This is a genomic window from Phreatobacter sp. (assembly GCF_052440005.1).
In the GTDB taxonomy this organism is placed as follows: Bacteria; Pseudomonadota; Alphaproteobacteria; order Rhizobiales; family Phreatobacteraceae; genus Phreatobacter.
The window spans coordinates 1-42,435 of the sequence record NZ_JBQVQL010000037.1 but is presented as its reverse complement, the minus strand read 5'-3'; the positions used below and the strand labels follow the sequence as shown (position 1 = coordinate 42,435).

Genomic DNA, 42,435 nt, shown 5'->3' with positions numbered 1-42,435 from the left:
GGAAGGCGGCGGCGATGCCGGGCAGGGTGCCGTGGGCGACGGCGTCAGAGACGAGGGCCCGGCGGCGCAGCATGGCGAAGGTGCCGGCGGCGCCTGCGGCGCAGCCGAGCGCCGCCGCGCCCAGCATGACCACGGTCGTGTTGAAGCCGGCCTGGAAGGTGGCCACGGCGAGAAGATCGGTGAGGACCTGCGACATCCCTCAGATCGCCAGCGGCACGCCATAGGCGCGGGCGAGGTTCTGCGGCGTGAAGGCCTCGGCGACGGGGCCGGCGGCGATGACCTTGCGGTTGAGGATCAGCACCTCGGCGAAGCGCTCGGCGACGGTGCCGAGGTCGTGGTGGACGCAGACGACGAGGCGGCCGTCGCGGTCGAGGTCGTCGAAGACGTCGAGGATGATGCTCTCGGAGGCGGCGTCGACGCCGGCCAGCGGCTCATCGAGGAAGAGGATGCGGGCGTTGCGGGCGAGGCCGCGGGCGAGGAAGGCGCGCTGCTGCTGGCCGCCCGACATCTGGCCGATCTGGCGGGAGGCGAGATCGGCGAGGCCGACGCGGTCGAGGAGGGCGAGGGCGCGCTCGCGCCGGGCGCGGCCATAGCCGCGGAACCAGCCGGGCTCCCGGACCATGCCCTGCAGCACGACGTCGAGGGCGGTGGCGGGGAAGTCCCAGTCCACCGTCGCCCGCTGCGGGACATAGGCGGTGGCATCACGCATGGCGTCGACCGGCTGGCCGCCGATGGTGACGCGCCCGGTGGAGGGTACGAGGCCGAGAATGGCCTTGATGAGGGTCGACTTGCCCGCCCCGTTCGGCCCGACGATGGCGGTAAGGCCCGACGCGGGCGCCGTCCATGTCACATCGATGAGCACCGGCACGCCGCGATAGGCGACCGTCAGCCCCTCGACGGCCAGGCGGCCGACGGCGGGGGCAAGGGCCTCGGGAGGCGTGGGGGCCAGCATGTCCACGCCTCAGCCCGTCAGCCGGCCGGACATGCCCTTTTCGGGAGCGGTGCCGCCGAGCGCCCGGGCCATGGTCGTCACGTTGTGGTCGATCATGCCGACATAGGTGCCCTCGTAGGTGCCCGGCTTGCCCATGGCGTCGGAGAAGAGCTCGCCGCCGACGACGACCCGATGGCCGCGGCGGGCGGCGCCCTCGATGACGGCGCGGATGTTGCGGTCGGAGACCGAGCTCTCGACGAAGATCGCGGGGATGGTGCGGGACACGACAAGGTCGACCGTCGCCTCGATGGCCTTGAGGCCCGCCTCGCTCTCCGTCGACAGGCCCTGGATGCCGTGGACCTCGAAGCCGTAGGCCCGGGCGAGATAGCCGAAGGCGTCATGGGCGGTGACGAGGACGCGGCGCTCTGCCGCGATGGACCCGAGCACCTGGCCGGCATAGGCGCCGAGCGTGTCGAGCCGCGCCAGGACCGGCGCAAGGTCGGGGGCGATGCGGCTGCGGCCGGGGAGGTCGAGGGCGGCGAGCGCTTCGGAAACGGCCCGCACGACCACGGCCCAGAGGGCGGGGTCCATCCAGACGTGGGGATCGGGCTTGTCGGCGACCTCCTCGTCCTTGAGCAGGCGGTCGCGGGCGATGGACTCGGCGGCGAGAACCGGCGCCCGGCGGCGCGCCAGCTGCAGGAAGGTCTCGCGGAACTGCGCCTCCAGTCCGAGCCCGTGGGCGACGACGAGGTCGGCCTGGGTCAGCTTGACGATGTCGGCGCGGGTCGGCCGGTAGAGGTGCGGATCGACGCCCTCGCCCATCAGCGCCTCGACCGCCACCTGCTCGCCCGCCAGCATCCTCACGGCATCGGCCAGCATGGCGGTGGTGGTGACGACCGTCGGCCGGCGGGTGGCCTGCGCCCCGGCGGCGCCGGGGGCGAGGGTCGCCGCAGCGGCGGCAAGAAGCATGCGGCGGCTGATGTCGTGGGTCATCGCGGTTACGTGCTCATGGCCGGGGGGATAAGGCAACACTGCTGTTGCAAATCATTTGCATTTAAGGTGAGGCCGGATCCCGGTGCTGTCAAGTCAGTTGCGATCCGTTCGCAACAAGGCGGTCCGGCGCGAAACAGCGCACCGGTCGCGGCGCCATGGCGGTGCAATAGGACGGTGGTTCCCTGGACGGGTCGTGATAGGCCTAGTGAGGGCCGGTCACGGCGGCGGCCCCGGCCGTCGGCGCCTCAAGGAGTGCCGGGTCCTCGCGGCCCCGGCGCCAGCCCGCCCGCGCCGGGTCCCCATCCGCAACGGAGAGACGTCATGTTCCCATTCGCCGGCAGCGACATCGCGCTGATCGCCGTCGCCCTCGTGGTGATCCTGTTCCTCTTCGCCGCCATCAAGACGGTGCCGCAGGGCTATCAATGGACCGTGGAACGCTTCGGCCGCTACGTGCGCACGCTGCATCCGGGCCTGAGGCTCATCGTGCCCTTCATCGACCGGATCGGGCACAAGGTGAACGTCATGGAGCAGATGCTCGACGTGCCGAGCCAGGAGGTCATCACCAAGGACAACGCCAAGGTGACGGTGGACGGCGTGCTGTTCTTCCAGGTGCTGGACGCGGCGCGCTCGTCCTACGAGATCACGCGGCTGGAACTGTCGCTGATGAACCTCGCCATGACCAACATCCGCACCGTGATGGGGTCCATGGACCTCGACGCGCTGCTCTCCAACCGCGACACGATCAACGAGAGCCTGCTGCGGGTGGTCGACCAGGCGGCCTCGCCCTGGGGCATCAAGGTCAACCGCATCGAGATCAAGGACATCGCGCCGCCCGCCGACCTCGTCGCGGCCATGGGCCGGCAGATGAAGGCGGAGCGCGAGAAGCGCGCCGTCATCCTCGAGGCCGAGGGCCAGCGGCAGTCGGAGATCCTGCGGGCCGAGGGCGAGAAGCAGTCGCAGATCCTCGAGGCCGAGGGCCGCAAGGAGGCCGCCTTCCGTGACGCCGAGGCGCGCGAGCGCCAGGCGGAGGCGGAGGCCAAGGCGACCGAGATGCTCTCCGCCGCCATCTCCGGCGGCAACGCTCTGTCGGTGAATTATTTCATCGCCGAGAAATACCTGAAGGCGCTGGAGGGCCTCGCCATGTCGCCGAACCAGAAGACGCTGATCCTGCCCATCGAGGCGACGCAGATCCTGGGCTCGCTCGCCGGCATCGGCGAGATCGCCAAGGCCGCCTTCGGCCCCGACGCGCCGGCGCCCCGCCCGCCGGGTCGCGGCGGCAGCGTGCCCAGCGCCGGGGGCTGAGATGATCGTCGCAACCCTCGCCGCCTGGGGTGCCTGGAGCTGGATCGCCTTCGCCGCCGTGCTGATGGCGGCGGAGATCCTGGTGCCTGGCTACTTTCTCATCTGGCTCGGCATCGCGGCTGCCGTCACCGGCGCCGTGTTCCTCGTCCTGCCGGCGCCCTGGCAGATCCAGGTCGCCGTCTTCGCCGTGCTGTCGCTCGTCTGCCTGTTCGGGTGGGTCAGGGTGATGAAGTCCACCAACGGCACGACCAGCGACAAGCCCGACCTCAACCGCCGCCTGGAGGCGATGGTCGGCCGCGAGTTCGTGCTGGAGGAGCCGATCCAGGCGGGACGCGGACGCGTCCGCGTCGCCGACTCGGTCTGGCTGGTGACCGGACCGGACCTTGCGGCCGGCGCCCGGGTCCGCGTCACCGATTTCGAGGGCGCCGTCCTCCTGGTCGAGGCGGCCTGACGCTCACGCCTTCGGCGGCCAGGGCGTCTCGGCGACGGGCGTGAGCGGCCCCTTGCCGTCGGCCCAGGAGACGAGGTTGTCGACCACGAGCTGGGCCATGGCGTTGCGGGTGTAGACCGACGCCGAGCCGACATGGGGGAAGAGGACCACGTGGTCCATGGCGATGAGCTCGGCGGGCACCCGCGGCTCGTCCTCGAAGACGTCGAGGCCGGCGGAGAGGATGGTCTTGTCCCGGAGCGCCTGCACGAGCGCCGCCTCGTCGACGACCGAGCCGCGGCCGACGTTGATGACGATGCCGTCGGGGCCCAGGGCCTCCAGCACCTCGCGGTTGACGATCTTGTTGGTGGCCGCGCCGCCCGGCGCCACGATCAGCAGCACGTTGACGTCGCGGGCCATCTCCACCAGCGAGGGATAGTAGCGGTAGGACACGTCCGGCTGTTCGGAACGGCCGTGATAGACGACGGGCAGGTTGAAGGCCTCGAGGCGGCGGGCGATGGCCTTGCCGATGCGGCCGAGGCCGAGGATGCCGACCTTGCGGTCGCGCAGCGTGCCGGTCAGCGGATAGGGCTTCTCCAGCCACTTGCCGGCGCGCAGGTAGCGGTCCGTCTGGGGCAGCTGGCGCATGGTGCAGAGCAGGAGGCCGAGGGCGGTGTCGGCCACCTCCTCGTTGAGCACGTCGGGCGTGTTGGTCACGACGATGCCGTTCTGGCCGGCCCAGGCGGCGTCCACGTGGTCGTAGCCGACGCCGAAGGACGAGACGATCTTCAGGCCGGGGAAGCGGCCCATCAGTGCCGGATCGCAGGCGACGTGGCTGCCCGAGGCGAAGGCGACGACGCTCGGCGCCAGCTGCCGCAGGAACCCTTCCTTGTCGGCGGATTCCCACAGCTTGTGGACCGTGAACCGCTGGGCGAGCTGGTCCTGGATGGTCTGCATCATGGGACCGGTCATGAGCAGGTCAGGCTTTGTCATAGGTCGTCTCCCTCAGGCCCTCGCATGGCGGCCATCGTTGATGAGCAGCGCAAGTTCGCTGTTTTCAACCGATTGAATTTCAACCGTGCCGAGCCGTGATCACACTTGATTTCCGATTTTCGCATGCCACACTGGCCGCCGAACAAGCCTCATGCCGCACCGGTAGCCCCACGGGACCGGATCGCAGAGCCCAGGTCAAGGGCCGGCGGCAGGAGGCAGGGTCCAGGTGGCCCACGGGAGGAACGTGAATGGCATCCGTCGACATCCGCGACGTGCGCAAGTCTTTCGGCTCGACCGCGATTATCCATGGCGTCTCCGTCCCCATCGCGGACGGCGAGTTCGTCGTGCTCGTGGGGCCGTCCGGCTGCGGCAAATCCACGCTGCTGCGCATGATCGCGGGGCTGGAGAACATCACCGGCGGAGAGATCGCCATCGGTGACCGCGTGGTGAACAACGTGCCGCCGAAAGAGCGGGACATCGCCATGGTGTTCCAGAACTACGCGCTCTATCCGCACATGACGGTGGCTGCGAACATGGGCTTCTCGCTGAAGCTCCGGAACGCCGACCAGAGCGAGATCGACGCCAAGGTGAAGCGCGCGGCCGAGATCCTCAACCTCGGGGCCCTGCTCGACCGGTTTCCCCGCCAGCTCTCCGGCGGCCAGCGCCAGCGCGTCGCCATGGGCCGCGCCATCGTCCGCGACCCGCAGGTCTTCCTGTTCGACGAGCCGCTGTCGAACCTCGACGCCAAGCTGCGCGTCGCCATGCGCACGGAGATCAAGGAGCTGCACCAGCGGCTGAAGACCACCACGGTCTACGTGACCCACGACCAGATCGAGGCCATGACCATGGCCGACAAGATCGTCGTCATGCACGACGGCATCGTCGAGCAGATGGGTGCGCCGCTCGACCTCTACGACAACCCCGTCAACATGTTCGTCGCCGGCTTCATCGGCTCGCCGGCCATGAACTTCCTGCGCGGCAAGATTGACGGCCAGAGCTTCGTGCTGGAGGGCGGCGCCCGCCTGCCGCTCGGCAACGCGCCGGCCGCCTCCGCCGATACGCCGGCCATCTACGGCATTCGGCCCGAGCACTTCCTCATCGACAACGAGGCCGGGGCGGAAGCCGAGGTGGTCGTGGTCGAGCCGACGGGGTCGGAGATCCAGGTGGTGGCGCGGCTCGATGGCCAGGAGGTCATCGCCGTGTTCCGCGAGCGCCACGACTTCAGGCCCGGCGAGAAGATCCGCCTCGCTACCGACCGCCGGGTGACGCACCTGTTCGACGCGCAGTCCGGCAAGACGCTGGCGCGCCACTGAAACCGGGCGGAGCCCGAACCAACAGGCGGGGCAAACCCGCTTCGACAAACAACCGGCAAGGCCCACGGCGAAGATGGGCTCCGGATCCTGATGGGAGGATAACCTGATGACTGCCTTCACTCGCCGCACACTCGTCAAGGGCGCCGCCGCCGCGGGCGTCCTCACCGGCTCCGGCCTCACCGACTGGGCCCGCGCCTGGGCCCAGGCCTCGCCCTTCAAGCCGGAGGCCGGCGCGACGCTGAACCTCCTGCGCTGGCGCCGCTTCGTCGAGGCGGAAGACGCCCAGTTCAACAAGATGGTCGCCGCCTTCACCCAGGCGACGGGCTGCCGGGTCAACGTGTCGAGCGAGAGCTTCGACGACGTGCAGCCGAAGGCCTCGGTCGCCGCCAATACCGGCACCGGGCCCGACCTCATCTGGTCGCTCTATTCGGTGCCGCACCTCTTCCCGCAGAAGTGCCTCGAGGTGACCGACGTCGCCGACTATCTCGGCAAGAAGTACGGCGGCTGGGTGCCGCTGGCCGAGGCCTACGGCAAGTCCGCCGGCAAGTGGATCTCGATCCCGGTGGCCGTCAACGGCGGCTACATCAACTACCGCGTCTCCATGGTGAAGGCCGCCGGCTTCAACGAGATCCCGCAGGACACCAAGGGTTTCCTCGAGCTCTGCAAGGCGCTGAAGGCCAAGGGCACGCCCTCCGGCTTCCCGCTGGGCCGCGCCACCGGCGACGGCAATGCCTTCGCCCACTGGCTGCTCTGGTCGCACGGCGCCGCCCAGGTGGACGAGCAGGAGAAGGTGACGATCAACTCGCCCGAGACGCGCGCCGCCCTGCGCTACGCCAAGGAGCTCTGGGACACGTTCATCCCCGGCACTGCGGCCTGGAACGACTCCAACAACAACCGCGCCTTCCTCTCGGGCGAAATCTCGCTGACGGCCAACGGCATCTCCATCTACGCCGCGGCCAAGGCCTCGCAGGACGCCAAGCAGCGCGAGATCGCGGCCGACATGGACCACGCCTTCTGGCCGATCGGCCCGATCGGCAAGCCGGCCGAGATCCAGCTCGCCTTCCCGATGTTCGGCATGACCTATTCGCGCTATCCGAACGCCTGCAAGGCCTTCATGGCCTTCATCCTGGAAGCCGAGAACTTCAACCCGTGGCTGGAGGCGGCGCAGGGCTACCTGACCCACCTCCTCAACGCCTACGACAACAATCCGGTCTGGACCGCCGATCCCAAGGCGAAGGTGTTCCGTGAGTCGGCGAAGCGTTCCTTCCCCGCCGGCTATCGCGGCCCGATCAACGAGAAGGCGGCAACCGCCATCGCCGACTTCATCGTGGTCGACCTCTTCGCCAACCACTGCACCGGCAAGGAAGACGTGGAGGGCGCGATCCGCGTCGCCGAGCGTCAGCTGCGCCGCATCTATCGCTGAGCGGCCGGGCGGCACCGCCGCCCGCAGATCATCACAGGACGGGGGCGGCTCGCCGCCCCCGATCCCGCAGCCGTCCGGAGACCATCATGACCGATGCCGCCCTCGCCCGCCCCTCGGCGCGCCCGCCCGTGCGGGAGCCCTCGGCGTGGGACCAGCTCAAGGTCAACCGCAACTGGCTGGGCTTCTGGTTCATGCTGCCGGCCATGGCCTTCCTGGTGCTCTTCCTGGTCTATCCGCTGGGCAAGGGCCTGTGGATGAGCTTTACCGACGCGCGCATCGGCCGCGAGGGGCGCTTCGTCGGCCTCGAGAACTTCGAATGGCTGAGCGACGACAGCGACTTCATCCGGGCGCTCGTCTTCACCATCGTCTTCACCTTCGTCGCCTCGGCGGTGAAATTCGCGATCGGGCTCTATCTCGCCCTGCTCCTGAACAACAACCTGCCCTTCAAGGCCTTCATCCGCTCGGTCGTCCTCATCCCCTTCATCGTGCCGACCGTGCTTTCGGCGGTCGCCTTCTGGTGGATCTTCGACACCCAGTTCTCCGTCATCACCTGGGGACTGGTGAAGATGGGCATCATCGACCGCGGCTCGCCGATCAACTGGATGGGCGACCCCTTCCTCGCCCAGTGCGTGGTCATCTTCGCCAATATCTGGCGCGGCATCCCCTTCATCGCCATCACGCTGCTAGCCGGCCTGCAGACCGTGTCGCCCTCGCTCTACGAGGCAGCGACGCTGGACGGCGCGACGAAGTGGCAGAACTTCCGCTATGTGACCTATCCGCTGCTCACCCCGATCATCGCGGTGGTGATGACCTTCTCGGTGCTCTTCACCTTCACCGACTTCCAGCTCATCTGGGCGATGACGCGCGGCGGCCCTGTCAACGCCACCCACCTGATGGCGACGCTGTCCTACCAGCGCGGCATTCTCGGCGGAAACCTCGGCGAGGGCGCCGCCATCGCCATCTCCATGGTGCCGTTCCTGCTCGCCGCCATCATGTTCTCCTGGTTCGGCCTGCAGCGCCGCAAGTGGCAGCAGGGTGAGAGCAATGACTGAGCGCCTCAGCCCTGCAGCACACACTTCTTCCGCCCGCCCGACCCCCGCCGACGGAGCCCTGTCATGACCGCCACCGCCGGAACCGATCCGAAGACCACCGCAGCCCTCGCCGCCATCGGCCGGTCGACCGCCAAGGACGACCATTCCGAGGGCATGAGCTATCTGGAGAGCCTGCCGCGCAAGACCGTGACGGTCTACATCCCGCTCTTCATCATCGTGGTGGTGCTGCTCTTCCCGTTCTACTGGATGTTCATCACGTCCATCAAACCGGACCAGGACCTCCTGGACCTGCACGGCGGCAACCCGCTGTGGGTGAGCGAGCCGACCTTCCGCCACTTCTACAAGCTCCTGTTCGAATCGAACTATCCGACCTGGCTGTGGAACACGATGTTCGTGGCGGTCTGCGCCACCTTCCTGTCCATCGTCGCCTCGGTGCTGGCCGCCTACGCCATCACCCGCATCCGCTATCGTGGCGCGCAGTCGGTCGGCGGCCTGATCTTCCTCGCCTATCTGGTGCCGCCGTCGATCCTGTTCATTCCGCTGTCGACCATCATCCACGTGTACGGCCTGTTCGACACGCCCTTCGCCCTGATCCTGACCTATCCGACCATCCTCATCCCGTTCTGCACCTGGCTGCTGATGGGCTATTTCAAGACCATTCCCTACGAGCTGGAGGAGTGTGCGCTGATCGACGGGGCGAGCCGCTGGCAGATCCTGGTCAAGATCATCATCCCGCTGGCGATCCCCGGCCTGATCTCGGCCTTCATCTTCGCCTTCACGCTCTGCTGGAACGAGTTCATCTACGCGCTGACCTTCATCTCCTCGAACCCCAACAAGACGGTGCCGACCGCCATCGTCTCGGAGTTCGTCGACGGCGACGTGTTCCGCTGGGGCTCGCTGATGGCTGGCGCGCTGGTCGGCTCGCTGCCGCTCGTCATCCTCTACGCCTTCTTCGTCGAGCACTACGTCTCGGCCATGACGGGCGCCGTGAAGGAATAGCGGCCCTTCAGAGAAAACCGTGGATGCCCGGCACGCCACCGGGCATGACGGTCAGGCGAATCGTTTCACCGCCCTGCCCGGAATTTGCCCATGACCACCATCTGCTTTGCCGGCCTCGGAGCCATGGGACGCCCCATGGCGGCGAACCTCGTGAAGGCCGGCCACACGGTCCGCGGCACCGACCTCAATCCGGCGGCCCTCGACTGGCTGAAGGAGCACGGCGGCGAGCCCTGCGCTTCGGCGAAAGAGGCCGCGACCGGCGCCGCGATGCTGGTGCTGATGGTGGTGAACGCCGACCAGGCGGAGGCCGTGCTGTTCGAAGCCGGGGCACTCGAGGCGCTGGCGCCTGACGCCACCGTCGTGCTCTGCGCCACCTGCGCGCCGGCGCGGGCCGCCGCCATCGGCGCCAAGGTGGAGGAGAGCCAGCGCCGCTTCATCGACGCGCCGGTCTCCGGCGGCGTCGTCGGGGCTGAAGCCGGCACGCTCACCATCATGGCCTCGGGCGCGGCCGCCGTGCTGGACGCGGCGGAGCCGGTGCTGAAGGTCATGGGCTCGCGCCTGTTCCGCGTCGGCGAGAAGGCCGGCGACGGCGCCATGGTGAAGACCATCAACCAGCTGCTCTGCGGGGTGCACATCGCCGCCGCCGCGGAGGCTCTCGCCCTCGGCGAGCGGGCGGGTCTCGATCCCAAGGTCCTCCTGGAGATCTACGGCTCCAGCGCTGCCGGCAGCTGGATGCTGAACAATCGCGGCCCGCGCATGCTGATGGAGGACCCGCCGGTGACCTCGGCGGTGGACATCTTCGTCAAGGATCTCGGCATCGTGCTGGACGCCGGCCACCAGACCAGGGCGCCGCTGTTCCTCGCGGCGGCCGCCCACCAGCTCTTCCTCGCCGCCTCGGGCATGGGCCTCGGCAAGGCTGACGACGCGCTGGTGATCGAGGCCTATCGGGCGCTCGGCCCGAAGAGCTGAGGCGGCTCAGGCCTCCTCGGCCTCGTCGTCGTCGTCGGGCTGCTCCTCGGCATGGGGTCGCAGGGTCTTCTCCATCCGGCGCAGCAGCTTGCGCAGGCGCTTGACGTCCTTGCCGTCCATGTCGGCCAGCATCTCGTCCTCGGCGGCGAACCAGAGGTCGTCGATGGCCTCCGACTTCTCCACCCCCGCGGCGGTGAGGCCGACCTGGACGAGGCGGCCGTCGGCGGAGCCGCCGCCGCGGCGCTCGACGAGCCCCTGCGCCGCGAGACGGCCGATGGTCTTCGAGGCGGTGGGCGGGCGCACGCGCAGGGCCGCTGCGAGCTCGCCCATGGTCATGTCGCCGCCCTCGGCGAGGATCTTCAGCACCTGTTCCTGGCCCGGATAGAGACCGAGGATGGTGAGCTTGCGCGCCACCAGCGTGCGGTGCAGGCGCGCGGCGTGCTGGATGTGGGCGCCGATCGTCTTGCGGTAGGGTTCGCGCGAGCCCTTGTCGGAGTCCTTCGGCCTGGTCATGCCATTCCCCCCTCGGCGGGACATGGGCGCCCCGACGGCCGCGCATCGGCAGCCGGCGCATGTTTCGCCGTCAATGGTGACGGGAGCGTGACATACCCGAGCCGGCTCACCAACCGGCGAACTCGGCCTCCACCTGCGTCAGGAAGGCGCTCCGCGTGGCGGGGGTCGCGCGGTTCATGTCGTAATGGGCGCGGTAGGTGACGGAGGCCCTGAAGCCGGTGATGGCGCGCAGCGAGCGGGTGCAGAACTTGCGCGGCGGGTTGCCCATCAGCGTCGCCCGCATCCAGGTGGCGCCGTAGGTCGTCACCACGCCGATGCGGCGGATGTTGGAGAGCATGCCCTGGGTGCGCCCGTCGACGAGACCGAAGGAGACGCCGGGCAGGAAGACGCGGTCGCAATAGCCCTTGAGAAGCGCGGGAAAGCCGAAGTTCCAGACGGGGAAGACGAGCACCAGCGCCTCGGCGGCGCGCAGGCGCCGGACGTGGCCCGCGACGGGATCGGTGTTGCGGGCGAGGTCGTGATAGCCGAGGCGTTCCTGCCGGCTCAGCACCGGGTCGAAGCCTTCAGCGTAGAGGTCGCAGTCATCCACGACATGGCCGCGCGCCGTCAGGCTGCGGACCACGGCGCCGTGCAGCGCCGCGCCGTAGCTCTCCGGATTGGGATGGCAGTAGAGGACGAGGACGCGCATCAGGTGGACCGCCGCACCCTCACGCCTTGCCGGCCTCGGCCGAGAGCCCCTTGAACAGGAAGGTCCCGCCGGCCGCGTAGTCGTAGCTCGGGTCCTCCCAGGCGATCATCTTGCCGGGATTGAGCAGGCCCTGGGGATCCGCCTCCTTCTTGAAGGCGAGCTGGACGGCATCCGTCTGCTTCATGCCGCCCTCCTCCAGCGTGTAGCGGTGCGGATTGAAAATCGGCGCTCCCATGTCCTCGTGGATCTTCATGATCTCCTCGAGGCGCTCCTCGGTGGTGAAGCGCACCATGGGCAGGCCGAAACAGGTCACCTTGCCGTCGAAGCGGACGAATTCGAGATGGCTGATGAGCTCGTCGCCGAAGCGCTCCTCCAGCTTGGCCGACAGCTTCACCTGGTCGGGGAAGGGGTAGAGCACCTGGAGATAGGTGATGGCCGGGTCGACGCGCAGCGCCCGGAGCGTGGTGTGGTTCCAGGTCAGCTCGAAGCCGGGGGGCAGCTTGCGGCGCTCCTCGTCGGCGAGCTTGTCGGAGCGTAGCAGCAGCTCCGCGCCCTCCTTGGCGGCGAGGTTCAGCGCCGCATCGACGGCGAAATCGGCGACGACCGCGACGACCACGTGCTGGCCCGGCCGCATGTAGTCCTGGTGGCGCAGGAAATAGGTCTGCGGCGCCGGCGCCGCGATGACTGCGACGTTCTTCTTGGCGATGCCGTCCGCCTCGCCGAGGAGGTTGGCGAAGGCCGCCGCGCGCTCGAAGGTGTCGAAGCCGAGGAAGAGGTCGGTCCAGGGATAGGCGGGCCCGAGCGGCATCTCCACCTCGGTGATGATGCCGTTGGTGCCATAGGCGTGGGCAACCTTGGCGAGATCGTCGCCGGTGAGCTCGAGGACGCGCGGCTTCGCCTCCATGGTGACGACCTTCAGCCGGATCACGTTGCCGGCGTCGCGAAGACCGCCCCAGGTGATGGAGCCGACGCCGCCCGAGCCGCCGGCGATGAAGCCGCCCACCGAGGCCGTGGCATAGGTGGAGGGGTGCATGCGGATTTCCTGCGCCTGCGGCCGCGCCACCTTGTCGATGTCGGCGATGACGGCGCCGGCCTCGGCGACGAAGCGGCCGGGCTGGACGGTGAGCACCTTGTTCATACCGGAGAGGTCGAGGACGATTCCCCCGGAGAGCGGCATGGCCTGGCCGTAATTGCCGGTACCGGTGCCGCGCGGCGTGACGGGAATGCCGAGCTCGTGGGCGGAGGCCAGCACCCGCACCACCTCCTGCTCGCTGACCGGCGCGACGATGATGTCGCCGACGACGTGGTCGAGCTGCCGCTTCAGCGTCGGCGAGTACCAGTAGAAGTCGCGGCTCTTCTGGCGGACGAGATTGGCATTGTCCTCGGTCTTGATGCCGGCGAGCTTCGCCTTCAGGCCGTCGATGTCGTAGCGCGGCCGGGTCTCGCCCGTGGACGTGCCGGTTTGCATCTCGCCTGTCGTCATGGGGTCAGCTCCAAAGCGTGTCGAGGTCGCGGTAGTCGGGCAGTGTGGTGTCGATGGCGCGCCCGGCGCGGATGACCGTGCGGTCGGACTGGGGGCGCGACAGGAGTTCGGTCCAGCAGCGGCCGCGGAAGACCACGAGGTCCGCCGCCGTGCCCGGCGCGATGCGGCCGCGGCCGGCGAAGCCGCAGGCCTCCGCGGGCGTCGCGGTGGCGGCGCGCGGCCAGTCGCCGACCGGATGGTCGAAATGCAGGATGCGCGTCGCCTCGCGATAGGTCTCCAGCATGTCGAGGTCGCCATAGGCGTAGAAGGGGTCGCGGGTATTGTCGCTCGCCACCATCACCGGGATGCCGCGCGCCTTCATCTCGTGCAGCAGGGTGACGCCGCGGCGGCGCGGCGTCAGGCCCGCGCGGCGGTCCTGCAGGTACATGTTGCACATGGGCAGCGACACCACTGCGAGACCGGCCTCGGCGACGCGGTCGAGGGTCATCTGGACCTCGGCCTCCGGCTGCGCCGAGAGCGAGCAGCAATGGCCGACGACGATGCGGCCGAGCCCGGCCGAAGACCAGCCGTGGCGGATGGCAGCCTCGGCGATGAGGCGCAGCGAGTGGGCGCCGGGGTCGAGGGTCTCGTCGACGTGGAAGTCGAGCGGCAGGCCGGCCTCGCGGGCGGTGCGGAAGATTGCCTCCAGCCCGCCGGGGAGGTTCGGCGACATGTAGGTGACGCAGCCGAGGCCGCCGCCGAAGCGCTTGGCGACATCGGCGATGCGCGGCAGGTAGCCCTCCTCCACGGCGACGTCGATGCCGCACAGCGAGGAGGCCTGCAGGTCGATGCGGCCGCGCCACGCCTCGCGCAGCGCCGCGAAGACCGGCCAGGATATCTCGATCTGGGCGGGAAGCGAATCGATGTGGGTGCGGATGGCCGCGGTGCCGTAGGCGAAGGCGGACTTCAGGGCGAAGCTCATCCGCGCCTCGACGTCGGCGGCGGACCAGTGCGCCGCCCGGTCTGCAGCCACCGCCGCGAGGGCTCCCGGAAAGGTGCCGTCGGGATTGGGCGTGCGCGGCCAGATATGGCCCTTGTCGAGATGGGTATGGGCATCGACGAAACAGGGAAAGACCATCGCCCCGTCGAGGAGGACCGGCACGACGCCCGGTGCCGTGGGCACGGTTCCGGCGGCGTCCACACCGGCGACGACGCCGTCGAGGACGAGAATATCGGCGCGCACGAGATCATCGCGAGTCGACCAGGCGCCGGGGCCATCGACGAGGCTTGCAGGAACCGTCGCGTCCATCAGCCGGTAGCGCGTCGCCGCGGTCAGCGCGAGAAAACCCGATCCCATCCCTTGAGCTCCGCCCCAGCCGTGCCTGCGCCACCCGACGGGGATAGCGGGCCGCCTTCCGGCCGTCAAAGTCCGGATGCGCGACGGTCAGCAGAGGCCTCGCGAAAAAAGTCGGAACAGGCCATTGCAATCCCCGGCGTCCTTTGGCATAGAACCGCCCTCCCCCGGCGCCCAGGCGCTGGCGGGTACCCGGATGCGGGAGTAGCTCAGGGGTAGAGCACAACCTTGCCAAGGTTGGGGTCGAGGGTTCGAATCCCTTCTCCCGCTCCATTTTTCTTCAAGGCGGTCGTCCGTTCGTGGCGGGGAGTTTCGCATGACCTTCGGTTCGGTGAAATCGATCATGCGTGCCAACGATGCCGACTTTCTGAAAGTGGACGGCGCATCCGAAACCGCCCGGTTCTTCGTGCCGACGCAGGACCGCCGCATCGAGGTCTCCACCCGCGGCGTCACCGTCACCCGCCGCGTGGCCAAGCCCCGCTCGCGCATCCGCCGCTTCGTGCGCGTGAGCTGAGGCGCCCGTCGCAGCGCTGCTTCGCGCTCTCGCGTCTGTCGGCCCAAGCCACTCCCCCCGCTACCTCCGCTGCATGTGACGTCTCGCCTCGCGGGCCTCTTGACGGCCGTCCCCCCGGCTTGTCATTTTGCAGTGCGATGGCCGGATTTCGCCGCTCCCATCCGTCCGGACCATTCCGCACGCCGGGGGACCTGCATGCCGTTCTGTATCCCGACCATGAGCGCCCGCGCGTTGCGGCAGAGCGGTTCCGCGGGGTTCGCCCTGCTGCTTCTTGCATCGGCCACCGCGTCGGCCCAATCCATCGACATGAGGCGGGAGTATTACGAGGGGCGCTGGACGTGGCACGGCGTCTACCGGGCCACGAATAATCCCAACAACGTCAGCCGGATCCAGTTCAACACGCCGACGCGGGCCACCTACTGCTATCAACAGAGCTGCTGGAACGTGAACGTTCGCAGGGACTCGGGCGCGGGCCTCAGCTTCTCCACGGACCGAAAGAACTATTTCGAATTCAATCCGGGCGGCGATCCCGTGCGCCTCCCCGCCCGGTTCTGGGTCAATTTCCAGCCGCCAGCCCGTTCGCCGGATGCCACCATCGTCTTCGGCCGACGCAACTGACAGGCGGCTCCCGCACGCCGCGATGCGAGGCACGACGCCTCGCGAGATTGCGCCCTTCTCGTCGCTTCTGGTCCGTCGATTCGGGAACGGCCGCGGCGGGCGCCCTGCCCGCCGCGGCGCGCGATCAGTAGCGCGCGACCACAGCCGAAGGGCCGGTGGCGAAGAGATAGTTGAGGCCGATCTTCACGGTGTGGACGTCCGTGCGGATGCGCACGTCGGACGTCCGCGACAGGGCGGTCGCGCCCGGGGCCTGCGTGCCGGCACCGAAATTCACGTAGAGATACTCGGCCTTCACCGTCCAGTTCTGGGCCACCGCATATTCGAGGCCGGCGCCGATCGCAAAGCCGACGCGGGTCTGGTTGAAGGTGCCGAACAGGGCGCCCGTCGCGGTGTCGAACGTGCGGTTCTTCAGGCTGCCGACGGCGAGGCCGCCGGTCGCATAAATGAGGGCGCGATCGACCGCGAAGCCGGCACGCGCGCGGAAGGTCGCGAGGAAGTCGGTGCGCGATTCGCAGGTGAAGCCCGCGCCGGGGCAGGCACGGCTCGACCGGAAGCCGGCGGCCGACACGTCAGCCTCGAGACCGAGGACCGCCTGGTTGATCTGCCAGTTGTAGCCGATCTGTCCGCCACCGAAGATGCCGGCCGGACGCGGGGAGACGGTGGCGCCGCCGGGCAGATAGGTCCAGTTCGCCGTTCCCGTGCCGTAGCCGACATGGGCGCCGAGATAGAATCCGGTCCAGTTGAACACCGGCGCCGCAATGGCGGCCGGCACCGCGACACGGGCCGCGCCGAGATCGGCGGCCTGAGCCGCGCCTGTGGAAACAGCGATGGCCGCAACGGCGGCGAAAACGATCCTGCGCATCAGCAACTCCTTCGGCGCCGCGCGCCGCTGTCATTGGAAAAAGACAATAATACCGGGCGACCCCGCAGCCTGTATCCGCGCTGCAACAGCCGGCCCGCGAAGCGTGGAGGAGCGCTGCCCCGCGCCGGGGCGCGCAAGCCTTCGAGGGTCCCGGCTCATGCGATCTGCCCGGCGCTGGTCAGGTAGTGGGCGAGCGGATTGATGCCGGCGGCGGCGAGTTCCGGATGGGCGGCGAGATAAGCGCTGGTGTCGAAGTTCGGGCCGGGATCGCGGCCGTCCCGCCAGCCGTAGAGCTCGTAATGGATCAGCGGGTTGATCTTGCCCCATGAGCCGCTGGGATCGATGAGCGGGTAGCTCGCGGTGGAGAAGAAGGCGTTGGGGTCGCGGCCCTCGCGCCAGCCGACGCTGCCGTAGTGAGCTTCCGGATCGATCTTCGCGGCCCAGACGTCGGGATTGCGGGCGTAGTAGAACAGATCGTCGACCAGCGGCGAGCCGTCGTCGCGGACGATGGCGCCATCGGAGAAGGTCAGCCGACCGAGGCCGCTCACGTCGTGAACCGTGCCGTCCGGGGCAGTGAGCAGCGCCATGTTGCCGCGGAACTCGACCTGAGCCGCGGTGAAGGCGAAGTCGAAGGTGTCGCTGACCGAGGGATCACGCCAGGTGATGTCGATGGCGACGCTGGCCGTGTCGGTCGCGCCGGCCTTGTCGGCCACGGTGTAGGTGATGCTGTCGACGGTGCTCTGGCCGGGGGTGAGGTTGCCGGCCCGGGTGGCCTCGAAGGTCAGCGAGCCGTCGGCGGCGATGAGGAGGCGCCCATGGGCCGTCTCCACCACCGCCGTGCCGGAGGTCGGAACAGCGATCGACTGGCCGCCGGTGAGCTGGATCGTCACCACGGTGAGCACGTCGCCGGCATCGGCATCGCTGTCGTTGGCGAGCACGTTGAGCCTGACCGTCCCATGGAGATCGGCAGAGACGGTATCGTCGCCGGCGATCGGCGCGACATTGGACGGCAGGAAGCCGCCGTCGAAGGACCCCACCTGCGAGCGCGCCGCCACGGCCTGGTTGAGGAGAGCGGCTCCGGTGAAGGCGGCCGCGGCGGCGTCCAGCGCCAGCGGATCGGTGCCGGCGGCCTCGATCGCGTCGGCCGCCGTCTTCTGCGCCACGATGCTGGCCGCGGTCACCGCCGACAGAAGCTCGTCAGGAGTCGCCGCCGCGGACATGATCTGGTCGAGCAGCGCATTGCTCGCCACCACCATCGCCGAGACGCTGGCGGCGACCTGTCCGGTCAGGCCGGCGGCGGAGACGATGGCCGCGACCGTGGCGGGATCGGCGAGGTCGATCACCTGCCCGCTGCCGGCCGCCGCCACCCGCGCCGCGATGGCGGCGAAGGCGTCGGTCGCCCCGGAGGCCGCCTCGATCATGGCGACCGTGTTGAGGATGCCCGCCGCGATGGCGAAGGCCTCGGCCGCTCCCGCCGTTCCCGCCTTGGTCGCAGCGATGGTGTCGAGATCGTTGATGTCGAGATCGGGCGACAGGCCGAGCGCGAAGGTCAGCTTCTGCTGCGCCTCGGCCGGGTCGCCGCTGCCGGTGGACGCGACCTTCTGGACCAGCGTCGTCAGCGGCGTGATCACCGTCGATCCGGCGGGCGCGGTGAGCTTGCCGACGAAGGGCAGGTTGGTGGAGATGTCGGTGCCGCCGACCAGCACCAGCGGAGCGGCACCCGCCGCGATCGTGTAGACGCCGCGGGCGTCCGTGGTGGTGCTGGTCTCGCCGGGGTCGAGCTGGCCGTTGAAGTTGGCGTCCGAGAAGACCGTGGCGCCGGCGATATAGCCGTCGAGGCCGAGGCCCGACAGGATGTCGTCGCCGATGTCGGTGACCCAGTCGCCCACCTTGTGCGCCATGTCGCGCAGCACGTTGCCGAACTGGTCGAGACCAGTGCCGACCAGCAGCGCACCGTCGGCGATCCGGTAGCCGAGAATGCGGTAGGAGTCGTTGATGTCGGAGAGGGCGCCGTTGATCGTCTGGGCATACTCAAAGATCTTCTCGCCGATCGCGGCGAGGTAGACGTTCTTGATGATCGTATCGAGGAAGGCGCTGCCCAGCGCCCTAACGTCGTCGCCGAGCTTGCCGGTGTCGCCGGTGAACAGGTGGACCATGAAATCGGCGAACCGCTCGCCGACGACGCCATAGAGGCGGAGATCCACGCCGGTCTGGAGCTTGTAATAGTCCATGGCGATGTCGAGCGTCGCGCTGGCGATCGCCTCGGGGTCGCCGCTGCGCACGGCCTCGCCGAAGGCGACAAAATGCACCGTGCTTTCGATGACGGTCTCGGCCGCCAGCGAGCCGAGCTTCGACATGGTGTTGCCGAGGAGGCTCGCGGTGGCGGAGGCCATGGTGAGCTGGCCGCGCAGGTAGAGCGTCGGCCCTTCGCCGAGGGCGTCCTGCACCGCGCCCATCGCCAGAAAATAGAGGCCGATCTTGGCGCCCATCTGGGTCCCGGTGAGCATGAGCCCGACGGGCGTGCCGGCGAAGGCCGCGTTGATGATCGCGCTCGTCCCCGCCTGCGCGGCGATCTGACCGCCGAACCGGGCATAGGCGTCGAAGTCGGTCGGGTTGGTGCCGACGTGGAGATAGGCGGCCCCGAGCGGGGTCAGGTTGAACATCGCCTCGAGGCCGACCGCGACCTTCTCCACAGCGGCGAAGAACTTCTGGTCCGCCTCGCTCATCGTCATGGTCGGGCTGACGGTCGAGCGGATGATGCCGCGAACGGCGTCATAGACCTCCACCTTCTCGAGCTCGGTGATCGCGCCCGCCCCCGAGGTCAGGTGCATCAGGACGCCGTAGCCGGCCAGCAGGTCGTCCTGGTAGTCGACGTCCGAGAGCTGGAAGAGGAGGTCGCGGACCAGGCCGGGATCGGAGGGATTGGCCTTCAGGTAGAGCTTCGCCCGCAGGTGCAGCCACGACAGGGCGATGTCGTGCATGATCTCCGGATCGGCGCCGGCCGAGCCGATGCTGGAGGCGGTCACCAGGCGGTCCAGCGCCCCGAATACCTGGTCGAGCGAGAGATTGCCGGCGGCGTATTCCCGGATGAGGAGGTCTTCGGCACTGCCATGGACGAGGCGGCGGCTGAGCACGGCCAGCGCGTCGTTGTAGTCGGACGTGAACCCACCCTGGCGTTCGGCGAGCAGTTCGACCAGCACGGCCAGCGACTGGTCGTAGGCGTAGGAAATGCGGCCGACGCCGGGGAAGCTCGGCGAATAGTTGTCGCCGAGCAGCAGCGTGTTCAGGGTCTCCTGGATGTTGACGGGCTCGATCGCCGAACGGCGCACGTCGTAGTTGACGAGCACGTCGTTGGCGAACTGGTAGAAGGTGAAATTCGTCTGCTCGGGCAGCAAGGCGCGCGTCGATTCCCAGGCGAGGAGATCGCGGGCTTCCGCGAAGGTGATCGCGTCGGGATCGCGCGCGTCAAAGACGCCGTTGACACGGCCGTCGGTCAGACCTTCCGCGACGCGGCCGGCAAGTTCCGCCGACAGGTCACCGAGCACGATGCGGTCGATCAGAATCGCATTCAGCTGACCGGCGAGGCCGGGCTGGTTGTACTGGGTCAGGAGCGACTTGAGGGCGATCAGGGCGGCATGGGCCGAGCCACCGTTGTCGTCCGTGTACTGGTCGATGTCGGCGATGGCCTGGGCGAGCGTCATCTGCCCGGCGAGGACCTTCACGAAATCGACGGCCGCCCGCGGCAGGGCCTCCGCGAAGAACGGGTCGTCGGCTGGGCCGAAGCGTTCCGCCTTGGCGGCGAAATAGGCGCCGGCCACAGCCGCCGCGGCCTCGGTGCCCACGAGGCCGATATCCATGGCGAGGCGGTCGATCTGCTCGGCGTCGAGCGTGCCCGCGGCGAGGGCGCGGCCGAAGACCTCCGCCGGATCCGTGCCGGCCTGGATGAGGCCGACGATGGCCTGCCGCGCCGCTGCGAAATCCGCTCCGGTGAAGCCGTCGCCGAAGGAGAGACCGAGCAGAATGTCGAGCGCCTTCACGGGGGCGAGCGTGCCGGCGTCGACGGCCGCGGTGACGGCGGCGGCGGCCTGAGGGCCTATTCCCGCCGCCTGGAGCAGCACGCCGAAGCCGGTGGGACGGGCGCCGGTGCTCCCCGTGGCCTCATCGATGAGGATCGGCAGCGCGGCGGCGAGGTCGAGATGCCCACCGGCTGCCAGGGCTTTCAGCGCCTCGCCGATGGCGAGCGCCGTCGTCTGGCCCGGATCGGTCGCGAGCGCATCGAAGGCGGACGCGAGAACACGGGTCGCGCCCACCCCGGAGAGGCTGCCCTCGTTCACCGCCGCGGTGATGGTGTCGAGGACGCCGGCGCGGTCGCGCGGCAGCAGCGTCGCGATCTGCGTGCCCGCCTCCTGCTGCATGGCGGTGCCGCCGAGGCCGGCGAGGTCGACGATGAGGGCCGTCGCGTCGACCACCGTAATGGCCGGGGCGGTGCCGGCGACGTCGCCGATGGCACCGAGCAGCTGGGCTTCGGACAGTCGCCCCTGCGTCGCGAAGGCGTAGAGCCGGGCCGCGACGGTGTCCGACAGCGACTCCGTGTCCGCGGCAACGTGGGCGAGCCACTGGACCACACGGACGATCGCAACGTGCTGCGTCGTCGCATCCACCGCGTCGAAGGCCGCGGCAACGGTGAGGTCGCCCTCGGCGATGATCTGCACGAAGGCGTCCCGCGACGCCGTCAGCGGCACGGGGCCGCCGCCGGCGAGGGAGCCCATGGCGGTGAGGATGACCACCATCGCGGCGTGATCGATCAGCCCGTCGGCGACGGCCTGCTGCAACCGCGCGATCTCGACGGCGGCGGCGGCAAGGCCCGGCGCATCGGCCGTGAAGGCGGAGAGCCGCCGGCCTGCGGCGAGGCCCGCCTGCGCCTGGACGGCAACGCCGCCGGTGCTCGCGGCGGCCAATTCCAGGACCGGGTGGTTGTCGAAGGCGGCCGATATGTCGAGCCCCTGGTTCGCGTACCAGCCGCCGAGCAGGCGGCCCATGGCCGTCTGGTGGGCTGCGTCGTCATCGAGACCCGCTCGGGAGAGAAGGTGGCCGAGCCGTGGCGTGACGCCGTTGTCGGCGATGTCGGCGCGCACGAGCGCATCGAGCGCCTGATAGGTGAGGTCGCCCGAGAGCAGGAGCGTCCGGATCTCGTCGGATCCTGACCCGTCAAGGAAGTCGCCGTAGAGAAGGCGCTCGGCGGCGATGATCGCCTGCACCACGCGGGTCGCGGCGATGTCGCCGTCCTCATGCAGCCCATGGAGTGTCGCGACGGCGGTAGCGAGGCTGGTCGCGCCGCTGGAGACGAAACTCGCGACCAGGCCGCCGAGGGCGTTGCCCATGGCGGTCGCGAGCACGCCGCCCGGCACGGCGCCCGTGGCGTGGATCGCCATCGCGAGGGCGATCTGAACGGGCACGCCCTCGCCGCCCACGACCTGGAACAGATGCCGGAGTTGCTCCGGCGAAAGCCCGCCGACGAAGAGCGTCGAGATGGCCGATCCCGCGTCGGCGGCGGAGACGAGGCCGTCGCGCGCCATCAGCGCCGCCTGGCTGAGCGTGGCCAGGGGATCGACGGCGGCCTGCATGAGCCACTGGAGCGCCTCGCCCCCGGTCGCGAAACCGTCTCGCACCAAGCCTGCCACGAGCGCCGCGACGGTCTGGTCGGCGTCGTCGAGGGTCGGGCTGAACCCGGTGGCGAACCGGAACAGCGCCTTCAGCGCTGCTTCACCCGTCAGCGCGCCCCCGCCGATCATCGCCTCGATCTCGGCAACCATCGCACCGCGGAGACCGGCATCGAGCTTGGCGAAGCCGGCGTGGAGCCAGACGGCCCGCTCCGCCGTCAGGGTGCCGGCATCCACCGCGGCGCGGATGTCGGCCAGGGCCGTGCCCAGGGTCGCCAGCCCGTCGCCGACCATCGCCAGCAAGGCCCCCGCGATGGGGGTCGCGGCCCCCATGGGCGCCACCTCCGCCGCCGCGACGAGGACGTCGAGGATCTCGGCGGCCGTGGGTCCTCCGGCGATCGCGGCGACCTGCCGAACGATGGCCAGAACATCCGCAGCGGACAGGGTGCCGCCCATCAGCTGGCCGAGCGCGTGGCCGACTTCCTGCTGCAGGCCGGGAACGCCATAAGCTGCCAGGGCGGTCAGCAGGGCGACTTCACCCGGCACGTGGGGGAAGCTGAAGGTCTGGGTTGCCGACGCATGAACCGCGTCGACGGCATCGGCGGCGGTGATCGCGCCGGCCTCCACCAGCGCACCGAGGGCATGGCCCGCGAGCCTCGGCAGATCGAGCGATGGCGGCGTGGGAATTCGCTGGTCGCGGAAGACGGCGAGGCCGGCCATGATCCGTGCGGCCTCGATGGCCGTCACCGTTCCGCCCGCCACGGCGTCCTGAAGGAGGACGAGGCCGGTCTCGCCGGCCAGGAGGCCCTGCAGCACGACGGCGCCGATCAGCCAGCCCGCCTCCGCCGTCACGGTAGCGCCGCGACCGTGGGCCGCCTCGATCGCCGCCGTCACGGCATCGGCCGCCGAGATGTGGCCGTCCTGAACGATGGCGACCAGCGTATCGGCCACCGACGTCCGCAGGAAAGTGGCGGGATCGCCCGCGAAGGCCGAGTTGACGCCCAGCAGCCGGACGAGCGCGGTGACACCTTCGTCAGGTGCCATGGCGCCCGTCGCGACCGACCCGGCGATGTCGGAGGTCAGGTCGGCGGCCGAGATCCGGCCGGCCTGCATGAGAAAGCCGATGGCGACGACCGCCGGGACACTGTTGCCGCCGCTGCCGGCGGCCATGCCCATCAACACCATCGCGAAGGCCGACACCGGAATGGGCGGGTCGAGGGCCAGCGAGAGAATGTCGAACGACGGCCAGCCGGCGAGCGCCGCGCCCACGTCCAGCCGCTCCTGCACCGTGCCGTTCGCGGCCATGCCAAGGGCGATGAGCGCCTTGTTGTCCGGCGACACCGAGGCATTGGCCTCGATGAGGCCGAGCAGGTGAGCGATGGTCGCCTGCTGCTGGCGTGCGAGATCAAGCAGGCCCTCGCCGACGGCGATGCCGATGCGCGGGTAGAGGTTCGAATCGGACAGGCCGCCGGGCGTCGCCGGATTGAGGGACGTCAGCCCGGCCAGCACGGCGACCGCCTGCTCGATGGTCGGCCCCTGGCTGCGCGAAGCTATGATGGACGCGACGAGTTCGTCGGCCGTCAGGCCGAGCGCGGCGCCGACATGGCCGATCTGGCGGGCTTCGAGGTTGCGGTAGCTGCCGGCTTCGGCCGCGGTCTCCACGAGCACCCCGAACATCGCCGCCGAGGTCAATGCGAAAGAGGTGACGAGGGCCACGATCTCGGTGGCGGCGGCAGCCTGCAAGGCGTTGTTCCCGACATGGGAAAAGACCGACAGCGCCTGCACGCCGAGTTCAGGCCTCAGCCCACCGCCCGCGTAGCCGACGCGAATGGCATCGCCCAGCGCCCGGACCAGCCCGGCGGCTTCCAGCCAGTCGTTCTGGACCGGGTAGCTCAGGAGGATGCGCTCGGCGATGGCCAGCGCATCCGCCGGATGCTGTGGCGAGGCCGGATCGATCATCGCGGCGGCGGCGACGATCGCCCGGGCCTTGACGATCCCGGTCGCGGTGAGGGCGTCGCCGATGGCGGAGCGGGTGGTGGCGCCGGCTGCGAGCATGGCGCCGAGCGCCGCGCCGATGCCGACCTGCATCGCGACGCCTTCGGTGAGGAAGCTCGTCAGCAGCGGCAGCCCGACCGACGGCGCGATGGCCTCGGGCGAGATCATGGTGCCGAGGATCTGCGCGAACTGGACCGGCGACAGGCTCCACGTCGTGTAGTCGAGCATCGCCGCACGGATGGCGTCGGCGAGGCTCTGCGAACCGACGCCGTGCGCCAGGACCGCGGCCATGACCGGCACGCCGCCGGATCCGGGGACCCCCTGGAACAGCCCGAAGAAGTCGGCCTCGGCGAGGCTGCCGTCCGACAGCATCTCGGCCAGCGCAAAACCCGCGGCGGCGACCGTCGCCGGCCCATGGGGATTGCCGGCGTTGAACGCCGCACCGTTCATCGCCAGCGCGAACAGCGTCTCGGTGATGATCGCGTCGGTGAGGGAGGGAACACCGGCCGCTGCGGCGAGGAAGGACTGGACCGCGTCGCCCGCTGTCACCGCGCCCTGGCGGATCAGGTAGGACAGGTGGTTGGCGAAGGCGGCGGGTTCGATATCGCCGCCGGTGAACTCCACCAGCATCGCGACCGCCGTCGCCCCGGGAATGGCGGTGGACACGGCGGCGGCCAGCACGGCCGGCACCAGATCCTGCTCGCTGACGAAGCCCTGCGAGACCAGATCGGCGATGGTCGCCCGCGCCGCCGTCCCGACCTGCGGCGAGCCGGTCGCGATAAGGCCGAGGAACAGTTGCAGCGTCTGGCTGGCGGAGATGTCGCCGGCCGCCAGGAAGTCCGCGATGGCGTCCATCGCCGCGTCGATGCGCGGGCCGTCGGAGCCGATCAGGGCCACGATATGGGCCTGCGCACCGCCGGGTATGCCCGCCGCGACGGAGGCGGGGCTATGGTTCAGCGTCATGCCGACGAGGATCGACACGGCTTCGCCGACGGACAGCGACGGCGGGATGCCGAACTGGGTATCGCCGTCGACCGCCAGATCGAGGCTGCCCGTCGCATCGGCCAGGGTCATCGCGCCACCGGCGATGATGTCGGCGAGGCCCGAGCCGAGCGAGATCTCGCCAGAACCGGGCAACTGCTGCGCCATCGCCGCGACGACGGCCATCACCGAGGATGCCGTCAATCCGGTCGGGCCGATAAAGCCGGCGAGCAGGGCGATCGCCCCGCCGGACGTGACGACGCCCTCGTCCACCAGCGCGCTCAGGAACGTGGCGAGCTGGCCCATGTTTCCGGAGAACCGCGCCGTTTCCACCGCTGCCGTGACGACCTGCAGGGCCGTCACCGCGCCGGCGTCGGCCGCGGCGGCGAAGCGTTCGGCGAGGGTCGCCAGGGCGATGAGATTGTTGCTGGCGATGGCGTGGAGCAGCGGGCCGCTGGCGGTTGCGCCGCCGCCGGCGACGAAGCCGATGAGCAGGTCGACGGCCTCGTCGGCGGCCAGGGTCCCCGCGAGCAGGGGCGCGTAGATCACCTGCCGGGCCTCGCCCGCCGCCAGCGTTCCGTCGGCGACGAGGTCGGCCAGGGCGTGGCCGACGCTCTTGCGCAGGTCGCCGTCGCCCGCACCGGCGATGCCGACCAGGAGCTCCGCCGCCACCAGGACCGTGAGCCCCTGGCCGACGTCGGCCAGCACCGTCTCGACGAGATGGGCGTCGCCCATCGAGAGCGTCGTGGCCAGGGACGCGATCTGCTCCGCCGCCGCCAGCCGGGCGGCAGGCACCAGGGCGGCCGCCCCCTGGACGATGACGCCGACGACCTCGGCGGCCGTGAGCTGTCCAGCGGCCACCATGCCGGCGAACTTGGCGTTGGCCGCGGAGACCAGCGACTGCGTCAGCGCGATCTCGCCGGGTGCCGTCAGGCCCTGCGTCGCGACGTCGACGAAGCGCGCCAGCACGATCGCCTCGAGCAGGTCGAGAATCGCGGCGGGCGTCGCGGCACCCGCCGCGAGGGCCGCATCGACGCCGCTCGTCAGCGTGGCGACGGCGATGGTCCCGGCGGCGAGGCCGTTCTTCAGCGTCACCGCGGCGGCGGACGGGAACCCGGTAGCTCCATGCGCCGCGAGGCCGATCAGGATGTCGACCCCGAGCGCGGCGGTGGCCTCGCCCGCGGCAACGGTCTGGAGGATCTGCGACGTGACGCTGGCGGGCGCGACGGCGACGTCCGGCACCAGGGCCGCGAGGCCGGCGAGCGCCGCCTCCGTCTGCCCCGCCCCGAACACGGCGACCATGATCTTGATCACCTTCGGCACGAGGATGCCGTTCGGATCGGGCACCGCGAGGTCACCGATCGCGGCCAGCACCGCGGCCTTGTCCTGCGCGCCGAGGCCGGTCATCTGCGCGGCGGCGGCCGCGCCGAAATCGCGCGGGGCCAGGGGATCGGTGAGGGTCAGGCCCACCGCTGCCGTCAGGATCGCACGGTCGGCGGCCGACAGGTTGCCCGCCGCGTTGATCTGGGTGATCAGCGTCTGGTGACCGAGGGTCGGGCCGAACTGGGCGATCGCCTCCGCGGCGGCGCGCAGGTGCCCGTCCGCATCGGTCACGCCGTTGGCGATCGCCGTCACGGCGAGCGCGGGATCGAAGGCGCCGGCTCCGTGGGTGGCCTGGAAGATGTAGCCGTAGATCTCCGCCCGGGCGCTCTCGACCTCCGTCAGCGCGACGAGAACCGCCAGCGCCTGGGCGGGCGAGAGCGTCGGGGACGGATTGGACGCCGCGATCTCCGCCGCGACGAGCAGCCTGGCGTCGGTGGCGGTCAGTCGGCCGGCCGAGAGCAGCGAAACGAGCCCGGCATAGGCGTCGCCACGGATGCCGCCGTCGACGGCGATGACGTTGATGAAGAGACGCCCGAACGCCTCGGCGCCCATGCCCGGCACAGCGGCGGCAAGGTCGTCCAGCCCCGCGTAGCCGAGCGCGCGGATGGCGGCCGAAGCGTCGGACGTCAGCGTCAGCAGCGCGTCGAGCGCGGCCGAGGCGAGGGCCGGTCCACCGGTCGAGAGCGCGGCGATGGCCGCGACCGCCGCGGCTCCCGCCGCGGGATCGCCACCGGCGGCGATGCGCCCATAGGCAGCGATGGCGGTGCCGGCCGGGAAGTCGCCGGCGGTGACGGCCGCCTGCACGTCGGCGATGGTCATGTGACCGTTGGCGACGAGGAACGCCACGGAGGTCGCCACCGGGGTGACCGCCCCGGGCGCATCGATGCCGAGAAGCACCAGCGCCCCGGCAGGCGACAGCATGTCGGCTTCCACCTGAACCTGGACCGGTACGATGAAGGTGCCGGGGGTGATGGCCGGGCCGGTCTGGCCGTCCTTCAGCGCGGCGATCGTGGCGAGAGCCGCCGTCTCGGCCCCGCCGCCGAGGGCGTAGAGCCTGGTGAGCAAGTCGGCCGCCTGGCCGCCCGTCAGGTCGCCCGCGCCGATGCGGGGCGCGAGTTCGTCCAGCACGTGCTGAGCGCCGGTCGGGTCGCTGATCAGCAGGAGGGCGATAGCGTTGGCGGCCGCCTGCACCTGCGCCGCCGTGCCGAGACCGGCCGTCTGCGCGAGGGTCTGCGGGTCGGTGAGCAGGATGGTGAGCTGCTCGTTGACCGCGTCGGACAGCGCCTGACCGGCGCCGGGCAACATGGCCTGGAGCGTGTCGACGGCGGTCTGCCGCGTCAGCGCGCCCCCGAGGATCAGGTCGGCGATCTCGCTCTGCACCGCGGTGTCGACGGCCGTCCCGCCGGCGGCGGCGAGGTGCGCGAGCAGTTGCAGAGCCTGGGTGGCCGTGGCGGCGCCACCGACCGCGTCGCTGATCGCCGTCGCTGCCGCGGCGGCGGTCATCAACCCGGCGGACACGAGGGCCGCCACCTGCTCGCCGGCGACCGACTGAAGCGCCGCGGATCCGGCCGCCGCGACGTCGACGAGCGTGGCGACCACCACAGCGGCGGTGACGTCGCCCGCCGTCACGAGATCGACCACCGCCTCGGTCGCGGCGCTGCGGACGGCCGTCGAACCGATGGCCGCGACGGTCCCTCCGGCCTTCACGGCCCGCACCTCGTCCAGCGCGCCCGACGCCACGGCGGCCGTGATCGCGGCAAAGCCGGCGACCGGTCCGGCACCGCCGTCGAGCTGGGTCGCCAGCGCCTGGTACACGTCCGCGAGAGCGGTGACGAACTGGGCCGTGGCCGTCGCGGCCAGAACCAGCGCGGCGACGGGCGAGGTGAGAAGGCCTGCGGTGACGGCCCCGGCGATGCCGGCGACGGCGTCCGCCACACCGAGGCGGCCGCTGACCATGGCGAAGCCGATCTCTCCACCGGCCAGCACCTGTGCGACGTCCGTTCCTGCGCCGGCAAAGCCGATCAGCAGGTCGAGGGCGACATCGCCGTCGATGGTCCCCGCGCTGAGATGGCTGCGGAGCGCTCCCATGGACGTGCCGAGGGGGATGGCACCCTCCAGATCGGCCAGTGCGGCGCCCATCAGGGCGGCGCCGCCCGACTCGAGCGTGGCGAGCTGGATCGCCGTCAGGACGAGGAGGGTCGCCCCGTTGCCGCCCGCACCCGAGACGAAGGCGGTGCCCGCGCCGGCGGCGACGTCCGCCGCCGTCAGGCCCTTGTCATGGATGTAGCCGGCGAGCGCCGAGGCCATGCCGGCCATGAGGCTCTGGTTCGGCGTGAAGCCGCCCAGCGAAAAGGCGCCGTTGGAACCGATGGCGACGAGAATGCGGATGCCGTCCTGCGCCGCAACGCCGAGCGGATCGAGGGCGGCAGCGAGGGCGGCGGCGGCATCGGCGCCCGAAATGACGCCGTTCTGCACCATGCCGCGCACGCCGTCGCCGGCATTGTGCAGGGCGTTCTGGGCGAGGATGACCGGACTGCCGCCGCGCGCCCCCATGGCGGCGAAGAAGGTCATGGCCTCCACGGCCGTCAGGTCGCCGCCGCTGACCGCGTTGTTCAGCACGGTCACCGCCATCGAGGGCGAGACGAACTGGTTCGGGCGGAAGAAGTCGCTGTAGAGGACGTCCACCAGTGTGGCGAAGGAGCGGGCGGCCGGGACGAGCAGATCCGCGTCGGCATCGGCGATCGCGACGAGAAGCTGCGTCCCGTCAAGGCCCGAGCCGGTCACCGCCATCAGCGCGGTGAAGCCGGCATCGACGCCGATCAGGCCCTGGTCGATCAGCGCCGCGAACTCGCCCGCCAGGGTCGCCCGGGTCGTCGCTTCATCCGGCTGCCCCTGATAGGACGGACGCAGGTAGACCAAGAGGCCGATGACCGTGGCGGCGGGAATCCCGCCGTCGACCGCCTCCGCATGCAGCACCGCGGCAACGTCGGCGTAGGCCATGTCGGCGCCGGCGTCACCCGCCAGAACGCTGATCTTGTTGGCGGCGGCCCAGGTGAAATCGGGGCGGAACTTCGCCGCCACTGCGAGAGCCGTGATGGCCAGGTTCACGTTGGCGGGGGCGGCCGCGATGAGGGCCTCAATCGCGGTGCTGGCCGGAGTCCACGTGGCGGAATCGTTGCCGATCGCCATGGCGGAAAACATGGTCAGGGCCTGCCGGAGGCCGATATCGCCGTTGACCAGCGCCGTATCGACCAGCGCGATCGCCGCGGAGGCCGGGAAGGGCGAGGTCTGGCCGCCACCGCCGCCCTCACTGCCTCCTTCGCTGCCGCCCTCGCTGCCGCCACTGTAGTTGCCCGCCAGTCCCGCCAGGCGGGCAAGGCCGAAGCCGGCCTCGACCGCGGCGCCGTCGCCGCCGGTCTTCGCCATGGCCATCAGGATGGCGGCGGCCTCGGCATAGGTCGCCTGCCCCCCGTCGACGGCCCAGACGATCCCGTTGGTCGTGGCGGAGGTCAGCGGATCGCCTGGCGCGATGAACTGCACCAGCGCCGCGCCGACGCTGTCGAGCGGCTCGGTATTGCCCTGCAGCGCCGACAGGCGCGCGGCGAAGGCGGTGAGCGCCTGTCCCGGCGCGAGGGCGAGATCGATCGCCACCTGGCGGATGAGGGCGATGCCGTTCGCCGTGGTGACGCCCGCCCCGGCCTGCGCGTAGACGGCCTCGGCGATGGCAACGCCCGCCGAACCGTCCTGCAAAGCGTCTTCCGTCAGGTCGAGACCGGACGTCGGAAAACCGGCGAGGGCATCGTAGTTTGACGAACTGGGCATGTAACAAGACCTGTCGGGGGCAGACTTCCGCAGCTGACATTTGCACGACTTTTACCATCTGTCGTCTCATCCAGCGCAGAAGGACGCCGCGCGCCCGGTCTGCTGTCCGGCCCCCTGCCAACCCTTCGGAAGCCTCGACACCCCGGCCCTCCGGTCGGCGATGGCAGGGACGCCGCGAGGCGCCTTGCGCAGGGGCCCGACCTCAGGACAATGAGGGCTCCGCATCGCTACCGAAGGTCCGCCGTGCCGCCATTGTCCCTCCGCCCCGCCACCGCCGCCGACGTTCCCGCCATCACCGCCATCTACGGCCCGAACGTCGCGGAGGGGGTCGCCTCCTTCGAATACGAGCCGCCGGACGCGGCGGAGATGGCGAGGCGGCAGGAGGCCATCCTCTCGGCCGGCTATCCCTATCTCGTCGCCGAGATCGACGGAGCGGTGGTGGGCTATGCCTATGCCAGCGCCTATCGGAGCCGCCCGGGCTATCGCTTCACCTGCGAGAACTCGGTCTATGTGGCGCCGACGGCCAAGGGCCGCGGCGTCGGCAAGGCACTGCTGACCCGGCTGATCGACGACTGCGCGGGCGGCGGCTACCGGCAGATGATCGCGGTCATCGGCAACCTCGGCAACCACGGTTCGATCGCGCTGCACCGCGCCTGCGGCTTCACCGTGGTGGGCGTACTGCCGTCCATCGGCTGGAAGCATGGCCGCTGGATCGACAGCGTGCTGATGCAGCGGCCCCTCGGCGCGGGCGACACGCTCGCGGCGGACCCGGGCTGAGCCGCATGTCTGCCTTCGAGCGACTGCCATTGCGCCAGAAGCTTGTCGCCGGTGGCATCGCCGTGCTGCCGATGCTCGGCTGGGGCCTGTTTCTGCTGCTGGCCGTACCGGCGGCAGCGGGTCCCGAGCACTGTTCGCGCGACAGCCGCTGGCGCGCCGAACGGCAGGGCGAGCGCATCGTCTGTGGCGGCTGGCCGATTGCCTACCAGATCGGCCACGTCGCGGCCCTGTTCACCGGCATGGGCGCCGGCGCCCTCTATGTCAGGCTGCGCACGCGGCGGGCGGACGAGGCCGGGCGTGGAGCCGACCGGGACACCTGACCCGGCCGGGAGCAACCCCCTGCCGACCGCATCCGTCGGTGCTCTGGGCACGGCAGCCGAGGCCGGCAATCTCCGCCTCCGCGGATCAAATATTTTCCATGTTTTCGGTCGCCGCCTGGCCTCTTGCCAAGTGGTGAAAAGGATGCCTGGAATATTTTTCTTGCCTCCGTCGTGAAATGCCCCTATAAGACGACATCGATGTTTGCTCGGCTGAACTTTGTTTATTGCCGCTTCGGCGCGCTCCTGACGAACTTCCCCCTTTCGAAAATCGTTCTACCCCGACGCGCAGCCGCGCGGAGGTCTACTATTGCCAAAAGGGAGGGTTCTTCATGACCACCGGCACAGTGAAATGGTTCAACGCCACCAAGGGTTTCGGCTTCATTCAGCCGGATGACGGCGGCGCCGACGTTTTCGTCCACATCTCTGCCGTCGAGCGCGCCGGAATGCGCGACATCGTCGAGGGCCAGAAGCTCGGTTACGAAGTCATGCGCGACAACAAGTCGGGCAAGATGGCGGCCGAACAGCTCCAGGCTGCTTGATTGCACTTCGCCTTATGTCCGGTCACCACGGATGTACTGGGACCAGCGACAAGGCGAATTGATAGGGAAGGCCGGGCTCACGCCTGGCCTTTTTTGTTTCCCGCGGCCGCAGCGGCCGTCCAGACCCGACCGGAGTATCGCCCCATGAATGATCCGTCCCCGTCGCACCAGAAGGCCAACGCCGCTTTCCTCAAGGTGCAGAAGCAGTCGATCACCCGTGACCGCGTGTTCTCGGACATTGCGGATTCGAACAGCGCCCGCACCGAGAACATGAACAAGCTGCGCGAGCTGCGCCTCGCCCGCGAGCGCAAGGATGCGATCGACCGCGCCGCAGCCGCCGCGCTGCCGAAGGTCCGCGTCCGCCGGACCAAAGCCGCCTGACACCCCGTCGGCGAGGCCGGGTCAGGCCAGCGCCGCGGTCCCCAGCGCCAGCGAGACGGCGGCGCTGAGCGCGAGGCGGAGCCGTCCGTACCATTCCGGCGCGACGGTCCGGCAGGCGAGGCCGTAATCCATCAGGCCAAGCAGGACGAAGGCGAGAGCCATCGCCCACAGGCCGGGCGTCGCCGGCAGCAGCGTGGCCCCCCAGCCGATGATCGCCGGCACGACGGCGATGACGTAGTCGCGGGTCGCCAGGCGCGCGTCGCCATAGCCCATGGCGATGCCCCAGCGGACGCCGCCGAGGAACGACAGGATGGCAACCGCGTAGGCCATCAGGGCCGCGCGGATCGCGGCCTCGCCGCCGACCAGCGGCAGCGACGCGCCGGCGAGGAGCGCCACGGCCAGGACGACGAAGGGCACGAGACCGCCCACCCCGAGCCAGAGGGTGACCGCCGGCATCGGCGCATTCCCGTCTTCCGTTTCATTCGCCGCCATCGATCCCGCCTGCGCTTGCCCGTCGCGCCCGTCTTGGCGCACGGGGATCCTTACGCTCGCCGACGCCTTTCGGGTCAGGCAGACGGGGCGTGACCGCGCGAGGGCGAGACGTTACCACTGGTCGCGTCGCCGACCTTCGATCTTCCGAGCCCGCCATGCGCCTCCTCATCGCCAACCCGAACACCAGCGCCGCCGTCACGGACCGCCTGATGGCTGCAGCCGCCGCGGTGAAGGCGCCGCAGACCCAACTGATCGGCCGGACCGCGCCACGCGGCGTGCCCTATATCGCCACCCGCGCCGACGCGGTGATCGGCTCGGCCGTGGCGCTGGAGATGCTGGCGGAAGCCGACGAGGGGATCGATGCCGCTGTCGTCGCCGCCTTCGGCGATCCGGGCCTCGGTGGCGCGCGCGAGCTCTTCGACTTTCCGGTGGTGGGCATGGCGGAGGCGGCCATGCTGACCGCCTGCATGCTCGGCCGCTCCTTCGCCATCGTCACCTTCTCCGGCGGGCTCGTGCCCTGGTATCACGAGTGCCTCGACTGGAACGGGCTGCGCGGCCGCTGCGCCGGCATCTTCGCGCTGCAGGGCGCCTTCACCTCGCTCGCCGACGTGCAGGAGGAGAAGGAGGCCGCCCTCGTCGACCTCGCCAACCGGGTGGTGGCGGAGCACGAGGCGGACGTCGTGATCCTCGCCGGCGCGCCGCTCTCGGGCCTCGCCCAGACGGTCCGCGACCGTGTGCCGGTGCCCCTCGTCGACGGCATCCAGGCGGCCGTGAAGCAGGCCGAGGCGCTGGCGGCGCTCCGGCCGGCCAAGGCGACGGTCGGCACCTTCCGGCGGCCTGCCGCGAAGACCTGCACCGGCATTTCCGAGCCCCTGCGCCGCCGGTTCGAGCATCGCGACGCCTGACACTTGCCGCCTGAGGCGCGTGGTCGCAGGCGGCGCCTGTCCTCCGGTACCGGCGCTAGGCGCCGCATTTCAGCCACGATCGGAAGGCTTTTCGCCGCCGATCCGGGCCCCTCTGATGGCGTACGCCATGATGTCGGATCGTCTCGCAACCTCGAGATTCGGGTCCGATCATGGAACTCATCACCACCTTTCTGTTCTCCGTCTGGCTGACCAAGCCCGTCTGGATGTGGCTCGCCTTCCTCGGCATCGTCGTCGTGCTGCTGGTCCTCGACCTCGGCGTGCTCCATCGCGGGCACCGGGAGATCGAGACGCGCGAGAGCCTTCTCCTCTCCGCCTTCTACATCTCGCTCGGCGTCGCCTTCGGCGCCTGGGTCTGGTGGGCCCTCGGCGCGGAAGCGGGCATGAACTATCTCACCGGCTTCGCGGTGGAGAAGGCGCTGGCGATGGACAACGTCTTCGTCATCGCCATGATTTTCGCCTTCTTCGCCGTGCCGCGGAAATACCAGCACCGCGTGCTGTTCTGGGGCATCATCGGCGTCATCGTGCTGCGCGCGATCATGATCGGCGTCGGCGCCGCCGTGGTCAGCCAGTTCTCCTGGGTGCTGTCGGTCTTCGCCGTCTTCCTCGTCGCCACCGGCGTGAAGATGCTCGTCTTCAAGGAAGGCGAGACCGACATCTCGACCAACCCGGTGCTCGCCTTCATGCGCCGGCGGTTCAACGTCACCGACGGCCACCATGGCGAGAAATTCTTCGTCCGGCTGCCCGACCCGAAGGCGCCCGAGAGCGGCCGGACCGTCTGGTTCATGACGCCGCTGTTCATGGCGCTGGTGCTGATCGAGATCGCCGACGTGATCTTCGCGGTCGACTCGGTGCCGGCCATCTTCGCCATCACCACCGATCCCTTCATCGTCTACACGTCGAACATCTTCGCCATTCTCGGCCTGCGCGCCCTCTATTTCGCCCTGGCCGCGATGGTCCACCGCTTCCACTACCTGAAGACGGCGCTGGCGCTGGTGCTGATCTTCATCGGTGCCAAGGTCTTCGCCGCCGATCTCCTCGGCATCGACAAGGTGCCGCCGGCAGTCTCGCTGGGCGTCACCTTCGGCCTCCTGGCCGGCGGCGTGCTCTACAGCCTGTGGAAGACCCGCGGCCGGACGTCCCACGCGGGACAGGGGACTGCATAAGGTAGCGCATGGACGTTCTTCTCTCCCCCGTCATCCTGTTCTTCGTGCTCGGCGCGCTGGCGGCAGCCGCCCGCTCCGACCTCGCCATCCCCGAGCCCATCGCCAAGGGGATGGCGCTCTACCTGATGGCCGCCATCGGCCTGAAGGGCGGCGTGCAGGTGGCGGAGGGCGGCTTCTCGCCGACCATGGCGGCGGCGGCCGTGGCGGGCCTGGCGCTGAGCTGCCTCATCCCGCTCGCGGCCTTCGCGCTGCTGCGCGGCATCGGGCGGCTCGGGCGCATCGACGCCGCGGCGGTCGCGGCCCACTACGGCTCGGTGAGCGTCGTCACCTTCGTGGCGGGCAGCGAGATGCTGAAGGCGGCCGGCATGGCGCCGGCGGGCTTCATGGTGGCGGTGCTGGCGCTGATGGAGACGCCCGCCATCATCGCCGGCCTCCTCCTCGCCAAGGGCAGCGGCTCCTCCGACGCCCACGAGCGCGGCGAACTGCTGCGCGAGACGCTGCTCAACGGGACGGTCGTCCTGCTGCTCGGCAGCTTCGCCATCGGCCTCATCGTCGGCAAGGAGGGCTTTGCGCCCATCGCGCCCGTCTTCGACGGCGGCTTCCGCGGCATCCTCTGCCTCTTCCTTCTCGACATGGGCCTGATCGCCATCCGCCGGCTCCGGGAGACACGGTCGCTGACCCTCCGCCTCGCCGGCCTCGGCGTCCTGATGCCGGTGATGAACGGCACGGTCGGCACGGTGGTCGGCCACCTGATCGGGCTCGACGCAGGCTCGGCCGCGGCCCTCGGCATCCTCGCGGCCAGCGCCTCCTACATCGCCGTGCCGGCGGCGATGCGCCTCGCCCTGCCGCAGGCCGATGCCGGCCTGTCGCTCGCCATGTCGCTGGCGGTGACCTTCCCCTTCAACATCGCGCTCGGCATTCCCGCCGTGTCGCTGCTCGCACGGTGGTTGGCGTCATGAACAGCACGGCCCGACGCAAGAAGGTGGAGATCCTCGCCGACCAGCCGCTGGTGCGGCGCATCGTCGAGGTGGTGAAGCGCTGCGGCGTCACCGGCTACACGGTGCTGCCGGTGGCGGCGGGCGGCGGGCGGCTCAACGCCTGGTCGGACGACCAGATCGCCGGCGCCTCCGCCAAGGCGCTGGTCTTCACCATCACCACCGAAACCCATGCGCGGGAGCTGGTGGAGGCGCTGACGCCCTTGCTCGACAGCCACGGCCTGCTGGTCTGGGTGAGCGACGTCGAGGTCATCCGTCCCGAGCGGTTCTGAGGCCGATCACCTCCGCGTGTGCGAGGGATCCCCGCGCCGCCCGCCGGCGTAGCGGATGCCATGACACAGGCGCTCTCCTTGGCCATCGGCCTGCGGTTCCGGACCCTCGCCCGTGCGGCTTTGCTGCTGGCGGCGGCGGGGCTGCTCACGCCCTCCTCTCCGGCGCTGGCGCAGGACGCGGGCCGCGCGTGGGAGGTTCTCGCCGCGGGCGGCGTCGTGCTGTTCCGCCATGCCAATGCGCCGGGCGGCGGTGACCCGCCGGGGATGCGGATCGGCGACTGCGGCAGCCAGCGCAACCTCGACGCCGCGGGACGCGACCAGGCGCGGCGGATCGGCGCAGCCTTCGCCGGCCGCGGCATCGCGGTCGGGGCGGTGCTGACCTCCCAGTGGTGCCGCACCCGCGAGACCGCCGCGCTGGCCTTTCCCGGACGGGGGGAGGATGCGCCGGCCTTCAATTCGTTCTTCGGCGACCGCGCCACGGGGCCGGCCCAGACCGAGGCGGCGCGTGCCGTTCTCGGCCGCTGGAGCGGACCTGGCGCGCTCGTCGTCGTCACCCATCAGGTCAACATCACCGCGCTGACCGGCATTTTCCCCGCCTCGGGCGAGGGCATCGTGCTGGAGCGGGACGGCAGCGGCTGGCGCGTCGCCGGCCGGATCAGGCCCTGAGCCGGCGGGCGCGGCGCGCCTGCCAGCGGCCGAAGGTGCGCGAGAGGAACGGGCGCACCGGCAGGAACAGGCGGTAGGCGCCTTCGAGAACCGCCGTGACGCCCGGCAGGCGTGCGACCCTTGCGAGCCAGCGCCAGCCGGGAACATGGGCCCAGAGCGCCACGAAGGCGGCGGCGCCGGAGCGCAGCGTGCCGTCGGCCTCGCGCACATGGAACCGCGCCATGGCCTCGCCCGCCGTGAGGCCGGAAGCGGGCGGGGCGTCAGTCTGCGAGACGTCGACGAAGCAGAGGCGTTGCTCGCCGTCCTGGCGGCGGTAGAGGTCGATCTCGGCCCGGCAGAGCGGGCAGGACCCGTCGAAGAAGACGGTCGGCTTGTCGGCGGGAGGGGTCATCGGGCGGTCCTCCGCAAGCGGCGGCTTCGAGAGCCGTCGTCAGTGATACGCCGTCGGGGCGCCGGCGGTTTCGTCAACGGCCGCCGCGTCACGACGCTGCACCGGGCTGCGGCCCATGCCCGCCGGTGGTCCGCCGCCCGGCGTGCGACGTAACCGGCAGGACCTGCGACGGAACGAGGGGCGCATCCGGCCGTTGCCCTTGCCGGGCCCCTTCGGACCAGCCCGTCGCGCCCGCACCCGAGGAGACACCGCCCGATGACCGCCCGCCTCGCCACCGCCTATGGAGTCACCTTCCTCGCCTTCGTCCTCATCGACGTGCCCTATCTGATGACCCTGGGCGTGCCGATGTTCCGGGCCGTTCTCGGCGACGTTCTGCTGCAGGAGGCGCGGATCGCCCCGGCGGTCCTCTTCTACCTGCTGTTTCCCGCAGGGATCGTCTTCTTCGCCAGTCGGCCCGCCCTTGCCGACGGCTCGCTGGCGACGGCGGCGATCAACGGCGCGGCCTTCGGCTTCTTCGCCTACATGACCTACGAACTGACCAATCACGCCACCATGCGGCTGTGGAGCTGGAACCTCGTGGTCGTCGACACGCTGTGGGGGACTTTCCTGACCGCCGCGTCGGCCGTCATCGGCGTCGCGGTCGCCCGCCGCATCAGCGTCCGCCCGGGGGCGTGAGGGCGGCGGCCGGCCACCAGAGGCGCCGCGACATCCAGGCCATGACGGTGAGGAGCCCGGCGACACTGAAGGCATTGATGCGGCGGAGCGAGGTTGCCTCCTCCGCCGTCACCGTGACCAGCCCCTCGGCGCCGGCGAGCCGCACGGCCACCATGAGGGCGCCGGTGGCGACGAGGGTGGCGACGATGGCGACGGAACGGTCGCGGCCGGTGAAGAGCAGCAGGGCGAGGACGAGGCACGGCAGGTAGAAGAGCTCCACGCCCGAGACCGGCCCCATCGCCACGGTGCACAGCGCGGTATTGGCCATGCCGGCGACGAGCAACAGGGCGCCCCCCCGCGCCTCGCCCGACCGCGCAACCCGCGGCACGGCGGCGAAGAGCGGCGCCGAACCCCAGGTCAGCAGCGCCGGCCAGGCGCGGCCGCCGAGCAGAAAATAGAGGTAGAGGGGATAGAACGGCTGGTTCGAGACGACGATGAAGGCGACGGAGGCGGCGAGGGCGCTGCGCGGCGTCGCGCCGTCGAAATAGGCCCAGAGGGCGGCGGCTGTCCGTTTCGCTCGAGCGATCATCGTCATCCTTCCGGCGCCGGGCGCCACGGTCCCTCTTTCCATACAGCCGAAACCGCCGATCGGATCGCAGGGCGGCGCGTGGATGCCCCTGCCGCCGGGACGTCGCGCGGAAATAAGCATGGGCCGCACCCTCGCGTTTCCGGCGCGAGACACCATCTGTTGTCATGTGCGCACCGGCAGCCTTGTCCCCAGCGGGACGGATGCGGGCGGCGCGCGCGGCAGGCAGCGGTTCGCGGGGCATCCCCGCACGCTTCCGCGCCGGCCGGCTCGGTGTCGATGCACCGATGGAGGAGAGCCTCCAGGACGCATCGCCCCCGAGACCGGAGATCGCCGTGCCCCTCGCCTTCCCCAATGCCGCCCGCAGCTACGACGCCTCGCGCCGGTCCGTCCGGTTCTGGGGCCACGAGTCGCAGTTCGAGTTCACCTTCGAGGTGGATGCCGACGCCCTGCAGCGGCTGAGCCCCCACAGCGCCGACGACGAGAGCTCGCTCCTCAGGGCCTTCGACGCCAACCGCAGCCGCATCCAGACGGCGGCGGGCCTCGCCCACGCGCGCGGCCGGCAGAGCATCTACCGCCTCTCCGTCACGTCATTCGACCGTTCGTAAAGGAGGCCGCAATGGCCAGAAGCGACTCGCGCGGCAACCGCGAAGCCAAGAAACCGAAGAAGCCGAAGGCGGCGGAGGCGCCCGCCGCCACCACCAGCTTCGCTGCCGTCCAGAAGAAGATCCTGGACGCCGCCGCGGCCCGGAAGAAATAGCGCCGGCCCGGCCGCAGGGCCGGCCGGCTTTGACGATCGCGCCGGCCCGTGCCCGCGCCACACTCCCTGCACCGACGGGGAGCGGGCGCCGGATGCGGGGCGGTCATTTGCGGGGCGCGCGCCCCTCCGACACGACGGGAGCACGTTCCGATGGCCTATCGCAAACCGAACCTCGAGGGACGCGCCAAAGCGCATCCGGGCCTCGACGGCGCCGAGCGGCGCCAGCGCGAGGCCTTCGCGGCCGAGGAGAAGCTGCGGACCGCACGCATGGCCAACATGGCCCGACTGCGCACGCTTCGCCTCGAGAAGGAGGCCGCCGAAGCCGCCGAGGCCGCCCGCATCGCGCTGGAATCGCCCCCGCCCGTGAAGAAGGTGCGCAAGAAGCCGGTCCGGGCCGTTACCAAGGCCGTGCCGGTCGCCGCTTCCGAAAAGGCCGTGGCCTCGTGATCGCGGCCGAGAGCCGGGCGCCGGGCCGGGCGGGCGCACCATGCTGATCCGCTACGGCTACGACATCACCGTCACCTGCACGGCGCCGACGCCGATGGTGTGCCTGCTCAACGCCCATGCCGACCGGATGCAGGACATCCGCAAGGCGGAGGAGCTGGTGACCACGCCCTTCGTCCCCAGCCGCACCTATGTCGATCTCTACGGCAATCTCTGCCGGCGCTTCACGGCGCCGGTGGGGGATCTCGCCCTGTGGGCCGACGGCACTATCGAGGACAGCGGCCGTCACGACGAGGCCTTTCCGGACGCCCGCGAGGTACCGGTGGCGGACCTTCCGGACGACTGCCTCATCTACCTCCTCGGCAGCCGCTACTGCGAGACCGACCGGCTCAGCCAGATGGCCTGGGACCGCTTCGGCCAGATCCCGCCGGGCTGGGGCCGGGTGCAGGCGATCTGCGACTTCGTGCACGGCCACATCCGGTTCGGCTATCTCGACGCCCGCTCCACCCGCACCGCGGCGGAAGCCTATGACGAGCGGATCGGCGTGTGCCGCGACTATGCGCACCTCGCGGTGGCGCTCTGCCGCTGCCTGAACATCCCGGCCCGCTACGTGAACGGCTATCTCGGCGACATCGGCGTGCCCATCGTCGACCCGATGGATTTCAGCGCCTGGATCGAGGGCTATCTCGACGGCGGCTGGATGACCTTCGACCCGCGCAACAACAAGCCGCGCATCGGCCGGATCGTGGTGGCGCGCGGCCGCGACGCGGCCGACGTCCCGCTCATCAATTCCTTCGGGCCGCACGTGCTGAAGTCGTTCCGCGTCTGGGCCTACGACGTGACCCATGTCGATGCGGACGGCAAGCCGACCGGGCCGGCGACATAGCGCTGGGGCGATCAGTCGCCGCGACGCTCCGCGCACGCCGCAGATTTCCGCCGGTGCTGCGCCGCCGGGTCGGGACGCGAGCAGTCTGGACGATGTTCGCGCCCCAGGGTCCAGCCACGCGGGTCCGCGGTTGACCGACGCAAGACTCCGACCTCGGATCTCGAAAGGGGATGCACGTGTTGACGAGCCTGTTCAGAACGGCCGCGACCACGATGATCTTGCTGGTCCCGGGTGCGGGCTGGGCCCAATCCGCGCCCCCCATGTCGATCCAGGAACAGGGGAGCTTTGCCGCCGGTGGCACCGTCACGACAGTGCCGGGAACCTTCGATCCCCGCAGGCCACTCAGCGCCGCCGGCCAGACGTTCCACGGTGACCACCTTTACGCCTTCTACCAGATACCCACGAACCGGCGGCGATACCCGATCGTCATGTGGCATGGCGCGGGCCAGTTCTCGAAGACGTGGGAAACGACACCCGATGGCCGCGAGGGCTTCCAGACCATCTTCCTCCGCCGCCGGTACGCCACGTATCTGATCGATCAGCCGCGGCGCGGCAATGCTGGCCGCTCTGCCGTACAGACCATGATCACGCCCACAGCTGACGAGCAATTTCTGTTTGGCGCTTTCAGGGTCGGGATTTGGCCAGACTATTTCGCCGGCGTGCAATTCGATCGCGGCCCGGACACCCTCAACCAGTATTTTCGCGCCATGACGCCCAATACCGGGCCGTTTGACGGCACTCTGTTCTCTGATGCCGCAGCTGCGCTTCTACGAAGGATCGGGCCATCCATTCTGATGACCCACTCTCAAAGCGGGGAACTGGGATGGCTGACCGTCATCAAGTCCGATCAGGTGCGGGCCGTGGTCGCCTTCGAACCGAGCGGCGGCTTCATCTTCCCCGAGGGTGCCGTCCCGCCACCTGTCGCGACGAGCCTGGATACCGTCACGGGTGTGCCAGCGCCCCTCTCGGACTTCATGGCGCTCACGCGGGTGCCGATCTACATCGTCTTCGGTGACAACATTCCGGTCGCGCCCACTGACGTTCCGACGCAGGATGCTTGGCGAGGGCGTCTGGAGATGGCGCGCCTGTGGCGCGACGCGATCAACCGGCATGGGGGCAAGGCCACCCTCGTTCACCTGCCCGAGGCCGGTATCCGGGGCAACACGCATTTCCCTTTCTCGGACCTGAACAACATCCGGATCGCCGATCTGGTCTCGCAGTTTCTCGCCGAGACAGGCCTGGATTGACGACTGGCCTGGATGCGGCAGCGCACTCGGGACCATCCGGAGCGATCCAGTAGAACGGCCCTCGGCAATCTGGCGGCCCGAAACCGGCCGGTCCTCGTGCCGCGCGCAGGACTCGTCGCTGCCCCTTTGGACGGCGGTAATGCAGCGGGCCGGTCACTGTGGCGGCGTCAAACGCCGAGCGGACTTCCAGCGTGCTCTGGCGATCGCTTCGGGGCCGGCAGAGGTCACCGCCGCAGCCGCTGCGCAGTGCGGGCGACCACGCCCCGATGGTGACGGACGTCTGCTGGCGGTCCTGCGAACCTCCGCGTTGGGACCAGTGACGGGTCCTGTCCTGGGCCGGTGCTGTTTTCAGCACGGACGTCAAAGGCTTGCGCAGGTTGGATGGCGGACAGGGCGGGATTCGAACCCGCGATACGGTTCCCCGTATACACACTTTCCAGGCGTGCGCCTTCAACCACTCGGCCACCTGTCCACGGAAGGCGCTGCATAAAGGCCCCGCCGGGGAATTGCAAGGCAGTGAGCCGGTTTATCTCCCCCCGCCCGCCGGGCGGGGCTCAGCGGCGCAGATACCACTCCGTGAAATAGCGGTTGTCGTCGCGGGGTGCGGCCGGTGCGACCGCCCGCGGCGCAGCGCTGCGCGTGGCAACGCGGGTGCCGGCGGTGCGGGGCGCTGCCTCTGCCG

Annotated in this window: 37 protein-coding genes and 2 tRNA genes; 25 read left to right on the top strand and 14 right to left on the bottom strand. The window is 70.1% G+C overall.

Going from position 1 to position 42,435, the window contains the following annotated elements:
• The 3 genes from ACT6XY_RS11145 to ACT6XY_RS11135 all read right to left on the bottom strand — a co-directional run.
• The coding region (locus ACT6XY_RS11145) for a metal ABC transporter permease (protein WP_444748410.1) at positions 1 to 196 on the bottom strand (196 nt) is incomplete at its 3' end.
• A 3-nt stretch (positions 197 to 199) separates the two neighbouring features.
• On the bottom strand, positions 200 to 952 hold the full coding sequence (locus ACT6XY_RS11140) for a metal ABC transporter ATP-binding protein (protein WP_444748409.1): 753 nt from the start codon (positions 950 to 952) through the stop codon (positions 200 to 202).
• Positions 953 to 961: 9 nt separating this feature from the next.
• Positions 962 to 1,924, bottom strand: coding sequence for a metal ABC transporter solute-binding protein, Zn/Mn family (locus ACT6XY_RS11135; RefSeq protein WP_444748408.1), 963 nt, complete (start codon positions 1,922 to 1,924; stop codon positions 962 to 964).
• Positions 1,925 to 2,245: 321 nt separating this feature from the next.
• Between ACT6XY_RS11135 and ACT6XY_RS11130 the strand changes: the two genes are divergently transcribed.
• Together ACT6XY_RS11130 and ACT6XY_RS11125 are read left to right on the top strand one after the other, a co-directional pair.
• Complete coding sequence (locus tag ACT6XY_RS11130; RefSeq protein WP_444748407.1) at positions 2,246 to 3,226, top strand: SPFH domain-containing protein; 981 nt, start codon at positions 2,246 to 2,248, stop codon at positions 3,224 to 3,226.
• Position 3,227: 1 nt separating this feature from the next.
• On the top strand, positions 3,228 to 3,677 hold the full coding sequence (locus tag ACT6XY_RS11125) for an NfeD family protein (RefSeq protein WP_444748406.1): 450 nt from the start codon (positions 3,228 to 3,230) through the stop codon (positions 3,675 to 3,677).
• Between the two features lie 3 nt (positions 3,678 to 3,680).
• On the opposite strand, the gene ACT6XY_RS11120 is transcribed toward ACT6XY_RS11125, so the two are convergent.
• Positions 3,681 to 4,646 carry a 2-hydroxyacid dehydrogenase gene (locus tag ACT6XY_RS11120; protein WP_444748405.1) on the bottom strand — a complete coding sequence of 322 codons (966 nt, stop codon included), beginning with the start codon at positions 4,644 to 4,646 and terminating at the stop codon, positions 3,681 to 3,683.
• 248 nt (positions 4,647 to 4,894) lie between these two features.
• On the opposite strand from ACT6XY_RS11120, the gene ACT6XY_RS11115 reads away from it, so the two are divergent.
• The 5 genes from ACT6XY_RS11115 to ACT6XY_RS11095 all read left to right on the top strand — a co-directional run bounded on the left by ACT6XY_RS11115 (position 4,895) and on the right by ACT6XY_RS11095 (position 10,402).
• Complete coding sequence (locus ACT6XY_RS11115; RefSeq protein ID WP_444748404.1) at positions 4,895 to 5,959, top strand: ABC transporter ATP-binding protein; 1,065 nt, start codon at positions 4,895 to 4,897, stop codon at positions 5,957 to 5,959.
• Between the two features lie 106 nt (positions 5,960 to 6,065).
• Positions 6,066 to 7,382: an ABC transporter substrate-binding protein gene (locus tag ACT6XY_RS11110; protein ID WP_444748403.1), complete on the top strand. Its 1,317-nt coding sequence runs from the start codon at positions 6,066 to 6,068 to the stop codon at positions 7,380 to 7,382.
• A gap of 86 nt (positions 7,383 to 7,468) precedes the next feature.
• The gene (locus ACT6XY_RS11105; protein ID WP_444748402.1) at positions 7,469 to 8,434 is read left to right on the top strand and encodes a carbohydrate ABC transporter permease; all 966 of its coding nucleotides are present in this window, start codon (positions 7,469 to 7,471) and stop codon (positions 8,432 to 8,434) included.
• Positions 8,435 to 8,497: 63 nt separating this feature from the next.
• Entirely contained in the window at positions 8,498 to 9,433 is a 936-nt protein-coding gene (locus tag ACT6XY_RS11100; protein ID WP_444748401.1) for a carbohydrate ABC transporter permease, read from the top strand.
• Positions 9,434 to 9,523: 90 nt separating this feature from the next.
• Positions 9,524 to 10,402, top strand: a complete 879-nt coding sequence (locus ACT6XY_RS11095) for an NAD(P)-dependent oxidoreductase (RefSeq protein ID WP_444748400.1) — start codon at positions 9,524 to 9,526, stop codon at positions 10,400 to 10,402.
• A 6-nt stretch (positions 10,403 to 10,408) separates the two neighbouring features.
• Here the strand turns inward: ACT6XY_RS11095 and ACT6XY_RS11090 are convergent, their stop codons facing one another.
• The 4 genes from ACT6XY_RS11090 to ACT6XY_RS11075 all read right to left on the bottom strand — a co-directional run bounded on the left by ACT6XY_RS11090 (position 10,409) and on the right by ACT6XY_RS11075 (position 14,422).
• Entirely contained in the window at positions 10,409 to 10,915 is a 507-nt protein-coding gene (locus ACT6XY_RS11090; RefSeq protein ID WP_444748399.1) for a MarR family winged helix-turn-helix transcriptional regulator, read from the bottom strand.
• A 106-nt stretch (positions 10,916 to 11,021) separates the two neighbouring features.
• Positions 11,022 to 11,603: an NAD(P)H-dependent oxidoreductase gene (locus ACT6XY_RS11085; protein WP_444748398.1), complete on the bottom strand. Its 582-nt coding sequence runs from the start codon at positions 11,601 to 11,603 to the stop codon at positions 11,022 to 11,024.
• 19 nt (positions 11,604 to 11,622) lie between these two features.
• Positions 11,623 to 13,086, bottom strand: a complete 1,464-nt coding sequence (locus ACT6XY_RS11080; protein WP_444748397.1) for an FAD-binding oxidoreductase — start codon at positions 13,084 to 13,086, stop codon at positions 11,623 to 11,625.
• A gap of 4 nt (positions 13,087 to 13,090) precedes the next feature.
• Positions 13,091 to 14,422: a cytosine deaminase gene (locus ACT6XY_RS11075; RefSeq protein ID WP_444748396.1), complete on the bottom strand. Its 1,332-nt coding sequence runs from the start codon at positions 14,420 to 14,422 to the stop codon at positions 13,091 to 13,093.
• Between the two features lie 195 nt (positions 14,423 to 14,617).
• Between ACT6XY_RS11075 and ACT6XY_RS11070 the strand changes: the two genes are divergently transcribed.
• From ACT6XY_RS11070 to ACT6XY_RS11060, 3 genes are all read left to right on the top strand, one after another.
• Positions 14,618 to 14,692: transfer RNA gene (locus tag ACT6XY_RS11070), tRNA-Gly, on the top strand.
• 43 nt (positions 14,693 to 14,735) lie between these two features.
• Positions 14,736 to 14,933: a hypothetical protein gene (locus ACT6XY_RS11065; RefSeq protein WP_305577195.1), complete on the top strand. Its 198-nt coding sequence runs from the start codon at positions 14,736 to 14,738 to the stop codon at positions 14,931 to 14,933.
• 195 nt (positions 14,934 to 15,128) lie between these two features.
• Entirely contained in the window at positions 15,129 to 15,551 is a 423-nt protein-coding gene (locus ACT6XY_RS11060) for a hypothetical protein (RefSeq protein WP_444748395.1), read from the top strand.
• 124 nt (positions 15,552 to 15,675) lie between these two features.
• On the opposite strand, the gene ACT6XY_RS11055 is transcribed toward ACT6XY_RS11060, so the two are convergent.
• Positions 15,676 to 16,413, bottom strand: coding sequence for an outer membrane protein (locus ACT6XY_RS11055; RefSeq protein ID WP_444748394.1), 738 nt, complete (start codon positions 16,411 to 16,413; stop codon positions 15,676 to 15,678).
• Positions 16,414 to 16,568: 155 nt separating this feature from the next.
• The gene (locus ACT6XY_RS11050; protein WP_444748393.1) at positions 16,569 to 30,254 is read right to left on the bottom strand and encodes an Ig-like domain-containing protein; all 13,686 of its coding nucleotides are present in this window, start codon (positions 30,252 to 30,254) and stop codon (positions 16,569 to 16,571) included.
• 243 nt (positions 30,255 to 30,497) lie between these two features.
• Here ACT6XY_RS11050 and ACT6XY_RS11045 point away from each other — a divergent pair, with 243 nt between their 5' ends.
• The 4 genes from ACT6XY_RS11045 to ACT6XY_RS11030 all read left to right on the top strand — a co-directional run bounded on the left by ACT6XY_RS11045 (position 30,498) and on the right by ACT6XY_RS11030 (position 32,271).
• Positions 30,498 to 31,031, top strand: coding sequence for a GNAT family N-acetyltransferase (locus ACT6XY_RS11045; RefSeq protein ID WP_444748392.1), 534 nt, complete (start codon positions 30,498 to 30,500; stop codon positions 31,029 to 31,031).
• A 5-nt stretch (positions 31,032 to 31,036) separates the two neighbouring features.
• Complete coding sequence (locus tag ACT6XY_RS11040) at positions 31,037 to 31,351, top strand: hypothetical protein (protein WP_444748391.1); 315 nt, start codon at positions 31,037 to 31,039, stop codon at positions 31,349 to 31,351.
• Positions 31,352 to 31,680: 329 nt separating this feature from the next.
• On the top strand, positions 31,681 to 31,890 hold the full coding sequence (locus ACT6XY_RS11035; protein ID WP_296575429.1) for a cold-shock protein: 210 nt from the start codon (positions 31,681 to 31,683) through the stop codon (positions 31,888 to 31,890).
• A 144-nt stretch (positions 31,891 to 32,034) separates the two neighbouring features.
• Positions 32,035 to 32,271: a hypothetical protein gene (locus ACT6XY_RS11030; protein WP_444748390.1), complete on the top strand. Its 237-nt coding sequence runs from the start codon at positions 32,035 to 32,037 to the stop codon at positions 32,269 to 32,271.
• A 21-nt stretch (positions 32,272 to 32,292) separates the two neighbouring features.
• Here the strand turns inward: ACT6XY_RS11030 and ACT6XY_RS11025 are convergent, their stop codons facing one another.
• A complete protein-coding gene (locus ACT6XY_RS11025) occupies positions 32,293 to 32,727 on the bottom strand; it encodes a DUF3429 domain-containing protein (RefSeq protein WP_444748389.1) in 435 nt (144 codons plus the stop codon).
• Between the two features lie 191 nt (positions 32,728 to 32,918).
• Between ACT6XY_RS11025 and ACT6XY_RS11020 the strand changes: the two genes are divergently transcribed.
• From ACT6XY_RS11020 to ACT6XY_RS11000, 5 genes are all read left to right on the top strand, one after another.
• Positions 32,919 to 33,668 carry an aspartate/glutamate racemase family protein gene (locus tag ACT6XY_RS11020; protein WP_444748388.1) on the top strand — a complete coding sequence of 250 codons (750 nt, stop codon included), beginning with the start codon at positions 32,919 to 32,921 and terminating at the stop codon, positions 33,666 to 33,668.
• 170 nt (positions 33,669 to 33,838) lie between these two features.
• On the top strand, positions 33,839 to 34,852 hold the full coding sequence (locus ACT6XY_RS11015; protein ID WP_444748387.1) for a TerC family protein: 1,014 nt from the start codon (positions 33,839 to 33,841) through the stop codon (positions 34,850 to 34,852).
• Positions 34,853 to 34,860: 8 nt separating this feature from the next.
• A complete protein-coding gene (locus ACT6XY_RS11010; RefSeq protein ID WP_444748386.1) occupies positions 34,861 to 35,811 on the top strand; it encodes a sodium-dependent bicarbonate transport family permease in 951 nt (316 codons plus the stop codon).
• Complete coding sequence (locus tag ACT6XY_RS11005) at positions 35,808 to 36,119, top strand: DUF190 domain-containing protein (RefSeq protein ID WP_444748385.1); 312 nt, start codon at positions 35,808 to 35,810, stop codon at positions 36,117 to 36,119. Before ACT6XY_RS11010 ends, ACT6XY_RS11005 begins: the two co-directional genes overlap by 4 nt.
• Positions 36,120 to 36,179: 60 nt before the next feature.
• Positions 36,180 to 36,785, top strand: a complete 606-nt coding sequence (locus ACT6XY_RS11000) for a histidine phosphatase family protein (protein ID WP_444748384.1) — start codon at positions 36,180 to 36,182, stop codon at positions 36,783 to 36,785.
• On the opposite strand, the gene ACT6XY_RS10995 is transcribed toward ACT6XY_RS11000, so the two are convergent.
• Complete coding sequence (locus tag ACT6XY_RS10995; RefSeq protein ID WP_444748383.1) at positions 36,775 to 37,176, bottom strand: thiol-disulfide oxidoreductase DCC family protein; 402 nt, start codon at positions 37,174 to 37,176, stop codon at positions 36,775 to 36,777. The two genes, ACT6XY_RS11000 and ACT6XY_RS10995, sit on opposite strands and share 11 nt — an antisense overlap.
• 255 nt (positions 37,177 to 37,431) lie before the next feature.
• On the opposite strand from ACT6XY_RS10995, the gene ACT6XY_RS10990 reads away from it, so the two are divergent.
• The gene (locus ACT6XY_RS10990) at positions 37,432 to 37,851 is read left to right on the top strand and encodes a DUF2177 family protein (RefSeq protein ID WP_444748382.1); all 420 of its coding nucleotides are present in this window, start codon (positions 37,432 to 37,434) and stop codon (positions 37,849 to 37,851) included.
• Here ACT6XY_RS10990 and ACT6XY_RS10985 read toward each other — a convergent pair.
• Complete coding sequence (locus tag ACT6XY_RS10985) at positions 37,829 to 38,419, bottom strand: hypothetical protein (RefSeq protein ID WP_444748381.1); 591 nt, start codon at positions 38,417 to 38,419, stop codon at positions 37,829 to 37,831. The genes ACT6XY_RS10990 and ACT6XY_RS10985 overlap by 23 nt on opposite strands.
• 332 nt (positions 38,420 to 38,751) lie before the next feature.
• Here ACT6XY_RS10985 and ACT6XY_RS10980 point away from each other — a divergent pair, with 332 nt between their 5' ends.
• The 5 genes from ACT6XY_RS10980 to ACT6XY_RS10960 all read left to right on the top strand — a co-directional run bounded on the left by ACT6XY_RS10980 (position 38,752) and on the right by ACT6XY_RS10960 (position 41,753).
• Positions 38,752 to 39,024, top strand: a complete 273-nt coding sequence (locus tag ACT6XY_RS10980; RefSeq protein ID WP_444748380.1) for a DUF1488 domain-containing protein — start codon at positions 38,752 to 38,754, stop codon at positions 39,022 to 39,024.
• Positions 39,025 to 39,035: 11 nt separating this feature from the next.
• Positions 39,036 to 39,176: a hypothetical protein gene (locus ACT6XY_RS10975; RefSeq protein ID WP_444748379.1), complete on the top strand. Its 141-nt coding sequence runs from the start codon at positions 39,036 to 39,038 to the stop codon at positions 39,174 to 39,176.
• Positions 39,177 to 39,326: 150 nt separating this feature from the next.
• The gene (locus tag ACT6XY_RS10970) at positions 39,327 to 39,623 is read left to right on the top strand and encodes a hypothetical protein (RefSeq protein WP_444748378.1); all 297 of its coding nucleotides are present in this window, start codon (positions 39,327 to 39,329) and stop codon (positions 39,621 to 39,623) included.
• A gap of 40 nt (positions 39,624 to 39,663) precedes the next feature.
• The gene (locus tag ACT6XY_RS10965) at positions 39,664 to 40,506 is read left to right on the top strand and encodes a transglutaminase-like domain-containing protein (protein WP_444748377.1); all 843 of its coding nucleotides are present in this window, start codon (positions 39,664 to 39,666) and stop codon (positions 40,504 to 40,506) included.
• Positions 40,507 to 40,676: 170 nt separating this feature from the next.
• Entirely contained in the window at positions 40,677 to 41,753 is a 1,077-nt protein-coding gene (locus tag ACT6XY_RS10960; RefSeq protein WP_444748376.1) for an alpha/beta hydrolase, read from the top strand.
• A gap of 382 nt (positions 41,754 to 42,135) precedes the next feature.
• Here ACT6XY_RS10960 and ACT6XY_RS10955 read toward each other — a convergent pair.
• Positions 42,136 to 42,225: transfer RNA gene (locus ACT6XY_RS10955), tRNA-Ser, on the bottom strand.
• Between the last annotated feature and the right edge of the window lie 210 nt (positions 42,226 to 42,435).

Excerpts from the sequence above, each read along its gene's own strand:
- ACT6XY_RS11140 (WP_444748409.1), bottom strand. The coding sequence starts at position 952 with ATGCTGGCCCCCACGCCTCCCGAGGCCCTTGCCCCCGCCGTCGGCCGC.
- ACT6XY_RS11135 (WP_444748408.1), bottom strand. The coding sequence starts at position 1,924 with ATGACCCACGACATCAGCCGCCGCATGCTTCTTGCCGCCGCTGCGGCG.
- ACT6XY_RS11130 (WP_444748407.1), top strand. The coding sequence starts at position 2,246 with ATGTTCCCATTCGCCGGCAGCGACATCGCGCTGATCGCCGTCGCCCTC.
- ACT6XY_RS11125 (WP_444748406.1), top strand. The coding sequence starts at position 3,228 with ATGATCGTCGCAACCCTCGCCGCCTGGGGTGCCTGGAGCTGGATCGCC.
- ACT6XY_RS11120 (WP_444748405.1), bottom strand. The coding sequence starts at position 4,646 with ATGACAAAGCCTGACCTGCTCATGACCGGTCCCATGATGCAGACCATC.
- ACT6XY_RS11115 (WP_444748404.1), top strand. The coding sequence starts at position 4,895 with ATGGCATCCGTCGACATCCGCGACGTGCGCAAGTCTTTCGGCTCGACC.
- ACT6XY_RS11110 (WP_444748403.1), top strand. The coding sequence starts at position 6,066 with ATGACTGCCTTCACTCGCCGCACACTCGTCAAGGGCGCCGCCGCCGCG.
- ACT6XY_RS11105 (WP_444748402.1), top strand. The coding sequence starts at position 7,469 with ATGACCGATGCCGCCCTCGCCCGCCCCTCGGCGCGCCCGCCCGTGCGG.
- ACT6XY_RS11100 (WP_444748401.1), top strand. The coding sequence starts at position 8,498 with ATGACCGCCACCGCCGGAACCGATCCGAAGACCACCGCAGCCCTCGCC.
- ACT6XY_RS11095 (WP_444748400.1), top strand. The coding sequence starts at position 9,524 with ATGACCACCATCTGCTTTGCCGGCCTCGGAGCCATGGGACGCCCCATG.
- ACT6XY_RS11090 (WP_444748399.1), bottom strand. The coding sequence starts at position 10,915 with ATGACCAGGCCGAAGGACTCCGACAAGGGCTCGCGCGAACCCTACCGC.
- ACT6XY_RS11085 (WP_444748398.1), bottom strand. The coding sequence starts at position 11,603 with ATGCGCGTCCTCGTCCTCTACTGCCATCCCAATCCGGAGAGCTACGGC.
- ACT6XY_RS11080 (WP_444748397.1), bottom strand. The coding sequence starts at position 13,086 with ATGACGACAGGCGAGATGCAAACCGGCACGTCCACGGGCGAGACCCGG.
- ACT6XY_RS11075 (WP_444748396.1), bottom strand. The coding sequence starts at position 14,422 with ATGGGATCGGGTTTTCTCGCGCTGACCGCGGCGACGCGCTACCGGCTG.
- ACT6XY_RS11065 (WP_305577195.1), top strand. The coding sequence starts at position 14,736 with ATGACCTTCGGTTCGGTGAAATCGATCATGCGTGCCAACGATGCCGAC.
- ACT6XY_RS11060 (WP_444748395.1), top strand. The coding sequence starts at position 15,129 with ATGCCGTTCTGTATCCCGACCATGAGCGCCCGCGCGTTGCGGCAGAGC.
- ACT6XY_RS11055 (WP_444748394.1), bottom strand. The coding sequence starts at position 16,413 with ATGCGCAGGATCGTTTTCGCCGCCGTTGCGGCCATCGCTGTTTCCACA.
- ACT6XY_RS11050 (WP_444748393.1), bottom strand. The coding sequence starts at position 30,254 with ATGCCCAGTTCGTCAAACTACGATGCCCTCGCCGGTTTTCCGACGTCC.
- ACT6XY_RS11040 (WP_444748391.1), top strand. The coding sequence starts at position 31,037 with ATGTCTGCCTTCGAGCGACTGCCATTGCGCCAGAAGCTTGTCGCCGGT.
- ACT6XY_RS11035 (WP_296575429.1), top strand. The coding sequence starts at position 31,681 with ATGACCACCGGCACAGTGAAATGGTTCAACGCCACCAAGGGTTTCGGC.
- ACT6XY_RS11030 (WP_444748390.1), top strand. The coding sequence starts at position 32,035 with ATGAATGATCCGTCCCCGTCGCACCAGAAGGCCAACGCCGCTTTCCTC.
- ACT6XY_RS11025 (WP_444748389.1), bottom strand. The coding sequence starts at position 32,727 with ATGCCGGCGGTCACCCTCTGGCTCGGGGTGGGCGGTCTCGTGCCCTTC.
- ACT6XY_RS11020 (WP_444748388.1), top strand. The coding sequence starts at position 32,919 with ATGCGCCTCCTCATCGCCAACCCGAACACCAGCGCCGCCGTCACGGAC.
- ACT6XY_RS11015 (WP_444748387.1), top strand. The coding sequence starts at position 33,839 with ATGGAACTCATCACCACCTTTCTGTTCTCCGTCTGGCTGACCAAGCCC.
- ACT6XY_RS11010 (WP_444748386.1), top strand. The coding sequence starts at position 34,861 with ATGGACGTTCTTCTCTCCCCCGTCATCCTGTTCTTCGTGCTCGGCGCG.
- ACT6XY_RS11005 (WP_444748385.1), top strand. The coding sequence starts at position 35,808 with ATGAACAGCACGGCCCGACGCAAGAAGGTGGAGATCCTCGCCGACCAG.
- ACT6XY_RS11000 (WP_444748384.1), top strand. The coding sequence starts at position 36,180 with ATGACACAGGCGCTCTCCTTGGCCATCGGCCTGCGGTTCCGGACCCTC.
- ACT6XY_RS10995 (WP_444748383.1), bottom strand. The coding sequence starts at position 37,176 with ATGACCCCTCCCGCCGACAAGCCGACCGTCTTCTTCGACGGGTCCTGC.
- ACT6XY_RS10990 (WP_444748382.1), top strand. The coding sequence starts at position 37,432 with ATGACCGCCCGCCTCGCCACCGCCTATGGAGTCACCTTCCTCGCCTTC.
- ACT6XY_RS10985 (WP_444748381.1), bottom strand. The coding sequence starts at position 38,419 with ATGATCGCTCGAGCGAAACGGACAGCCGCCGCCCTCTGGGCCTATTTC.
- ACT6XY_RS10975 (WP_444748379.1), top strand. The coding sequence starts at position 39,036 with ATGGCCAGAAGCGACTCGCGCGGCAACCGCGAAGCCAAGAAACCGAAG.
- ACT6XY_RS10970 (WP_444748378.1), top strand. The coding sequence starts at position 39,327 with ATGGCCTATCGCAAACCGAACCTCGAGGGACGCGCCAAAGCGCATCCG.
- ACT6XY_RS10965 (WP_444748377.1), top strand. The coding sequence starts at position 39,664 with ATGCTGATCCGCTACGGCTACGACATCACCGTCACCTGCACGGCGCCG.
- ACT6XY_RS10960 (WP_444748376.1), top strand. The coding sequence starts at position 40,677 with ATGCACGTGTTGACGAGCCTGTTCAGAACGGCCGCGACCACGATGATC.